The organism is Bacteroidota bacterium, assembly GCA_016721765.1.
Taxonomy (GTDB): domain Bacteria; phylum Bacteroidota; class Bacteroidia; order UBA4408; family UBA4408; genus UBA4408.
This window is the reverse complement of record JADKHO010000002.1, coordinates 749,728-807,398: the sequence shown is the minus strand read 5'-3', so window position 1 is coordinate 807,398 and position 57,671 is coordinate 749,728. Positions and strand designations below refer to the sequence as shown.

The 57,671-nt window shown below is 37.3% G+C and carries 47 protein-coding genes (2 of these 47 only partly in view); 21 read left to right on the top strand and 26 right to left on the bottom strand.

The window, feature by feature from the left end:
* From IPP32_11690 to IPP32_11620, 15 genes are all read right to left on the bottom strand, one after another.
* On the bottom strand, positions 1-641 hold the 5' portion of the coding sequence (locus tag IPP32_11690) for a glycosyltransferase (protein MBL0048744.1). The gene continues 457 nt to the left of window position 1, outside the view; the window shows 641 of its 1,098 coding nt (coding positions 1-641); its start codon is at positions 639-641; the stop codon falls past the left edge of the window.
* Positions 638-1,399, bottom strand: coding sequence for a glycosyltransferase (locus IPP32_11685; protein MBL0048743.1), 762 nt, complete (start codon positions 1,397-1,399; stop codon positions 638-640). Before IPP32_11685 ends, IPP32_11690 begins: the two co-directional genes overlap by 4 nt.
* Positions 1,400-1,402: 3 nt before the next feature.
* Positions 1,403-2,416, bottom strand: coding sequence for a glycosyltransferase family 2 protein (locus IPP32_11680; GenBank protein MBL0048742.1), 1,014 nt, complete (start codon positions 2,414-2,416; stop codon positions 1,403-1,405).
* Entirely contained in the window at positions 2,406-3,203 is a 798-nt protein-coding gene (locus IPP32_11675; GenBank protein ID MBL0048741.1) for a glycosyltransferase family 2 protein, read from the bottom strand. Before IPP32_11675 ends, IPP32_11680 begins: the two co-directional genes overlap by 11 nt.
* 32 nt (positions 3,204-3,235) lie before the next feature.
* The gene (locus IPP32_11670; protein ID MBL0048740.1) at positions 3,236-5,206 is read right to left on the bottom strand and encodes a glycosyltransferase; all 1,971 of its coding nucleotides are present in this window, start codon (positions 5,204-5,206) and stop codon (positions 3,236-3,238) included.
* Positions 5,203-6,087, bottom strand: a complete 885-nt coding sequence (locus IPP32_11665; protein MBL0048739.1) for an alpha-1,2-fucosyltransferase — start codon at positions 6,085-6,087, stop codon at positions 5,203-5,205. The genes IPP32_11670 and IPP32_11665 overlap by 4 nt, the downstream gene beginning before the upstream one ends.
* A gap of 33 nt (positions 6,088-6,120) precedes the next feature.
* Positions 6,121-7,293 carry a glycosyltransferase family 4 protein gene (locus IPP32_11660; GenBank protein ID MBL0048738.1) on the bottom strand — a complete coding sequence of 391 codons (1,173 nt, stop codon included), beginning with the start codon at positions 7,291-7,293 and terminating at the stop codon, positions 6,121-6,123.
* 5 nt (positions 7,294-7,298) lie between these two features.
* Entirely contained in the window at positions 7,299-8,138 is an 840-nt protein-coding gene (locus IPP32_11655; protein MBL0048737.1) for a glycosyltransferase family 2 protein, read from the bottom strand.
* Positions 8,102-8,737, bottom strand: coding sequence for a hypothetical protein (locus IPP32_11650; protein MBL0048736.1), 636 nt, complete (start codon positions 8,735-8,737; stop codon positions 8,102-8,104). The genes IPP32_11655 and IPP32_11650 overlap by 37 nt, the downstream gene beginning before the upstream one ends.
* 41 nt (positions 8,738-8,778) lie before the next feature.
* Complete coding sequence (locus IPP32_11645; protein MBL0048735.1) at positions 8,779-10,005, bottom strand: ABC transporter ATP-binding protein; 1,227 nt, start codon at positions 10,003-10,005, stop codon at positions 8,779-8,781.
* Positions 10,006-10,021: 16 nt separating this feature from the next.
* Complete coding sequence (locus IPP32_11640) at positions 10,022-10,777, bottom strand: ABC transporter permease (protein ID MBL0048734.1); 756 nt, start codon at positions 10,775-10,777, stop codon at positions 10,022-10,024.
* Between the two features lie 97 nt (positions 10,778-10,874).
* Complete coding sequence (rny, locus tag IPP32_11635) at positions 10,875-12,419, bottom strand: ribonuclease Y (protein ID MBL0048733.1); 1,545 nt, start codon at positions 12,417-12,419, stop codon at positions 10,875-10,877.
* A 216-nt stretch (positions 12,420-12,635) separates the two neighbouring features.
* Complete coding sequence (locus tag IPP32_11630) at positions 12,636-12,935, bottom strand: cell division protein ZapA (protein MBL0048732.1); 300 nt, start codon at positions 12,933-12,935, stop codon at positions 12,636-12,638.
* A 69-nt stretch (positions 12,936-13,004) separates the two neighbouring features.
* Positions 13,005-13,298, bottom strand: a complete 294-nt coding sequence (locus tag IPP32_11625; protein ID MBL0048731.1) for a hypothetical protein — start codon at positions 13,296-13,298, stop codon at positions 13,005-13,007.
* A gap of 73 nt (positions 13,299-13,371) precedes the next feature.
* A complete protein-coding gene (locus IPP32_11620; protein MBL0048730.1) occupies positions 13,372-14,850 on the bottom strand; it encodes a polysaccharide biosynthesis C-terminal domain-containing protein in 1,479 nt (492 codons plus the stop codon).
* Between the two features lie 126 nt (positions 14,851-14,976).
* Here IPP32_11620 and IPP32_11615 point away from each other — a divergent pair, with 126 nt between their 5' ends.
* Both IPP32_11615 and IPP32_11610 read left to right on the top strand, forming a co-directional pair.
* Positions 14,977-16,212, top strand: a complete 1,236-nt coding sequence (locus IPP32_11615) for a hypothetical protein (GenBank protein ID MBL0048729.1) — start codon at positions 14,977-14,979, stop codon at positions 16,210-16,212.
* A gap of 84 nt (positions 16,213-16,296) precedes the next feature.
* Entirely contained in the window at positions 16,297-16,941 is a 645-nt protein-coding gene (locus IPP32_11610; GenBank protein ID MBL0048728.1) for an acetyltransferase, read from the top strand.
* Positions 16,942-16,980: 39 nt separating this feature from the next.
* On the opposite strand, the gene IPP32_11605 is transcribed toward IPP32_11610, so the two are convergent.
* Positions 16,981-18,612, bottom strand: coding sequence for a LamG domain-containing protein (locus tag IPP32_11605; protein MBL0048727.1), 1,632 nt, complete (start codon positions 18,610-18,612; stop codon positions 16,981-16,983).
* Positions 18,613-18,796: 184 nt separating this feature from the next.
* Between IPP32_11605 and IPP32_11600 the strand changes: the two genes are divergently transcribed.
* The 11 genes from IPP32_11600 to IPP32_11550 all read left to right on the top strand — a co-directional run bounded on the left by IPP32_11600 (position 18,797) and on the right by IPP32_11550 (position 30,055).
* A complete protein-coding gene (locus IPP32_11600) occupies positions 18,797-19,918 on the top strand; it encodes an FkbM family methyltransferase (GenBank protein ID MBL0048726.1) in 1,122 nt (373 codons plus the stop codon).
* A gap of 156 nt (positions 19,919-20,074) precedes the next feature.
* A complete protein-coding gene (locus IPP32_11595) occupies positions 20,075-21,055 on the top strand; it encodes an SDR family oxidoreductase (protein MBL0048725.1) in 981 nt (326 codons plus the stop codon).
* Positions 21,056-21,157: 102 nt separating this feature from the next.
* Complete coding sequence (locus tag IPP32_11590) at positions 21,158-21,571, top strand: GxxExxY protein (GenBank protein MBL0048724.1); 414 nt, start codon at positions 21,158-21,160, stop codon at positions 21,569-21,571.
* Between the two features lie 33 nt (positions 21,572-21,604).
* Positions 21,605-22,702, top strand: coding sequence for a DegT/DnrJ/EryC1/StrS family aminotransferase (locus tag IPP32_11585; GenBank protein ID MBL0048723.1), 1,098 nt, complete (start codon positions 21,605-21,607; stop codon positions 22,700-22,702).
* Positions 22,703-22,781: 79 nt separating this feature from the next.
* Positions 22,782-23,795, top strand: coding sequence for a methyltransferase domain-containing protein (locus tag IPP32_11580; GenBank protein MBL0048722.1), 1,014 nt, complete (start codon positions 22,782-22,784; stop codon positions 23,793-23,795).
* A gap of 52 nt (positions 23,796-23,847) precedes the next feature.
* Positions 23,848-24,837 (top strand): SDR family oxidoreductase, encoded by a 990-nt coding sequence (locus IPP32_11575; GenBank protein MBL0048721.1) that lies wholly within the window; start codon positions 23,848-23,850, stop codon positions 24,835-24,837.
* Positions 24,834-26,351 (top strand): adenylyltransferase/cytidyltransferase family protein, encoded by a 1,518-nt coding sequence (locus tag IPP32_11570; GenBank protein ID MBL0048720.1) that lies wholly within the window; start codon positions 24,834-24,836, stop codon positions 26,349-26,351. The genes IPP32_11575 and IPP32_11570 overlap by 4 nt, the downstream gene beginning before the upstream one ends.
* Before the next feature lies 1 nt (position 26,352).
* Positions 26,353-26,964 (top strand): SIS domain-containing protein, encoded by a 612-nt coding sequence (locus IPP32_11565; GenBank protein MBL0048719.1) that lies wholly within the window; start codon positions 26,353-26,355, stop codon positions 26,962-26,964.
* 237 nt (positions 26,965-27,201) lie between these two features.
* Positions 27,202-27,573 carry a type II toxin-antitoxin system VapC family toxin gene (locus tag IPP32_11560; protein MBL0048718.1) on the top strand — a complete coding sequence of 124 codons (372 nt, stop codon included), beginning with the start codon at positions 27,202-27,204 and terminating at the stop codon, positions 27,571-27,573.
* Between the two features lie 18 nt (positions 27,574-27,591).
* Positions 27,592-28,674 (top strand): hypothetical protein, encoded by a 1,083-nt coding sequence (locus IPP32_11555; GenBank protein ID MBL0048717.1) that lies wholly within the window; start codon positions 27,592-27,594, stop codon positions 28,672-28,674.
* Between the two features lie 70 nt (positions 28,675-28,744).
* Positions 28,745-30,055, top strand: coding sequence for a DEAD/DEAH box helicase (locus IPP32_11550; protein ID MBL0048716.1), 1,311 nt, complete (start codon positions 28,745-28,747; stop codon positions 30,053-30,055).
* A 35-nt stretch (positions 30,056-30,090) separates the two neighbouring features.
* Here IPP32_11550 and rluF read toward each other — a convergent pair whose 3' ends face one another.
* Positions 30,091-30,834 (bottom strand): 23S rRNA pseudouridine(2604) synthase RluF, encoded by a 744-nt coding sequence (rluF, locus tag IPP32_11545; protein ID MBL0048715.1) that lies wholly within the window; start codon positions 30,832-30,834, stop codon positions 30,091-30,093.
* 181 nt (positions 30,835-31,015) lie between these two features.
* The gene (locus IPP32_11540) at positions 31,016-33,562 is read right to left on the bottom strand and encodes a T9SS type A sorting domain-containing protein (GenBank protein ID MBL0048714.1); all 2,547 of its coding nucleotides are present in this window, start codon (positions 33,560-33,562) and stop codon (positions 31,016-31,018) included.
* A gap of 308 nt (positions 33,563-33,870) precedes the next feature.
* Here IPP32_11540 and IPP32_11535 point away from each other — a divergent pair, with 308 nt between their 5' ends.
* The 3 genes from IPP32_11535 (at position 33,871) to IPP32_11525 (ending at position 36,817) form a co-directional block, all read left to right on the top strand.
* A complete protein-coding gene (locus IPP32_11535) occupies positions 33,871-34,830 on the top strand; it encodes a DUF898 domain-containing protein (protein MBL0048713.1) in 960 nt (319 codons plus the stop codon).
* Positions 34,831-34,835: 5 nt separating this feature from the next.
* Positions 34,836-35,915 (top strand): M48 family metallopeptidase, encoded by a 1,080-nt coding sequence (locus IPP32_11530; protein ID MBL0048712.1) that lies wholly within the window; start codon positions 34,836-34,838, stop codon positions 35,913-35,915.
* Positions 35,916-36,268: 353 nt separating this feature from the next.
* Positions 36,269-36,817 (top strand): transposase, encoded by a 549-nt coding sequence (locus tag IPP32_11525; GenBank protein MBL0048711.1) that lies wholly within the window; start codon positions 36,269-36,271, stop codon positions 36,815-36,817.
* 163 nt (positions 36,818-36,980) lie between these two features.
* On the opposite strand, the gene IPP32_11520 is transcribed toward IPP32_11525, so the two are convergent.
* The 6 genes from IPP32_11520 to thrS form a co-directional block, all read right to left on the bottom strand.
* Positions 36,981-37,427 (bottom strand): hypothetical protein, encoded by a 447-nt coding sequence (locus tag IPP32_11520; protein MBL0048710.1) that lies wholly within the window; start codon positions 37,425-37,427, stop codon positions 36,981-36,983.
* A 431-nt stretch (positions 37,428-37,858) separates the two neighbouring features.
* Positions 37,859-38,968: a hypothetical protein gene (locus IPP32_11515; protein ID MBL0048709.1), complete on the bottom strand. Its 1,110-nt coding sequence runs from the start codon at positions 38,966-38,968 to the stop codon at positions 37,859-37,861.
* A 200-nt stretch (positions 38,969-39,168) separates the two neighbouring features.
* Positions 39,169-39,513, bottom strand: coding sequence for a 50S ribosomal protein L20 (rplT, locus tag IPP32_11510; GenBank protein MBL0048708.1), 345 nt, complete (start codon positions 39,511-39,513; stop codon positions 39,169-39,171).
* A 108-nt stretch (positions 39,514-39,621) separates the two neighbouring features.
* Positions 39,622-39,822, bottom strand: a complete 201-nt coding sequence (gene rpmI, locus IPP32_11505; protein ID MBL0048707.1) for a 50S ribosomal protein L35 — start codon at positions 39,820-39,822, stop codon at positions 39,622-39,624.
* 79 nt (positions 39,823-39,901) lie between these two features.
* Entirely contained in the window at positions 39,902-40,396 is a 495-nt protein-coding gene (locus IPP32_11500; protein MBL0048706.1) for a translation initiation factor IF-3, read from the bottom strand.
* 227 nt (positions 40,397-40,623) lie between these two features.
* On the bottom strand, positions 40,624-42,549 hold the full coding sequence (gene thrS / locus IPP32_11495; protein ID MBL0048705.1) for a threonine--tRNA ligase: 1,926 nt from the start codon (positions 42,547-42,549) through the stop codon (positions 40,624-40,626).
* A 207-nt stretch (positions 42,550-42,756) separates the two neighbouring features.
* Between thrS and IPP32_11490 the strand changes: the two genes are divergently transcribed.
* The gene (locus tag IPP32_11490) at positions 42,757-46,332 is read left to right on the top strand and encodes a T9SS type A sorting domain-containing protein (protein MBL0048704.1); all 3,576 of its coding nucleotides are present in this window, start codon (positions 42,757-42,759) and stop codon (positions 46,330-46,332) included.
* A 154-nt stretch (positions 46,333-46,486) separates the two neighbouring features.
* Complete coding sequence (locus IPP32_11485) at positions 46,487-48,682, top strand: T9SS type A sorting domain-containing protein (GenBank protein ID MBL0048703.1); 2,196 nt, start codon at positions 46,487-46,489, stop codon at positions 48,680-48,682.
* Positions 48,683-48,750: 68 nt separating this feature from the next.
* Here the strand turns inward: IPP32_11485 and IPP32_11480 are convergent, their stop codons facing one another.
* Positions 48,751-52,341, bottom strand: coding sequence for a S8 family peptidase (locus tag IPP32_11480; GenBank protein ID MBL0048702.1), 3,591 nt, complete (start codon positions 52,339-52,341; stop codon positions 48,751-48,753).
* A gap of 151 nt (positions 52,342-52,492) precedes the next feature.
* Here IPP32_11480 and prfA point away from each other — a divergent pair, with 151 nt between their 5' ends.
* The 3 genes from prfA (at position 52,493) to IPP32_11465 (ending at position 57,204) form a co-directional block, all read left to right on the top strand.
* Positions 52,493-53,569: a peptide chain release factor 1 gene (gene prfA, locus IPP32_11475; GenBank protein ID MBL0048701.1), complete on the top strand. Its 1,077-nt coding sequence runs from the start codon at positions 52,493-52,495 to the stop codon at positions 53,567-53,569.
* A gap of 32 nt (positions 53,570-53,601) precedes the next feature.
* Positions 53,602-54,432, top strand: coding sequence for an orotidine-5'-phosphate decarboxylase (gene pyrF / locus IPP32_11470; GenBank protein MBL0048700.1), 831 nt, complete (start codon positions 53,602-53,604; stop codon positions 54,430-54,432).
* Positions 54,433-55,734: 1,302 nt separating this feature from the next.
* Entirely contained in the window at positions 55,735-57,204 is a 1,470-nt protein-coding gene (locus tag IPP32_11465; GenBank protein ID MBL0048699.1) for a T9SS type A sorting domain-containing protein, read from the top strand.
* A 214-nt stretch (positions 57,205-57,418) separates the two neighbouring features.
* Here IPP32_11465 and IPP32_11460 read toward each other — a convergent pair whose 3' ends face one another.
* Positions 57,419-57,671, bottom strand: the final stretch of a protein-coding gene (locus tag IPP32_11460; protein MBL0048698.1) for a DUF479 domain-containing protein. Its footprint extends 347 nt past the window's final position; 253 of the gene's 600 nt are visible here — the last part of the coding sequence; its start codon lies beyond the right edge, outside the window — the gene reads right to left on this strand; its stop codon occupies positions 57,419-57,421.

The window sequence follows — 57,671 nt, the reverse complement described above, 5'->3', positions numbered from 1 at the left end:
TGTTGCATTTTTAAGCGCGCAAAAGCTTTAATTAATACATCGATACAGTAAATACTTTCAAGTACTTTGATGGCAGCAATTACAAGGGTACCATCTTCAAAAAGTGCCAATTTGGGTGCAGGTTTAAATTGATTTAAATCCACACCAAATGGAATTATTGTTACCGGAATATCAATTACTTTATGAATGTACTCAACGATTGTTTGACTGGTTGCAAAAACTTTTTCTGCATTTTGGAGATTCCGCTTTAATACAATTTTATTGATAAAACTTCGGTCAGGAAATTTCATAACATCGGTTCCCCAAGCTGATATAAAATAAGGTTTAAATCCAGATAAGCGGGCGAGCATGCCATAGCTGGTGGCATAATGCGCATGCACTATATCGGGACGAAATAATTTTATTGCCTCCTTTAATTTAGGAATTAATTTTAAGTACGACAGTTTTGAAAATCTAGTGTTTTTTTGTCGCTTCGTGATTTCACTGCTTAAAAATTGGATTGATTTATTTTTTTCAAACCAGCGATACGCTGGTGCTTCGATGCTGAAAATTCCTATTTCAAATCCTAAATCGGCCAAACCTAAGGCCCACTTTTCGGTGTGCTCTGAACCTGCATCAGCTAAAAGTAAAATACGTTTCATCCGCGTGGAAATAAAGAATGTTTTAGTAGGCGCAATAGGGCAAACCATGTCATAAAACTAAATGAGGTTCGGCCGTATTTTTTGCTAATTTGCAATTGCTCCCGAATAAATACAGGGATGATGCTTCCGGTTTTTGAAGCCGTATAAAAGCGGAAATTAGCCAAAGCAAAATCGCAACAGTATAATTTTGCATGCATAGTTATACAACGCATCACATACTCGTAATCAAAGCAACAACGATAGTCGGCAAGTAAACCAATTTTTTTTGTAAATGCCGTTTTAAAAAATGACCCGGGTTGAAAAATTGCAGGGTCCTTGTGCACCAATGTCGATAAGCTTAACGGATAAGCAGGATAGGATTTAAGAAAATTTCCATTTGCATCCATATAATTTACGCCTCCATAAATATAGTCGATTGTGGCATCTTTATTTACAATATCTGCTAAGTGAAAAAAGCCATCTAAATCTATCGTATCATCCGTATTTAGCCATGTCCAATAATCACCGGTACAAGCCAATATTCCTTTATTTATGGCATCGTATTGTCCTTTGTCTTTTTTTATTTCTACCACATCAAGTTGCGCCGCAAAATTTGAAATAATAGTTTGAACAGCCTCATTCGACTCACTATCAAAAACCAAAATTTCAATCTCAATATTTTTTTCCTTTGCCCTATTTTTCAAATCCAGCACATTAAGAAAAGTAGCTTCAATATATTTTTCTTGATTGTAGGAGGGAATGATGATTGAAAATTTCATTTTTTAAGATTTGATCCTGCGTTTTAATTTCAATAAGGTATAGATGCATTTTGAACTAATGGAATTAACTGCGCGCTTATTAATTTCCTCAAACTTAAGTCTAGTTTTAGCAAATGCAAGTTTATTTTCAGTCGATTTTTCAGAAAACAGCAAAGATTCATAAGTCCTTATTTTTAGATAAAGCCTTAATTTAAAAAGTTGTTTCCAAGTAAGTGAATTTCTAAAAGGTGTATAAACAGTATCAAAGAGCATCTGATGCACCAAAATAATGGGATCGATATGGGAGAGGATAAAAGATTTTGAACCGAGATTGCTGCTGGTTGTGGAATCTGAATGAATCCTAAAATGACATAATTTTTCAGGGATATATGTTATTCCATGCCTTGTTCCAACACGTTGCAAAAATTCCAAATCACAAATTTGCGCCAAATCAGCATTAAAATAACCTACTTCATTCACAATGGATTTTTTAAAAAGTGTAAGGCTAGGTTCGCCAATAAAATTGAGACAAATATTTTCTACTGCCAAACGTGAAATTTCATTTGCTGAAATGTATTGCTTAATGATGATGGGATGCGTATTTTCAAACGTTCGCACTTCCGATTTATAATATGTACTAAGTTTTTTGCTCACGTTTTCCGGTAAAATGAAACTACGTTTACTAACTAGCAGAAATGAAGTATCTGTAATTTGGGCACAAAATTTCTCTAAACAATTCAAACTTAAATAATCATCTTGAAAAACAAATTTAATCCACTCTTCACGTGCCAAATCGATACAGCGGTTCCAATTTCCAACAAGCCCTAAGTTTTTTTCATTTTGATAATATTTTATGTGTGGATGGCGCAGCTGATAGGCTTTTACAATTTCAGGTGTTTGATCACTCGAGCCATCGTCTACTACAAGTATTTCCTTTGCGGGAAGGGTTTGATTCAGACAAGAATCCAAGCATTCGCGTAGGTATTTTTCGCCATTATAGCTGGGGATGCAAATACTTATGCCGGGTTCATTTTTCATTTGCAGCTTGCGAATTTTGAATCCAATGTGAAACGCCTTGTTTTACATTTTCTTGATAATACTGATCCTCGGCGGTGGGAGCGCTTGTATTTTCGTACCAAGGTAAATGCCTTGCAACATACTTTCCACCGGTTCGGTAAGCATTCGAAACCCATTGCGCACCATTTGTATAGGGGCAGTACAAGGCAAAAGTAGTATCTATCGCAGCATCAAATATTCCGGGTGCTATTTCCTTCGTCCAGAATTTTTTTTCCCATTCAATCACTTTTGTTTTTGCTGCATAGTGTTCAGGTAAATCATCAATTTTTAATCCGAATCCAATCTTTTCTATGGATGAATATTTACTAAGAATTTTCATGAAATAGGAAATCGCATCCGCCGGGCATTCCGCTATAGGAAGCACATCTGAATCGGTATAGATGTAGTAACTCTTTTTAAATTGATTAAAAATATCCGTTTTCCATAGTGCCAAATGTCCAACATTTTTGCCCAAAAAAAATATTTTATGCGGACAGGTTTTGTAATATGAAAGTAGCGGCGGATAGGTCGAATCATTGTCGATGATATAAATATGCTTCATTCCTATTTTCTCTAACCATTCAATAAGTTGTTTGAGTGTTGTTAATCGGTTTCGATTGTTAATGATAACCGGAATTTCGTTGGGTTTAATTTTTTTACCCAAAAGAACAACCCTTCGAAGCAACAGCGCTTTAAGCTTTTTAACGCGCAATAAAAGCGAATCAAAATTAAATTCAATAAGGTCTTTTTTTAATTGCTTGAAATCCATTTGTTGTTTCTACACTTCAAATGTAGTAAGGATTATGAGTTTTTTTGAAAAATTTGTTGATACTTTTCCTCAAAGGATTTTTTTTGAAAATGGGTAACGGCGTAAGCATGTGCATTTTGGGAAAGTTTGGCCAAAAGGCTGCGATGCGCTACCAAGCTTTCAATCTCCGCTACTATGGAATCAACAAGTGCATCCGCTTCTTTTTCATGCAATAATATTCCATTTTCACCGGAATGAACATGCTCTGAAATACCGCCCACAGCTGTGCTGATGGTTACCAATCCATGCATCATACCTTCCATAATAACCATTGGAAAACCTTCGCGGGATGATGCCATCATCAGCAAATGTGCAGAAGTATAGACTTTATGCATTTCTACTTCATCTTTTATTTCTCCTGCAAATACACAATGGTCTCTATCCTCTTGTGGAATTGCTTCCCTCAAATCGCCTAGAAAGTGAAACTCCACCGGTATATTTTTTGCGTGCAGGATGGATGCCACTTTAGAAATTAAATGCACACGCTTTTCAGCAGTTCCTCGGCCTACATAAAGTGCAATAAGTTTCCCGTCAAAATTTTTCTCTGAAAGTGAATAGTAAGGAGTAAAATTTGAAATTAATTTAATGTGATTCAATAAGCGTGCATCCAATCCATTTTGTTGGTATTGCAACTCAAAATCATGAAATGTTTTTTGATTAATAATTATTCGATTGCTTAATTTTTGAACGAGCGGTAAGCTCCAATGTTCTGCACCATTTTCATGCGCATGTCCAAAGGCATGAAGCAAATCTATGCAGTGTAGAGTTTCAGGTACAAATTTTATGAATTCATAATAGAATTCTGAATTGCAACCAAACAAAATCATGTTTGGATTTTTATTTACAAGACTTAAAAGCTGATTCGTGAATTGTTGTTTTGTATATCTTAGTCCCAACACATGAAATACATCCAATACGTTGGCATGCTTTTTTAATTGAGCTAAATAGGTATCGCTGTCTGATCTGCCTGTCATGATTACCAACACATTTTTTCCATTGCATGCTTCTACTATGGAGGCATGCACTTTTTCGGCACCTCCGGTGTGGTAGAAGGGGAAGAAAAAAATTATTTCGGGTAGCTTTTTACTGTTAAAATAATTGCGATTATTTAACCATTCACTAAGTATTCGAAAAGGCTTTTTGTGATAAAAAGAATAAACACGAAGTAAGAATGTAGGACACCAATATTGAATGCAGTTTTTTATCAAGGACCTTGTAACTGCTTTATCTGTCTCGCTTTTATTGAATTTAAATAGTTTGCCTTTCAGGTAAGAAAATTTAAATTGAAGTATCTTTTTCTCTACTCCTTTCGCATTTACCTGTATAGTGGTGCTGCTTGAATGTATTCGATAGTGTATTAAAATTTCATCCAGTTTGGCGATTTTATAATTTGCTGATAGCAAACTAAGCCAAAGTCCCCAATCTTCCGAAAATTTTAAAGAGGTGTTATACCCAAATTTTTCAATAACCGTTTTACGCATCATAACCGAGGGATGCGCAATACAGTTCAAGATGGGCATTGTTTTTTTTATCTCTTCCCATGATGTTGTTTCAACATCCTCTTTCCAAAAACCATGGGGAGCTCCGGCCTCATTTATTTGTTGCACTTTAGTTGCAAGCACAGCAACAGCTATATTTTTATCTAAAAAATTTACTTGTTTTTCAAAGCGATGGGGCAGACTAATATCATCCGCATCCATGCGCGCCAGATATTCACCTGAGGATAATTGTATGCCTTTATTTAGCGTGGCAATTAAACCTATATTTTTTGAATTGAGAATGTACTTTATTCTTGGGTCAGTATAGCTTAATATTATTTTTTCGCTCCCATCGGATGAACCATCGTTAATCAGTAACAATTCAAAATCGGCAAAGCTTTGTTGCAAGATGCTGTCTATCGCTTCTCGCAAAAATTTTTCACCGTTGTAAACCGGCATTATAACACTAACTCTTGGTGCTTTCATAAGGCAATCCAATTATCAGGACAAAGGTCACGCGTGTCAATTGCAGGGTCGTTGAACCATTTTGATGGTCGAATACAAATTTTATCTGGATATTGATTCAGCCAAGCTCCCCACCAACTAAAACTGCTGTTGGCAATGATATTGTGTTTACACAAGCTCATTAATTTCAAATCAAAACAACTTTTTTCACCGCTGTTGTGATGAATAAAAAAATGGGATGCTGCTATTTTTAAATTGTTACGCGCCCATGTTTCATCGTCCGAAAAAATGAAGAAAACAGGATTTGAAATTTTTGATTGAATGTGAGTGATCGCTTTTTGATAATACTCCATGCTACACACCGGATGATGTTTCGCGGCTGCAGCATTTGTAACATAATCGCCTCTGCGAATATGGATACTCACAGCGATTGATTGCTGTATTTGATGTGCAATTTTTTTGTTCTCACCTTCTAATGTTGAACTTAATTCAAAATCATTTCGAATTTCGTTTGCGATAGTTTTAAAATATTTTTCGCTTTGCCAATAACCAATTAGCAATGTATTATCTTTTAGTGTTTCAATCGATGAAGTGTACTGAAAATGAGGCTCTCGAAAAATTTTGTGGCTTTTCAAAAATGGAAATACCCTGGAAAGTGTTTTGTTTACTCCGGCTTCTTCCCATTTTTCAAAATTGCGGATGCTTTTATTATCTGCAATACCTGCAGTGCATTTTAAAACATGCAATTCATAATTACGTTTGGTATAGGCTTCTGAATTTAATTGCTCTAAGAATGAAAGATCTACCATCAGCTCCGTGCCACAACGTCTGGCTACAGCCTTACCGGCCGCATATTGAAACATTTGATTGCCTAAACCACCCATTAATTTTACAAGTATCATCTGCGCTATTTCTCCAAAATTACAAGACTTTTTTTAAAACGATGCAAGCAAGGATTGATATAAATGAAGGTACTTTTGAGTAATTATTTCCCAGCTAAAGTTCTCTTTCCACGCATGATATCCTGCATTTTTCATTTGCTCAAGTTGTAATTTATCAGCTGCAAGTTGAAAAAGCAACTGAGCCGATTCATCCAATTTTGCCTTACTGTTTCCTTCGGAAGTAAAAGCTGTTGGCATTAATTTTCCGGCATTACTCCAGGTAATAATTTCGGCTGCATTGCCTACATCAGTTGTAATGAATGGTGTTTTAGCTGCCATGCATTCAAACAGCACAATGGGTGAACATTCAATGTTTGAAGGAAAGATAAATAAATCAGCTGCTAAATAAGCTTGAACAGTCAAGCCTCTCGATAATTCAGTAATTTTAATTTTGCTTTTACCGCCAAGTAAATAGGGCCATAAAGCCATCCAACTCAACTTACGCCAAAGTTTGAATTCAAAATTTTTGTTTTTATCACCAACCAATAATAAATAGGATTTTGCTATACCTGCTCTTAAAAATATTTCTACTGCTTCCCTGTGTCCTTTCACACCTGTATAAGAACCCACATGTAAAACCAAAAATGCATCTTCGGGAATACCCATTTGCTTCCTGAAATTAACATCCGGCTTAATATCAAATTCATCTGCTGCAGCGCCGTTCGCAATAAGCGTACAATTTTCAATTTTGTTCTCCCGAGCAAAATTAATATCCCGGTAATTGTCCGATAAAAAAACATTCTTGTCGTAATTTTTCATCCAGCTTTTCATGCGCTCAAAATAGTCAGAGAATAGCGGATTAAATAGCCCCGAGAAACCGGTAGGGACAAAAACTTTTTTTGCTTTTAGTTTATCCAGTAAAGGCAATGCTAAATCGGTGGCCCATTGTTGCGCTGCAAAATTTGTTATTACATCAAAGTTGGAGTGAAGTAAAAAGTCCTGGTATTTTTCAATTTCGCCCTGCATTCCGTTTGCGAAATTTCCGGAAATGTCAAATTCGGCAATGTGCACACCATGAATTATTTTTTCTTTTCGTTCGGGTAAAAATTTGGTGGCCACAGTTACTTCATGCCCAAGCATAACGAGTCGTTCAGAAAGTTGTTTCACCACTTCCTGCATTCCTCCTAAGGAAGGATAATAAAACTCCACTGTGTGTAAAATTTTCATTCCTTTTATTTTGCTCCAAAAAATGTTTTAAGGCGATTGCGAAAATGCTGTTTTTTAGCTACGGTCAATTCTTGATTTGCCTCAGAAATAAAGCGAGTATGGTTTTCACTTTTGAGCCAAGTAAGAAAATTACTAAAAACTTTTATTCTTTGTTCCCAATGCGAAAGCCCTTTTTTTCGAATGCTTTGTTGCGGCGCATCGTAATAATTTAACAGCGGTGAAGCGAGGTAGCAAAAATCGGAAAGTGTAGCAACCTTCAACCATAAAGCGTAATCCTCCAAGGCAGTTAATTCAACTCCTTCGGGAAAGCCTCCAATTTTGTCCAATAGCGATTTATGAACCAATGCACTGCTACAGATAACGTAGTTAGTTTTTTTTAATACATCAAAAGAAAGATTGGAATCGACAAGTTCAAGAAACAGCTCAGGTGCGCTATCTTTTGATTTTATTTTAAATGCATTGGTGCAGGAAGCTTTTAAACCGGATTCGTTTATACACTTAAGTTGTGATTCGATTTTATGAGGAAGCCATTCATCATCATCATCCAGGAATGCAATCCAATTCCCACTACTTTTTAAAATTCCTATATTGCGTGGAATTGCCGGTCTGCCGTTTTTTCCGCAATCCAACCAACTAATTTTTTCGTTTTTTAAAGCGGTTACTTTATTGTGTGAGTCATCGGTTGATCCATCATCACAAATCAATATTTCATGTACCGGATAGCTTTGTGCGAGCACACTTTTTATTGCCCTTATTAATTGAGAACTTCTGTTATAGGTGGGAATAATTACCGATACTGATTCCATGCTTAGCGCAGCACATGTTTCTTGTAGATATCCATCCAAGTGGCCAATAAAATCAGTTCACTTTCGCCTTTATCCACCAAAAAATCGGATAAATAGTTTTCAGTGATGGTATAAAAATCAGCCGGTGATAATTCTATATTTTTTTTTGCTCCAATCACTTCCACATTATAAGTCCCCTTCCAGCCATTCGTCTTAATTTCATTTATTTCGAATCCAAAAAGAGATATAAATTTTGAAAGCGATTTGGGTGTATGTCCTTCATAATGCACCGCCCAATGCGCTTCTTGTGAACCAAATATATGGCGTAATGCTACTGCACGTGCCGATGCACTGCTAAACCTGCTTAATGCTACCTTCCCTGTTTTTTCAAAATCAGGCACCTCAATATGAACCACACCTCCGGGCTTTAACCAATGGAACCAATTGCTAAGTAAAGCACACGTTACCGGCCGAGAAAAATGTTCAAAAACATGGTGCAAACGTACTTCATCAATCGTGTTTGCAGGATAGTTTAACTCCGTTAAATTGGCCAATTCATCGGCAACACTTTTTTGTTGCACACTGTGTTCACTCATTGGATAATCAATATTTACATATCCTTCAAAGTATTTTTGACCGCAGCCTAAATGTAATTTCATGAACGAGTTGTTTGTTTTTATTTACAGAAACTGCATTGTTTTTACAGTTTACTAATTTCTACTTTCGATTGATTTAGTATTAATCCACTCTTCGAATTTACTATTCGTTTATCATTTATCAAATCTGATACATCCGAGATTACAATGTTTACCAAATTGTCGACATAATGAAATGTAACTTCATGCTGCGAAAGCCCTATCAAAATTTTGTAATTTCCGGAAGCAAGCATAATGTCGTCGAAAACAAATACCGCCTCATACTTTCCTTTGCTGCTGCTTTTTGCCTCACTCCAAGTGGTGCGAAATGCAAGATCCATCATCGTAACTATTCCAATGCCAATCACAAATGCCGGTAAATCTTTGTTCAAGGTAAATAAAACGCGCACTTGCCAACCTCTCCCAATTGGAATTTCGCTTATTTTATTTCCGGAAGTATCTTCTATTATAGCTTGTGTTGCATACCCATTAAGCGATTCAAAATTTTCGGGTAAGGGAATGTCAAACGTAGATGCCCCGCTGGCTGCCGAATCGAGGTAATATTTTACTACTTCGTTGGTTTCTCCGCTCTTTATCAGACTACCTTTATGCAATAGGATACTTCTGTTACAAAGCTTCTGAATGGCTTCCATTTGGTGGCTCACAAACAAAATAGTGCGACCGCTGTCGGAAACATCTTTCATTTTACCTAGGCATTTTTTCTGAAATTCAGCATCTCCAACAGCCAGCACTTCGTCCACAATTAAGATGTCGGGTTCCAAGTGGGCTGCCACCGCAAACGCAAGTCGCACGTACATTCCGCTGCTATAGCGCTTTACAGGAGTATCTAAAAATTTTTCAATTTCTGCGAAAGCAATTATTTCATCAAATTTTTTATTGATTTCCGTTTTGGTCATCCCTAAAATGGAACCATTTAAATAGATGTTTTCACGGCCTGATAAATCGCCATGAAATCCTGTTCCTACTTCCAATAAGGAAGCAACACGTCCAAATAATTCAATACGGCCTGATGTTGGAGGAGTGATGCGCGAGAGTATTTTTAATAAGGTTGATTTACCGGCGCCGTTTCTGCCTATAATTCCAACTCTGTCGCCTTCCTTTATGTCGAAGCTAACATCTCGGAGTGCCCAAAATTCCTCTGTTTTTTTTTTCCGTGTTAAGTTTTTAAAATTTCTTAATTGAGCGCCAAGTGTGCCATATAGCGTATCACTCTTGGGAGCAAGACTTTTATTAAGCAAATAACGCTTGCTTAAGTTTTCTACTTTTATGATGGTATTTTTTTCCACGTTAGATGTAGTCAACGAAGCTGCGTTCAAATTTAAAGAAATACTTTATTCCAATTCCTAAAAACAAAAATGAAACAACAATCGACAAAATAAAATAATTCATATTGTAAATGGCATCACCACCAAACAAACAATATTTAAATCCATCAATAGCACCCACCATTGGATTCAGGCAAAATAGCAGATGCAAATAGGAGGGAAGTCGATCTAAATAATAATGTGTCGAAAAAATAACCGGACTCACATACATTCCGAATTGAATTATAACCGGAACAATAAATTTTACATCACGGTATTTGACATTGATGGTGGCAAAGTATAAACCAATGCCAAAGCCATTTATAAGTGTGAGTAATACAAATAGGGGTGCGAAGATGATTTGCCACTGCACCGTTTGTCCGGCTATAACAAATAGCACAATCAAAATTATTAGCGAAATCGCAAAATCCACCAAACATACCAAAATGCTGCTGAGCGGAATAATAATTTTAGGAAAATACACTTTTGAAAAGAGGTTGGCATTTCCTAAAATGGAATTACTTACATCGTTAAACACATTCGAAAACAATTGCCACAAAAGCATAGCCGAAGCTACATATACAAAATTTGTTGCAGCATTTTCACTGTTGTTAATCTTGCTCGAAATGTATCCGAAAATTAGAATACTGATTAGCGGTTTAAACAAAGCCCACACTATTCCAATATAGGCTTGTTTGTATCGAATTAAAAAATCGCGTTTCGCCAAGTTACTGAGCAAACTCTTATAGTTTAAAATCTCCTTAATCGAAAAAAAGGAATTTAACGAGGAGTCTATTATCGTTTTCTCAGTTCTCAAATGAATAACATGCTAAGGGTTATTTCGCATAATTAACAGCTCGCGTTTCGCGGATAACGGTAATTTTAACCTGTCCCGGGTAGGTCATTTCAGTTTGAATTTTTTGAGAAATATCAAAAGAAAGTGTTTCAGCTTCTTTGTCGGAAATTTTTTCGCTTTCAACCAACACACGTAATTCACGCCCCGCTTGAATAGCATACGTTTTTAATACTCCCGGATAACCCAATGCAAGGGCTTCCAAATCTTTTAAGCGTTTAATATAGCTTTCAGCAATTTCGCGGCGTGCGCCCGGACGTGAACCACTTATAGCATCGCATACTTGCACAATGGGAGAAATTAAACTGGTCATTTCAATTTCATCGTGATGGGCGCCAATGGCATTAATAACATCGGGATGTTCTTTGTGTTTTTCGGCTAGCTTCATACCCAAAATAGCATGTGGAACTTCGGGTGAATCGTCAGGCACTTTCCCAATATCGTGCAATAATCCGGCACGTTTGGCTAGTTTCACATTCAGTCCAAGTTCTGTTGCCATGATGGCACAAAGGTTAGCCACTTCGCGGGAGTGTTGCAATAAATTTTGACCGTAAGAAGAGCGGTATTTCATACGCCCCACCATGCGAATTAATTCGGGAGCTAAGCCATGTATTCCTAAATCAATAGTTGTTCGCTTACCAATTTCAATAATTTCTTCTTCAATTTGTTTTTTGGTTTTTTCTACCACTTCTTCGATACGCGCGGGATGTATACGACCATCGGTAACGAGCGCATGTAAACTCAATCGAGCAATTTCGCGACGCACCGGATCAAATCCCGAAAGGATAATTGCTTCAGGAGTGTCGTCTACAATAATTTCGATGCCGGTAGCAGCTTCCAAGGCACGGATATTACGGCCTTCACGACCAATAATTCTACCTTTCATTTCATCGCTTTCGATGTTAAAAATGGAAACCGAATTTTCAACTGCATGCTCGGTAGCTACGCGTTGAATAGTTTGAATAACAATCTTCTTCGCTTCTTTACTGGCGGTTAACTTGGCTTCTTCGGCAATGTCTTTGATGTGTGCCATGGCTTGGGTTTTGGCTTCAGCTTTTAATGCTTCCACCAATTGATTGCGGGCATCTTCTTTACTTAATCCAGCAATAACTTCCAGCTGTTCAACTTGTCGCTTGTGCGATTTATCTAGGTCAGCCTGCTTTTTAGTAACTACTTCCAATTGCACAGTAAGGTTCTCTTTCAGGGCATTTGCTTCATTTTGCTTGCGCTGAAGCTCTTCCATTTTTTGTGAAGCGGCTTGTTCCTTTTGTTTGATGCGGTTTTCAGCAACTTGAATTTGATTGTTTTTTTCGTTGATGGATTTTTCGTGTTCTGCTTTTAATTGTAAAAACTTTTCTTTTGCTTGAAGCATTTTTTCTTTTTTCATCACTTCTCCTTCCGCTTCAGCGTCTTTCAACACCTGCTGGCTTTTCGCCTCCAGTGCTTTTTTTAACATTGTATTGGCCAGTAAAATCCCAACAACCAGGCAAGCCACACCAACACAAATAATAATAATAATATTCATCATTTTAAATTAGGTATAAAAATAATTAAACATAAATGGTGCATTTCACATTCCCCGAAATGCCTGGGTAAACCCATTTTGAAAGCTTCTCGCCCTCAAAAACAAAAAAATCGTGTTGGAAATATAACCCAATGCAGAATGCAATTGGGTAGATTTAATGTTTAAACGCTACCTAGATACAAGGCTCTTTTAAAACATTAATCGATAGACATGCACTAATTACGCCTTATTCAGGTAATCAGAAACGTAGCGCTCGAGTTCAATTAGTTGATTAGTCAAGTTGGAGTTTATTCCCGTTTCCTGCGCTGCTTGTTGCGTTTTAACAACCTGAGTAGCAAGTTGCAAGGCACTCATAGCAAGTAAATCTTGCTTATTATTAACGGAATAATTTTTCTCGTATTCGTTCACTTGTTGATTAATCAAGTCGGCAGCTTTGCGAACTATTTCTTCCTCTTCCTTTTTAATGGTAAGCGGATACTCGCGGCTGACAATTTTTATTTTAATTGAAACTTCCGGCATTTGCTTTTAGATTTTTAAGTGGTGCTCAACCTTGTCAATCCTACCACCTTACTCGTCTTTTACGTTTTGTTACTTGTTTATCAGCGCAATGCACTCATCAATTTCCTTCACTAAATCGTTTATCTTATTCTTATTCTCCATTTTAGCGGATGAATCCCCCACCGATAAACGGGCAGAGTTTTGTAATTCCAGATTTAAATTTTCCAACTCCTTAATTCGTTTGGTTTGCGTATCAAGGCTATGTAAATAGTTTGTTTTTTCAAAAAGCAGCTGAGTGTTTTCCTCCTCATGCTTTTTATGCAAATGTATTAATTTTTCGATTTTAGATTGCAGGCTGGCTACAACTCTTTCCAACTCATTCATACACTTTATTTTGAACGAAGTGCAAAGCTACTAAAAAACTGGCGTTTTTACAAGGTGGTGGCGCTAATCGCATTTACTTAATGAAGCGATTCTTGATTTTTCTATAATATTCTTCCGTTTCAGGAATGATTTTAAGGCTATGAATTGCTATCCCGTATATGAAACTGATTATGAGGGATCGATAAATAATATCAAGAATTGAATTGTTCAGCTTCGGAAGGAGGAAATTTAAGGCAAAGCAACTGATTATTAGAATTACTACCAACACAATATTTTTATCGAAGGGCTGCATTTTATAGCGCAGGTATAAAAAAATGTATTTGGAACCATTGTATAAAATGGCTGCAATTGCATTTGATAAGGCTGCTCCAATTAAGCCATAGCGTGGAATAAGAAGTACATTTAAGAGGATGGTAACAAAAAACAACATCAATAACATAACTAATCCCGCCTTGTATTTTTTACTTAAAAAAATAATGCTGCTGTTAACTCCTGTTGAAACATTAATTAAGCTTCCCAAACTAATAATACCAACCACATCCACAATTTGACGGTAAGCCACAGGCAGTAAATTTTGAACCGACTGTATGTTGATGTTGATGCCTATAAAAAGTAAACCGCCAATTACCATTAAATACTTGGTACTTTGGTAATACACTTTAGTGAGTTCAGCAATATTTCCGTTTTCCCATTCCTTACCGATGGCCGGGTTCGATATTTTTTCGATGGCAGCTAAAGGGGCTTCAATTACTGTAGGGATAAGTGCGGCAATAGCATACACGCCAACCGATGCAAGTGGTAGATACATCCCAATAATTACCGAATCTACATAACGCAATCCAATGCCTGCTATGGCCGCAATCGAAAAAAGCAAACCATACTCCACCAATGTTTTAACATTGTTTTCTTCAAAAAATGGCCAATTGATTTTTAAACTGGGGGTATCAATCTTGAAAATGTAAAAAAGTAAGGCAAGAACTTGAGCACCATATATTAATACAAACAACAATACCAAAGCGTCCAAATTAATCCATTTTAAAAAATAGCAACTGAATAAAATAAGCGAAATAACCCTAATTAAAATGTCATTTAAAAAAACAGGGAAAGTGGTTCTAAACAAGGAGGCGCAATAACTCGTAAAAACCGAAACCAAAGCAATAAAAAATGACAATGGAAAAACATACATAAAGTAATCGGCAAATAACTTTGACTGCTTACTATATTGAGCAATAAAAAAGGGTTTAAAATAAAGCAGCAACAACGAAACAACCGCTATACCAAGTAATGGAAAGAGTATCAAAAAGCCAAAATAGCCATGATGTCCTTTTGACCTATCGCTAAAAAGCGAGAAAAAGCGAATAGTAACATTACTTATGCCTAATGGAATAATAGTAGCTACAACTACTGAAAAGGAGTAAAGTATCCGTGTAAGACCAAGCTCTTCGGGCTTTAGAAGCAGTGGTTGCAATACAACTAGGCTTATAAAACCAATAAGAATACCTGAGTAAGAAATAAGTGTATTCTTTATGCCTTGCTTTTTTATTATTCCCAATGTGATGTTGTGTTGAAAATTAAGATTGAGGGTTTTAACGATTATAATCAGCGTAAATCCACAAAATCCGCGTCATCCGCGTTCTATTACATTTTAAATTATCTTTGTTGGCAAACCAAAAATTTTGTGAACTCCGCTAATCTAAAAATTATTTTCTACAAAATTCGCTGGCTGCTTTGGGACAAAAGTACATCGCTTTTTGATTTTTTGGGCTATCAACTCACAGCAACACCTAAAAAGAATTCAACATCAGTTGCTGCGCGTAAAACAGTTGTATTTGTTGGTGAATTTCTACCTCCACGTATTCCTCGCATGGCTAAATGGTTGAAACGAGAAGGCGATTTTTATTTTATTTTAGTATGTCATCAGCGCGGTTTTGTTGAAAAATATACCGATGCAAGTTTTGATGAAACACTACTTTTTCGAAATAATTGGCATTTAAAACGCATCTTAAAATCTATAACACACATTGATTTAGTGCATGGATTTGCGCCAAAAAGTTACTATTGCAATGTAGCACGTAAAAGTGTGAAAGCGCCTTATGTTCATGACATGCAAGATGTGTACGCCACCTATTACGGATTACATCCCAACTTAAATTGGCTTAAAATGGAATTGCCGCATGAAAAGGAATGTTTGCAAATGGCCGATGGGGTGGTAGCACATTGTTTAGAAGCAAATGTGGCATTTCGCAAGTATGAAATTAAGCCGAAACCCAAAACGCTTTTTTTTCCTTTGTATTGCGACGATGATTTTTTTCAAATCCATACTAAAAGCTTTAACCCCAATGAAATTCACCTAGTTTACGCCGGTGGAGTGGCCGGAAGTCATCGCAATCCAAAGCAATATGGTAACATTCAGTTTCACGGCTTAATTGAAACCTTAAGTAATCAAAAAATTCACTTTCACATATATCCCTCCCCATCCAACATTCGTGCGGATTATGAAGAATATGAAAAGATTGCAAATCAAAACTCATTTTTTCATTTTCACAGTGCAGTGGCCCAACACGATTTGGCCAAAGAGTTAGGCAAGTATGATTTTGGGATATTGCCTTTTTTTAAAGAATTATCAGAACAATCCGCCGATAAGTTAAGATATGCAACTACCTTAAAGTTGTTTAATTATCTAGAGGCCGGTATACCTATACTAGTTTCAAAGGATATTGTTTATCAAGCTTGGTTGGTGGAACGATACAAAATTGGAAGTGCAATTTCTTTGGATGATTTGAAAACACTTAGCGCACATATTGCAAACAAAGATTATTCTAATTTTATGTTGGCAATAGAAAGCACGCGAAAGCACTTATCCATTAAAAAAAATATTGACAGATTAATTCGTTTTTATTCAACTTTTGATTAAGTTGGACTATTCAAATTTGAAATAAATAAAATCTTAGCCTATCATAATCATCTTAAAAAATCAGCGTGTTATTAATATAAAAATATGAAAACAATTATCGTAGGAGCCAGAGCAGACGGGCATGCCAAAGTAGTGTTGGAAATATTACTTGCCATGAAACAGTTTGATATTGCCGGTTTTATTGATGACGATGAAAATAAAATAGGTGAAACCATTCGGGGTTATGAAGTGATAGGAACCATGCAGCAGTTGCCGGAGTTGATGAAAAAATTAACTATTTCAAAAGGTATTGTTGCCATTGGACACAACGCTATGCGCCGCAATCTAACCCAAAAATTAATTCATTCGGGAATTGAAGTAATAAATGCCATTCATCCAACTGCGCATTTCGACAGCGATGTGCAAATTGGCTATGGCTGTTACATCGCCCAAGGCGTGATTGTAGTAACCGGAACTAAAATTGGGAACAGTGTTAATATTCATACTGCAGCAACCATCGATCACGACAATATTATTGAAGACGGCGCTAACATCGCACCCGGAGTGCATACCGCCGGTAGAGTAAAAATAGGTAAAGATGCTTTTTTAGGAGCCGGGACGATTGTTATTCCGGATATAGTTATTGGCGAAGCTGCTATAACCGGTGCAGGTTCAGTAATTGTTAGAAATGTTGCGGAGTATACTCAAGTAATTGGTGTTCCTGGCAAATTTGCCAGAAACTTAATTTAATTCCAATCACTTTTATAGTCTTTATACTTTAAATTTCAATTACTTCAGAAGGATTTTTTTAACATCAAGACTGTTATGCTGCGCATCTAGTAATCGAACATAATATGTCCCATTTATACTCCAGCTAGAAATATTTATATTGGAAACTAACTGTTGCAAAACAGGAGTTGTAAATACAATCTGGCCAAATGTGTCCTCAATTTGTAATGTGCATCCAGTTAGTGAAGTGAAGTTACTACAATCAATATTTATATAATCATGAGATGGATTTGGGTATACGGATATTGAGTTACCATTACAATGTCCGTTCCCATTCCCATGACCGTTCCCATTTCCATGGCCATGTCCGTGCCCGTGCCCGTGTCCATGTCCATGTCCATGGCAATTATTGATAACCAATGTATCAGTAACTGTAATATAAACTGTGTCTGTTAGGGTAACGTAATTTGTGTCTGTCACTAAAACATAGTTTGTATCAGTGATTAAGACATAATTGGTATCAGAAATCGTCACATAATTCGTATCTATAATAGAAATATAATTAGTATCCGTTAGCGTTACATAGTTGGTATCAGTCAGTGTTACATAATTAGTGTCGGTAACAGAATTAATGCAAGTGTCTGAAATAGCTATTGAAGCAATATTTGAAGTATCACCACAACTCCCAGTTGTGGCTAATACCCTAAATACTTGAGCATGATTTGAAAGTGCTAAGTTGTTAATAGCGAGATTGTTAGTATTGGCGCCTGAGTAGTTCTGATTATTATTAACATTCTGCCAGCCGAGATTCAAAGGATTAGTTTGCCATTGAATTATTGTGCCGGATGATACATTGGTGCTAAATTGAACTTGACCACCTATGTTAGCAGTTGCCATGCTTGGGGTGATTATAGTATTTGAAGTGATTGTACCAAGATATAGGTCCTTAATTTCACAAACTGTCAATTCTCGATTCCAGATTCCTATATCATCCAATTTCCCTTTATAATAATATGGAACATAATTATCAACATAAGCCACACCAAAAAACAATTCAGATGCAGCTGGAATTGTGCTCAATAAATTTCCGATGTTTGCCAAATCAGTCTGTTCAATTCCATTCACATAAAGATGAGCTTCATTGTTTTTATATATGCCAACCACATGATACCACTGATTAACATTAGTTGCAGTAGACATTACACTCACATAATGTGCGTTGGGTGGACTTGGTTGACCATGTACGCATTGAAACTTTGAAGACACCGTTCTTAAAGAAAGGTGATTTACTGGTTTTTTTCCAATATCAATGCCTGTATATTGGTTACTGTTACTTAAACTTTGCGCAACACTAAACCAGGCTGAAATAGTAATTGCATTTTGGACATCTGGATTTAAGACATTACCCAATGTTATTGAATTATTTATCCCGTTAAAAGCAAATGCTGCATTAACATTACCTGTTCTGTCTGTTGTTAAAGTGGCCCCGTTGACAGCACCATTGTGAGAGTTACCACTTTCATCGTTTGCATTTCCATTAAATGGCCACCATCCGATAAGATTATTTGATGGCACGTAGGATGGAACGCTGATTGCAGGGAGCTGCATAGCAACTCTGTTTGTTTGTGCTATAGAATTAACCGAGAAAACAATAGCGATAAAAAACAGAATAGATAAGTAGGGAGATTTCATATCTAAATTAGATTTAATAATGATTTATAATTCTTCATTAACAAATATATTGTTTTATTCTAATAAACCCTAATAATCGTTTTATATGAATTCATCTATCTTTTTTTTAAATCACTCTAATAAATCTAAACAATTACCTTTCTTAAAGTATCTTACTTTACGTTATATTTGCGCCCTTAAAAAAATGAAAATGTTTCTACAACTCTTGAGAAAGGAATTAATTTTAAATACTTCAAATTATTATACCGATAATTTTGATTTTAATGCCCGCCCCAAAGGTGCTCCATTGCACAAGCAGGTAATTAATTTCCTAAAACGCATTTTTTATAATCAGTATGTATTAGGGCTGCTTTTAAGAAACGATTTCTTTTATAAAACAGTTTTTTTAAGCGGCATGTATAAATTAGGGAAATACCTGGATGGCTTAAGCTTTTTGTATGATAATTTGGCGGATGAAAAATCTAAAAAGTTATTACTTCGTTTAATGGCTTTTAAAATTTTAGGATACAATAAAGTTAAACTTCCCCTTCAATCCCCTGAGTACTGGAATAAATTAAAAACCCTTGAAGGTATTCAGGATGCATCAAAAGTTATAAAATTAGACTGGTTTCCTTTTGAGCTGTATTTTATGGATATGAATAAAATCAACATTAAAGCTCAATTATATATTAATCCTAAAACTGTACTCAATACTATGGTTTTAAAGCAATACGAATATCACCTTGCCGGGAATGATTTTATAAATGCTTCTAAAGGTGATGTTGTTATTGATTTAGGCGGTTGCTATGGTGATACTGCTATCTACTTTGCTAATAATATTACACCAAGTGGAAAGGTGTATGTATATGAATTTATTCCTAGCAATTTAAAAATATTAAAACAAAATCTTGAGCTTAATGAAATATCGCAAACAGTCGAAATTGTGAATCGTCCGGTTTGGGATATTTCTGGTAAAAAGGTTTATTTTAAAGAAGCAGGTGGGGCAAGTTTAGTGAGTTTAAATCCAATCGAAAACGCCGACGGTGAAACGCTCACTACAACCATCGACGATTGGGCAAAATCAATAAATTTGCAGAAAGTTGATTTTATTAAAGCCGATATCGAAGGTGCTGAACCCTTTGCCTTGAGGGGCGCTGTGGAAACAATCAAAAAGCATAAACCTAAATTGGCACTTTCCATTTACCACAACATGGACGATTTTACTAAAATCATTAAATTTATTGATGATTTACAACTTGGATACAAATTTTACTTAGATCATTTCACAGTTTACACGAGTGAAACAGTATTGTTTGCCAGAGTTTAGTTTTAGTCCTTATTTGCGCACCTTTCTTTCATTTTTTACCCTATATTTGCACTCCGTTTTTTGAGCGTTTTTAAATTGCCAAAAAGCTAGCTGCATCACTCGATGTTACTAGTTATTTGGCATGTTGCATTTAATCAACCTTACAAATAATTGAAAATGAAAAATATATTTATTACTGGTGGGGCCGGATATGTAGGCTCGGTTTTGGTTCCAAAATTACTTTCTAAAGGATACACCGTTACAGTGCTCGACCTTATGATTTATGGCGAAGAGGTTTTGCCTCAACACGTTAATCTAACAGCTGTTAAAGGTGATATCCGTGACCAAGAACTCCTCAAAAAAATTCTGAAAGGTCAGGATGCAGTTATCCACTTGGCCTGTATCAGTAATGATCCCAGCTTTGAATTGAATCCAACTTTAGGCAAAACCATAAACCTCGATGCATTTGAACCCTTGGTTCGAATTTCGAAAGAAAGTGGTGTTCAACGCTTTATTTACGCTTCTTCTTCCAGTGTTTATGGGATTAAAGAAGAACCCAACGTTCATGAAGGAATGGAATTAGAGCCGCTTACCGATTATTCCAAATTTAAGGCAATGTGCGAAGAATTGTTGAAGCCATTTCAATCCGATGATTTCACTACCTGTACCATCCGCCCTGCAACGGTTTGTGGATATGGTAAACGTTTACGCTTAGATTTATCCGTTAATATCTTAACCAACCTCGCTATCAACAAGGGCGAAATTACCGTGTTTGGTGGCACTCAAAAGCGTCCAAACATCCACATCGAAGACATGACCGATTTGTATTGTTTGCTGTTAGAGTTGCCCAAAGAAAAAATTGCAGGAAAAATCTGGAATGCCGGTTTCGAAAACCACACCATTAGCGAAATTGCCGGAATGGTTAAAAATGTTGTAGGTCAAAATGTAAACATCGTAACTACACCAACCGATGATTTGCGCTCCTACCACATTTCATCTGCAAAAATTAAAAACGATATTGGATTTGTTGCAAAACACACCATCGAGGATGCCGCCAGCGATTTAAAAAAGGCCTTCGAGGCTGGGTTAATCCCTAACTCGCTTAGCGACGATAAATACTTCAACGTAAAATTAATGCAGCACATTCATTTGGAGTAGCTTTGGATGGAACGCTGATTATTTAGGATGATTATGATGTGATATACTAAATTAATTTTTTTAATAGTATTATAATTACGTACAATTAAGGAAGTATGTAATATGATAAATGGGAATTATAAATACTCTGAAATTAGCGATTTAATTATAAAATGCTATTTTAATGTTTATAATAAATTGGGATATGGATTTTTAGAAAAGGTGTATGAAAACGCTTTGTTTTTCGAAATTCGAAAATTGGGACTTTCTTGTTTTTCACAATATCCAATTGCTGTTTATTACGAGGAGAATAAAATAGGTCAATACTATGCTGATTTAATTGTTGATGATACTGTAATTATTGAAGTAAAGGCAGCAGAGGGATTGAGTCAAGAACATGAAAATCAATTGGTAAATTATTTAAAGGCAACTGAAATTGAAGTAGGGATGTTATTAAATTTTGGAAAGAAACCGGAATTTAGGAGGAAGGTTTTTAGCAGTGAATACAAAGCGCTAAAAAATCATAAGAGATCATAATCATCATAATTAATCAGCGTTCTATTTTAAGACATGAAAGTAAATTATATTCACCTAGGTATTCAGCATAAGGAAATTAAACAGGACATTCTTGATAGTATTGGTAAATTACTGGATAATGGGCAGTTTATCCTAGGCGAAGAAACCCAAAAATTTGAAAAACGTTTTGCCGATTTATGCCAAACCAAATACGCTATTGGAGTCGGTAACGGTACCGATACTATGATTTTAAGCATGCGCGCTTTGGGTATAGGTGCCGGCGATGAAGTAATTACAGCCCCCAATTCCTACTTAGCTTCTGCATCCAGTATTGCTTTAGCAGGAGCAACCCCTGTTTTTGCAGATGTGCGTCAAGATTATAACATCGATCCAATCGAAATCGAGCGAAAAATCACCAAAAAAACAAAAGCAATTATCCCTGTTCACCTCACCGGACGCCCGGCTGATATGGATGCCATTCTTGCTATTGCAAAGGCGCATAACTTACATGTTATCGAAGATGCAGCGCAAGCAGTAGGGGCAAAGTACAATAATAAAGCAGTGGGTTCTTTTGGCATTACAGGTTCATTTAGTCTTCACCCTTTAAAAAATTTAGCTGCCTGTGGCGATGGTGGAGTTATTACAACCAATGATGATAATTTATTCAGCTACCTTACCAAAGCCCGAACACATGGCCACAGCAGCCGCGATGAAGTAGATTTTTGGAGTTTCAATACGCGCATTGACAATTTACAAGCAGCCATTTTAAACGTAAAGTTTAATGAGTTGGATAAATGGAATAACCGCAGACGTGCCATTGCAGGTATGTATCGCGAAGGTTTAAAAAATCTACCGTTATACCTTCCAACCGATACTGAAAAAGAACATTCGGTATACCATACTTTCATTATTCAATCAGAGAGGAGAGATGCATTGATGAAATTTTTAAGCGAACAAGGCATAGATACCAAAATCCATTATCCGGTACCTATTCACTTGCAAAAGGCTGCTAGCTATTTGGGTTACAAAAAGGGAGATTTTCCGGTTACTGAAAAACAATGCGAAACTATATTAAGCTTGCCTGTATTTCCGCAACTTACCGATGAGGAAGTGAATTATGTAATCGAAAAAATAAATTTATTTTTTAAATAGAAAACTCACCTTCTTGAAAATAATTTAAATCATAAAAAAATCATAATCATCATAACTATTCAGGGTTCTATAAATACTAATGCCGAATCAACTACGAGATAAATTTATTGCTGCATTCGAGAGAGATAAAAGCCGGATCCAATCCTGGCTGGTTTCTTGGGATTATCAAAAGCAATTAAAAAATCGAAAATATACTTACGATAATTTATTAAATGATTTTTTTACCTTTTCAGGAAAGGAAGATTTACCGCGTTGGATGAATTGGTTTGATAAGGACTTTCCCGATTACACCAATTCCACTGAAATTGAAAAATTGGCTTTAAAAAGTTTCGAAAATGAAAAGCAAATTTTTCAAAACCTTGGTATTCCTTTTACCGATCAAAATTATTTAAAACGTGTTGGTGTAAATAATGCTCACGATTTTTTTATTCCGCAATCTTATCCGCGTGCAGCGCGATACAAAATTAAAAATGTGCTCGATTTTGGTGCCGGGTATGGCCGCCAGTCTAACCTGTGGGTAGGTAACCGGAGCGAAGGAATGTATGTCGGAGTGGATGCTATCGAATCGTCTTATTGTTTGCAAAACCTTTACTATCATAGCATTAGCGATAAGGTGAACGATTACATTGATAATCCGGATAGCTTTAAATTTGACCCCAATTTCAATGGAATTCAACATGTTCCAACATGGCGTTTCGATTTAATTCCGGATGCTTCAATGGACATGGTAATGTGTGTGCAAGTGCTGCCGGAGCTAAATTCAAAGTTGGTTCGTTTTGTAATGGATCAGTTTAAAAGGGTACTTAAACCGGGAGGTATATTATATATTCGAGATAATGCATATACTTGGAAACCGGCCGGACAAATGAATATGGAGACGTATCTGAAAAAGCTTGGATTTGAATTAGAGTTTAAAGCACATGTAATAGATATAAAAGATATTCATGGGATTCCACGTATATGGCGCAATGCCGATGAGGAAGTGAAAAAAGCACAAACAATGGATTTAAAAGCAAAAGTGAAATTAATGTATAACAACGCCGATGCAATGACCGGCGGATTATTAAAAAAAGTATCCAGCAAATTGAAATAGAGAGCAGGCTATTTCACAGTGCAAGTAGCAACATTAAAAGAAAGAAAAAATTATGAATATACTAGTTACAGGAGGCTGCGGTTTTATTGGCAGCCACATGGTTGACCGCCTTTTGAACGAAGGGCACAAAGTTAGTGTAATTGATGATTTATCATCGGGTAATGCAAAGAATTTGGAGCAGCACAAAGACAATAAAAACTTGCAAGTAAATATTGCCAGCATTGCCGATTATGAAAAGATTCTTCCTCTTTTTAAGGATATCGATTGGGTATTTCACGTAGCTGCATTGGCCGACATAGTTCCTTCTATTGAGCGCCCTTTAAAATACCACAACTCCAATGTGAATGGAACCATAAATGTGTTGGAAGCTTGTCGCCACAACGGCGTAAAACGAGTGGTGTATGCCGCCTCATCTTCCTGCTATGGAATTCCGGATAGTTTTCCAACACCTGAAAGCGCTGAGATTCGCTGCCAGTATCCTTATGCAGTGACCAAATATTTAGGTGAAGAGTATTGCATGTATTGGGAGCAAGTATATAAAATGAACATCACCAGCATGCGCTTCTTCAATGTATATGGCCCTCGTGCGCGCACCAGTGGAACCTATGGAGCTGTATTTGGAGTGTTTTTAGCCCAAAAATTAAATAATAAGCCTTTCACTATTGTTGGCGATGGAACACAAACCCGTGATTTTACTTTTGTAACGGATATTGTTGATGCCTGTTATACCGCTGCAAAACGCGAAGATGTGAGCGGTCAGATTTTTAATGTGGGTAGCGGTAATACCTATAGTGTTAATCGATTAATTGAATTGTTGGGTGGCGAAAAAATTCACATTCCAAAACGTCCGGGTGAGCCCGATTGCACCTTTGCCGACACAACCCGTATCAATACCATCTTAGGTTGGAAGCCCAAAGTGAGTTTAGAAGAGGGGGTAAAAATAATGTTGGAAAATATCGATTACTGGCGTGAAGCCCCGGTTTGGGATCCATCAAGTATCGAAGTCGCCACTAAGGATTGGTTTAAATATTTAGGAAAATGACCTCAAAAATTATAGCCCTTGATAGTCTATCAGCTATCACCACAGAGTTAAAAAGGAACGGAAAAAAAATTGCCCATTGTCACGGATGCTTTGATTTGATGCACCTGGGGCACATCAAACATTTTGAAGCTGCAAAACAAGCTGCGGATGTGTTAATTGTTACCATAACTCCCGACCGATTTGTGAACAAAGGCCCCGGTCGGCCTGTGTTTAACGAAATACACCGCATGGAAGCCATAGCTGCTTTGCAATGTGTGGATTATGTGGCCCTCAATAAATGGGAAACTGCAGTGGAGACAATCAAAATTGTTAAGCCCGATTTATATGTAAAAGGTCAGGATTATAAAAATGCAAGCGACGACATTACCGGAAACATTGGCTTTGAAGAAGAAGCAGTGAAAACAGTTGGTGGTAAATTTTACATCACCGAAGAAGTCCAGTTTTCATCCTCAAAATTAATAAATGCGCATTTTTCGCCATTGAGTGATACCGTTCAGAGTTTTTTAGCCGATTTTAAATCCAAACACAGTGCGGATACGATAATTGCAGAAATTGAAAAATTAAAGGATGCAAAGGTGTTAGTGATTGGTGATACCATTATCGATGAATATCATTATTGCAAACCCCTCGGTAAATCATCTAAATCACCAACCATTTCGAGTGTTTATTTGCGTGGTGAGAGTTATGCAGGAGGTGTGCTGGCAATTGCCAATCACTTGTCGCAATTCGCCGGAAAGGTTGAAATGATTACCTGTTTAGGTGAAGAAAATACACAGCTGGAGTTGATTCAGGAGAAACTTTCCCCTGCTATTGAAAGCAAATTCTTTTACCGCAAAAATGCGCCAACACCGACTAAAAGAAGGTATCTCGATAAATACCTTAACATAAAATTATTTGAAGTTACCTTCATGAACGACTCCTATATTGAGCAGGAGTTAGAAACTTCTATGATTGCCTATTTGGAAAAGGTTTTGCCGCAATACGACATGGTAATGATTGCCGATTTTGGACATGGCCTAATTTCACCAAACATCATTAAATTTCTGGAGAAAAGCGGAAAATATTTAGCTGTAAATGCGCAAACAAATAGCAACAATTACGGCTTCAATTACATCACTAAATATTCAAGAGCCGATTATATATCTATTGATGAAAAGGAGTTGCGCTTGCCTTTTGGTGATAATTATGGCAAAGTAGAACCTTTGATTGAAAAGTTGAAAGCGATTACACATGCCGGATTAATTCAAATTACCTTAGGGCAGGAGGGAAGTGTATTGTATTACGACAATAAATTTGCCAAGGCTCCGGCTTTTGCTTCTGCAGTGAAAGACTCGGTTGGTGCGGGAGATGCGGTGTTATCAGTAACAGCATTATGCGCATTAAAAAATGTGAGCCCCGAAGTAATTGCCTTTGTTGGGAATTCAGTTGGCTCATTGGCGGTCGAAATTATTGGCAACGAACACCCGGTTTATAAGAAAGATTTGACTAAATTTATAAAACATTTATTGAAGTAAAATGAATATCTCAGAATTTACAGCAAAGTTTAACAGCTCGTTTGAGCAAGCATTTAAAGGTATTGAAGCCTTTGAAGGCGATACCAAGATTTCATTTGAGCAAGCCATCGAGAAATGCACTAACCTGGTTTTGAAGGCGCAAAAAGAGAATAAAAAAATAATGTTTGCAGGTAATGGTGGAAGCGCCGGAATTACTAGTCACATGGCAGTTGATTTTTGGAAAAATGGAAAAGTACGCGCTACCGCTTTTAATGATGCTTCACTGTTAACTTGTATTGCCAACGATTTAAGTTTTGAGCAAGTGTTTTCTGCGCCCATTCAAATGTTTAGCGATGCCGGCGATATTGCCATGTGCATCAGTAGTTCGGGAAGCTCAAAAAATATTATCAATGCTGCTGAGATGGCTGCTAAATCTGGTTGTTCAGTTATTACCTTTTCAGGCTTTAAGCCGGATAATGCATTAAAAAAATTGGGGCATATTAACTTCTTTGTTCCCGCCTTTTCGTATGGTTTTGTTGAAGTATTGCACAACCTCATTATACATTGCATATTGGATGCAAAAATGTACTGTACGGATAATATTGATATTTTTAATAAGAATACTAAGCTGTAAAATTATAATTCAAGATCAATTAGCTTCCTCAAAATAAACTTTTATTTTTCTTAATTTTGAAAAAAAAAAATTAAAAAATGGTGTTGATTCTTAAGCGGAGTGCAGATAAGGAAACAATCCAGAAATCCTTACAGAAAATTGCTAAAAAAGGCAAGAGTGGAGGATTTAATGCAAATCTTTTTTTAGGGAAATTAAAGCGCGGATTAAATGGTGTTAAATATCAAACCCAACTGAGGGATGAATGGAATTAGTTTGCTGGCAGATACCAATGTATTTATTAATTTGGCTGAAGATAAGGGCAATGCACAAGCCTATTTGCAAAATAACACAATTTATGCCTCAGTCATTTCAGAGCTGGAATTGCTAGGCTTCCACAATATTTCAAGCAAAGAATATAAATTTTTTGAAATACTTCTTCAAAATTGTACGGTTGTGGAATTAATTCGCCCAATAAAGGAAAAGGTAATTTCTATTAGAAGAAGTACAAAAATAAAATTGCCAGATGCTATTATCGTTGCAACTGCAATGTATTTAAATATTCCTTTGTTGACTTATGATAAGGGTTTGTCGCGTATTAAGAATATTGATTTGATAATTCCTGAATTGTAAATAATCAATTCCAATCCCTTGAAATTCATCCCCAAAGCATTCCTTCCGCCTGATTTATCTCAGGCTTCGCATTTAAATGCTGCGGCCGAGAAATTGGAAGCAATGCTTCTACAGCTTGATTATAAGTCGTTAAATCTATCCGATTACGGCAAAAGATATTATGCTTACGATTTGCGCAAGCTTACTTACATGTTGCAATCATATGTGTTTATGCTGCTTTGGGCACAGTATAAATCAGGAAAAAAATTCAATGAGTTAACCCTTTTAGATCATGGTGGCGGTGTTGGTATGCTCTCCCTGTTGGCTAAGTTGGCAGGTTGTAAAACGGTTATTCATCAAGACCTTAATCCTGTAATTTCAGCTGATGCAAAACGCATAGCAGATACATTAAATATTCCGATCGATTATTTTATAAACGGCGATACTCCTGAGTTTGTTGCTTTTGTAAATGCCAATAAATTGAATTTAAATATACTGGGATCTCGCAATGTAATTGAGCATGTATACGATTTAAATTTGTTCTTTACGGAAACTGCAAAAATTCAATCGGATAAACTTATCTTATTTTTAAGTACTACCGCCAACGAAAAAAATCCTTTGGTGAATACATATACAAAAGGACTCCAAAGGAAATTTGAATTAAAGGGAAATCCGGTTGCATGGGGTGAAAAGGAGTTGGACCGGGAGAATTCAGGAATCAATCAGCGAAAGCGAATAATTAAAAATGCTTTTCCTGCTATAGCTGAAACAGAAAATTTAAGACTTGCTGCAGCAACACGCGGACGAATAAAAGCCGATATTATTGCGGATGTGCAAGCTTACTTGAAGAATGGTAGTATGCCAATAGAATTAGCTCATCCAACAAATACCTGCTCACCCGAATCAGGTAGTTGGGTGGAGCATTTGTTGCCCCTAAATGATTATAAAGCAATGCTTGAGCAAAATGGATTTAAATTCGATTTTATAAATGGTTTTTACAATACAAATTATCCACAAGCCTATTTGAATCTAATAACGCCAACTATCAATCTCGCAATAAGAAGCCTTAAAAAAGGTGGCACTTTTTTAGCACCTTTTATTTCCATTATTGGTGAAAAATAAAGAGTGTGCTTACCAATCCAAAAATTGGTTCCACTTATTCTCCTACCTTTGAGTCCATACACTATTGGTCATGCAACATAAAGCACTGGAGAATTTAAAAATAGCATCCTTAAACGAAATGCAGCTGGCAACACTTGCCGCATCTAAAAAAACCAATGACCTAATTTTACTGGCGCCGACCGGTTCCGGTAAAACAATTGCCTTTTTGCTACCTCTGTTAAATGCGATGGATAGCGCTTTGTCAGGAATTCAAGCCATGGTAATTGTTCCATCGCGTGAATTGGCAATTCAAATAGAACAGGTGTTTAAGCAAATGCAAAGTGGGTTTAAAGTAAGCTGTTGCTATGGCGGACATTCCACCCGCACCGAAAAAAACAACCTCGAACAAGCACCTGCCTTACTCGTTGGAACTCCCGGCCGTATTGCTTTTCACATCCGCAATAAATACATCAATACAGCAAGCATCAAGACATTGGTATTGGATGAATTTGACAAAGCATTGGAATTTGGTTTTCAGGAAGACATGTCATTTATCGTGTATCACTTAAAAAATGTTCAAAAGCGAATTCTTATTTCGGCTACACAAATGCCCGAAATACCTGAATTTACAGGCATTACAAACCCAATCGAGATTATTTATCTGAGTAAAACTCCGACCAAAGCACTTGGCTTACAAGTAAAAGTGCTTCATTCCGAATCGCGAGATAAAACCGCTGCGCTCTTTTCACTTATTTGTAAATTGGGTAATACAGCAACACTTGTTTTTTGCAATCACCGCGATGCGGTGGATATGATTAGTGAGTTTTTTAATGAGAAGGGCTTGGAACATGGCGTATTTCATGGTAAAATGGAGCAAATCGACAGGGAGCGCGCACTTATTAAGTTTAGGAATGGTACGCATCGCATTTTGGTTTCAACTGATTTAGCGTCACGTGGATTAGATATTCCGGAAATTGAGAATATAATTCACTTTCAATTGCCACATACTGAAGAAATTTTTATTCATCGCAATGGCCGCACAGCGCGCATGAATGCAAAAGGTACCGCTTATTTGCTGTTAGCATCTAACGAACACATTCCACCCTTCATTAGCGAAAAGCCACAAGAAATTAAATTGTCGGATAAAGATAAAACTCCCGCAAACACACCTTGGTGTACACTTTACATCGCTGCCGGTAAAAAGGATAAAATAAATAAAATGGATATTGTAGGCATGTTATTGCAAAAAGGCAAATTGCAAAAGGAGGAATTGGGATTAATAGAAGTTTTGGATTTTTCGTCCTATGCGGCTGTTAGTCGAAGTAAAATTAATTCGCTCTTGGCATTAATCAAAGATGAAAAAATCAAGAATAAAAAAGTGAAAATGGCGCTTTCGGAGTAGAATAATTAACTTCTTTTTGTAATGAAATCTGCATCTCAATCATCCAAATCCGCCAACAAAGAAGCTTCTTCCGTTTTACTTGAACCGGCAACCAATTTATTAATCGTTGCAATTTCCTCTGCTGTCAGGTAACGCCATTCCCCATAATTAATTCCGTCTAAACGAATATTCATTATGCGGGTTCTTTTTAATTTGGTGACTTTATAATCCAAGGCATCGCACATTCTTCTAATCTGACGATTGAGTCCTTGTGTGAGTATAATTCGAAATCGATTTTTACTTTCTTGTTCCACAAAGCACTTTTTGGTAATGGTATCCAAAATTGGAATTCCATTTCGCATCTGAAGTATAAAGTCGTCACCGATAGCTTTGTCAACGGTTACAACATATTCTTTTTCATGATTATTTCCTGCACGCAAAATTTTATTTACGATATCGCCATCGTTCGTCAAAAAAAGTAAACCCTCCGAAGGCTTGTCTAAACGACCAATTGGGAATATACGTTTGGGATGATTCAGGTAATCAATTATATTATCTGGGTCTTTTAAATCGGTGGTACAAGTAATGCCAATGGGTTTATGAAAGGCAATATAAATGGGTGCTTCTTTTGATTTTAAAAGCTGTCCGTCAATTTTTATCTCATCGGCATCTGAAACTTTTGTTCCCAATTCAGGTGCTTTACCGTTCACCGTTACCCTACCTTTTTCAATTAATCGATCGGCTTCTCGCCGCGAACAGGTTCCGGTATCACTTATGTATTTATTTAAACGGGTCAGCATTTTCTTGTTGAAATTATTTTGTGAAGATAGCAAACTAGCGTCAATGATTTTTTACAGAATGCATACAAGGCAAAATATTATAAGAATCCACCGCTTAATTGGTGATACTGCATATTTCAACAAATGAAACAACATCCTCCGAAAGGAGAATCAGATGTAGCTTAAAAAAACCTATTCTAGTTTATTCAGCAGTTGAGGTATGAATAAACTTTAAAGCGGTTCTTCCTTTTGGTGTTTCAATGTTCATCATGTACATGCCTTCTGCAAGCATCGAAATATCAAAGGGTAACTGATAATTTCCTTTCGGGAAGTTTCTCATTTTAGTGAGCACCAAGTTTCCACTGAGGTCATAAATTTTTATTTCTCCTGCAACATCTGAATTTATAAAAGCATTCAGCTGAAGTAAACTTCCAATGGGATTAAAAGCTAGTCTAAATGAATTGTCGGAAGGAACAATCGCAACTTGATAGTTTGATGTTACTATCGATAACAAATCTGCTTCCCAAATTCCTCTGCCATAGGTTGCTGCTCTTAATTTATGTGTAGCATACTGAATTTTCAAATCGGTTATAGAAGTATTCGGTAAGTTACTTCCATAATAGGTCCATGCAGCGCTGGTATCGTTTCGGTAAAATATGCCTATATCGGTTCCAATATACAATTCGTGATTCGGACTGCTTTCATCAAATACACTCGAACTTACCGGCACATTTGGTAAACCACTCGATATATTTGACCAGGTGTTTCCGCTGTTTACCGATTTATACACTTTTACACCAACACTATATCCTCCAACGGTTGCATAAAGTATTGCCGGATTTACAGGATCGATTGCAATAGATGTAATTCCTGAAAAATTATTCAAGGCAAAAGGTAGCGAATGATTGGCCCAGCTTACTCCACCGTTAGTGGTTGTATAAATTTTATTTTCCCTTGCGGCATAAATTACATTTGAATTTAGTGTAGAAATTTCGAGCTCATCTAATTTATCGGAAGTTGAGCCGGTTAAATTGTTGCTAATTTTATTCCAGGTATTTCCTCTGTCTGTGGATTTGTAAACATCTTCATAACCCGCATAAATAGTGGATTGGTTGCTTGGATCGAGCAGGTAAGGTGTTACCCAATTTCCACTGATTCCTGCCGGTGTAATATCGTGATAGGTATCGTTGGTCCAGCGATCCATGGAGCGATACAACTGACCATCCACGTAAGTCGTATAAATAATTTGTGTATTGGATTGATCAATGGCAGTTTCCATAGCATCCCCACCATTTGTGGAAGCCCATGAGTTAAGTCCGGTTCTTTTTCTTCCACCGTTATCTTGTGTTCCGCCAATCATAAAAACAGGATCGGATTGTGCCACTGCAATCGAATAAAACTGTGTAATAATTAAGCCATTGCTTAGCTCTGCCCATGAACCGGCTACCTCATCATAATTATATAGTCCTCCATCGTTACAAAAATAAATTAAATCACTCAAGGGATTAAATGCAACAAATTGTTCATCCGCATGCACCTCGACATGCACGCCATCGTTGTACCAATTTGTTTTTTGTACCCAATTAATGCCGCCATTCGTAGATTGAAATATTTTTGTGTAACCGGAATAAACAATGTTGGAATCGAGCGGAGAAATAAAAATGATGGCATCTTCCTGTAATGCGGAAACGTATGAAAAACTTGCACCGCTATTGGATGATTTGTAATAATTTTTTGTGCCATTCCCGCTAAGCATTACTCCAATAATATTAGGATTGGCAGCAGTTACAGTGATTTTTATTCTGTTGTAAGGAGCATTAAATGAACTGGCTGCTGTAAAATTAATTCCACCGTTTGTGGATTTATAAACCTCTGAAGAACCCCAGTAATCGTCGCTTGCAGCATATACCGTTGTACTGTCACCGGGACGAAATTTCACATCCTTAAATCCACCACTATGCACCATCGTCCAGCTGTTTCCTCCATTGTTGGTGCGAAATAAACCATCACTTTTCGCCACTAAAATTACATTTGGGTTGGTAGGTGACATCGCCATGGCATAATACGCAATGCCGTCTGAAAAATTTGAAATTAAAGTGGTGGGTGCCCAATTTAATCCGCCATCGGTAGATTTATACATGCCTAATCCATAGTTCCACCATCCGCCATGGTCGCCAAGTGTAATGTAAATAATGTCGGGATTACTTGGATCTACAAGTATATTTCCAACACTACAATAAGGCAACCCATCGCCCAAAGGAGAATAGGTTGCACCTCCATCCAATGTTTTCCATATCCCACCAATGGGTGCACCTACCCAAAAAATATTGGGATCGGTAGGGTGAAATGCAATAGAAGTTAAGCGCCCCATCCCATCATAACCCCCGCTGGTAGAAGTTTGTGAAATGTTTACCCAAGGTGCGTTAACAGAAGCACTCCGAGCTTGAGCAGCTCCTTGTAATTGATTATAAACAGCGGCTTGCGACAATAAATCAGGAAAGGAGCCATCCGTGTTCACGCGGTCTTTCCAATACCATTCCCAACGTTTGTAACGTAAGTAATCGTTATCTTCTTTTTCCACTTTGCTTGCCGCGGATTTTTCTGCTTCGTCGCTTTTAAAAAATGAATCAGCACTTTCTTTTATGAGCTCAAAATTTAAAGGGCCTGAATAACGATAGCTACCAAAATTTATCTGAGCAAAACAAAATTGATGAATTCCTAAAAGTAAAATGCTTACTATTTTTTTCATGATAGAAGGGATGTGGTTTTATGATTTATTGCTACTACCAAATTTAATGAAAAAGTTGAGAACGGTTAAAAAAATTGAACAAACATGTTTCTCATGATCGATTTGTGTTTTCTCATTTGGTTTCATAAATCGTTTACTGCTGTTTTTTTTGAAATGAAGTTTAATCCATTTTTATTATTCTCCTCTTTTACAAGCAATGTTTTGCAAGTTTGATTGCCGCTAGAGATACTTCGAAATTTTTCTAACCAAATGCATAATTCTTATTCTTGTTTCAAATAATTATTATCTTTCCCAAAAAAACCTCCCCTATGGAACTAGTTCAAAAACAACCCCGTACCTTACTGTTCAATGGTAACGGTGCTGATTTATTTGGAATATTGGTAGTCAATATTCTGTTAATGATTGTAACGCTTGGATTTTATTATCCTTGGGCAAAGGCGCGCAAACTGCGCTACTTATATGCCGAGACAGAATTGGATGGAAATCGATTTACTTTTCATGGAACGGGTAAGGAAATATTTTGGGGCTTTATTAAATCGGTAGTGTTGATGATAGTATTGTACGGTGCTTTAATTGCCGGAACACTTTCTCGAAATCCCTTTTTAGTTGTCCTCACAACTATTCTTTTTTTTCTCGCTTTTTTTATAATTGTGCCACTGGCTATTCATGGATCTATGCGGTATCGCATGTCGCGCACTTCCTGGAGAGGAATTCACTTTGGCTACAGAGGGGATCGTTGGGTGTTGGTAAAAAAGTTTATTGGTGGTATTTTATTGACGGTCATCACGCTTTATATTTACCTTGCTTGGTTTATAGTGGACATCCGCAAATACATGATTGGAAACATCCGCTTTGGAGATGTAAGTTTTAAATTTATTGGTACCGGTGGTGGCTTGTTTTTGATGAATTTGAAAGGATTATTGCTGACCTTAATAACTTTTGGAATTTACAGTTTTTGGTGGATGCGCGACATGATGCGCTTTTATGTTGACAATACTAAAATCATAAAAAATGAGCAAGAGTATAGCATTAACTTTACCGGCAGTGCAGGAGGAATTTTTAAATTAATTTTTGTGAATTACCTTTTAATCATATTCACTTTAGGAATTGCCATTCCATGGGTGATGGTGCGAACGCTTAAATTTATTTATAGCAATGCTGCAATCGACGGAGAGTTTGATACCAGCAACATTCTCCAAACAGAGCAAGAATACAAAGATGCCATGGGCGATGATTTGGTAGACATGTTCGACATCAATATTATTTAGCACGAATGGTTTTTGATGCACTTTACTACGATGGTAAAACTTCCAGAGGTAGTGTGGTTACAATTCAATTGCTTGATTCAACGATAAAAGTCAATCTTCCCGATGAAGTGCTTACGTGGAATTTAAACGATTTAAATCTTCATGAATCTTTTTTTAATAAGGAAGTAGCGGTTATAAAACACGGTGCAACATTTCCTTATGCAGCAATTGAAATTAAGGGTGCTGATTTTCAACTTTATTTTCAACGGACTTATCCATCCGCAAAAATTAAACAAACCGATATTAAAGTTTTTCAAAATACCGGGCGACGCACAATTGTTGTAATAATTTTAGGTGTATTGGGTTTGATTTTACTTGCCTATTTTGTGCTTATTCCGGCTACAGCCGAAGCCATCGCTAAGCGCATTCCCATTAGCTACGAGATGTCGATGGGCGAAGAAATGTTTCAGCAAATAAGCAATAGCATGGAAGTGGATTCGGAACAAACTGCTTTAGCGAATTCTTTTTTTAAAGGATTAAAAATAAAGGAAACCTATCCAGTTAAAATTACGGTGGTGCATTCCGATATCAGCAATGCATTTGCTTTTCCGGGTGGACACATTGTGGTGTACGACCAAATGTTTAAAGTCATGAAACGCAAAGAGGAATTTGCAGCTTTACTCAGTCATGAATATTCGCATGTTGCACACCGGCACATTACGCGCAGTCTCTTTCGTAATTTAGGTACTTATTTGGTGATTTCATTAGTGATAAGCGATGTAAACGGAGTGATGGCAGTGCTCTTACAAAATGCCGATAATTTAAAATCCTTAAGTTACTCGCGCAGTTTAGAGAAGGAAGCAGATGAACAAGGAATGTTGCTTATGCAAGACGCCGGTCAAGATACGGATGGAATGCTACTTTTATTTAAACACTTGGGCGATGCCAATAAGGGTTCACAAGATATTCCCGAATTTTTAAGCACGCATCCCATGTTAGAGGGCCGCATGAAAAATATTAAAAGCCTCGCAAAGAAGAATACCAAACCACTTCGCGAAAACCCTGAATTAGATGCTATTTGGACGAGGTTAAAGGACTTGAATTAGTTAGATTATTCGGCAACAAATTTCATATATCTAGCATTGCAACTTTTTTTTAATTGCAGCGAAACTGCCACTCCTCCTCGTTTGCAACGAGGAGGTCTTAAAATTTGCGTTTGTAACGCATTAAACAACTTGTTCAATTAAAAAAAGGATAAAATCAAAAAAATGAGTAGTATTTATAAAATCACCCATTTAGCCTATTGACAACTAAGTATCATTTTATCAATCTTGTGCCAGAATCAACTGTAATCTTTAATTAGTAAAAACCGCAACTCCTCCTCGTTTGCAACGAGGAGGTCTTAAAATTTGCGTTTGTAACGCAAAAACAACAAATTCAATTAAAAAGTAAATTCAATATGAGTGGTGATAGTTATAAAATCACGGATCAAAATTCTATTCATTTCTTAACCTTAACCATAGTTGATTGGATTGACCTATTTTCAAGAAAGGAATATAGTTATATAGTTATTGATTCTCTTAATTATTGCTGCAAAGAAAAAGGGCTGATTGTATTTTCTTATGTGATTATGACCAACCATATTCATTTAATTTGCAAGGTAAATGAGCCCCATACCTTATCGGAATTTTTAAGGGATTTTAAAAAGTTTACTTCGAAACAATTTATCAAAGCGATGCAAGAAATTGGTGAGAGCCGCAAAGAATGGATGATTAATAAGTTTGCTTTTGAGGCGAAACGTATTGGCAGGGCAAACAATTATAAAATATGGAAAGATGATAATCATGCTATTGAAATTGGCGACTATATTGATATTGAACAAAAGGCCGACTATATTCACGACAACCCTGTAAAGGCAATGATTGTAGAGAATGCCGTAGATTATATTTTTAGTAGTGCAAGAGATTATGCCGATTGCAGAGGTTATGTTGAGATTACAAAGTTTTAATTATTTGATAATTTATATGGAAATATGTTGAAATGGAATTTTTTATTTTATGCGTTCCAAACGCATACTTTGAAACTCCTCGTTGCAAACGAGGAGGAGTGGCAGCAGTGCAACTAAGATGGCTGCAGGCACCATACCCTAATAAATGCTTGGACGTGCAAATTTAAGCAAAAGGAGTCCCTTGTTTTGTATTGAGATAGCTCTGCAAGCTTTTCTCAAAATAAAGGCGCCAATTTTTTACTTGCTCATCGTAACATTCTAAAAAGGGATCTAATCCAAAATGCGTTAAGTGAATTTGAGACTTATCTTTTTCTACTAGGATTTCAAGTGAGATGAGGCTTCCAACAAGTTCCTTTTTATCACGGATAGACGGAATATCAAAAAAAGCATCGGTACATTTCCACAAAATTTTCTTTTCCGGAATACTTTCAACTACGTTTAAAGTCAAATAGCTTGTTCCAAAGCGAACAGTAAAAGTATCACCTTTATTGGATGCATCACCTTCAACAACTTTTGTCCACCAACTCGATAAATTTTTTGTTAGCGCATCAAAAGCAAAGTGGGAGTTGGTGTGAACAGTAATTCTATTGAAATAATTTTCTGAATCCATACTAATAATGTGAGTTGTAAAATGATTTTTTCAAAACTATATGTTATGGATGTGGAGAAAAATGACTTTAGTCTGCTTTTATGTTCTACTTGTAAAAACATAAATCTAACCTTCTGTTGTATAGCTTATAAAATAAACTCCTTATGGTTATTGAACATAATTTGCGATTCATTTTTTTTAACAATGAACGGTAAAATTCGCATTTCTATTAATCCTTGTTATGTTGCAAACTTGATTTATTTCTTAGTCACATGTCTATAAGAATGCGCCAGTGGGTTTAAAAGGTTGGTGATTTCGAAGCACTAAACTGTTGAAAGCAATGAACTTGATAATAAGCACCATGCTTCATTTATCCATTGAACCGACATTTCTTTTGAGTGCTTTAACCTGCTGCCGTTTTTCCTGCCCGATTCATTGGCTGTCCAAGTTTGCTATTCTGAATAATTGGTAAAAGTTTTTCCGTCAAATTTGTATAAGCCAGTGTTTCTTGTTCCAATCCAAATATTTCCATTTCTGTCTTGAAGCATACTCCAAACAAAATATTTACTCATACCATCAATTGTGTTGTAGTTTTTAAATACTTTTCCATCATAACACCATATTCCTCCATCATTTTCAACGGTTGAAAGTTTTTCTTCTCCACTGAACCAAATATTGCCTGCAGTATCTACCAATATTGGATTTCCAATTCCTGCCTTCTCAGTAAAATTATTAAAATATTTCCCATTGTAAATGAAATTTCCGTGCCCTCTGCCTCCAAACCATATATTTTCATTTTTATCATTTAACATATATCTAATCCATCCATCACTATTGGGTTTCACACTCGTTAATGATTTTCCATCGTAACGAATAACTCCTTCCATTGCGATTGGTCCAGACCCCATCCAAATTGTTCCACTACTATCTTCCAAAATACACTGTATCCATTTAAGTTGAAGTTTTTGATTGTTAATTAAGTTGTTATTGTCTAAAAAGCGATTAAATATTTTTCCATCGTAACAATAAAGACCCTCAGTAGTACCAAACCAAATTTTACCACTTTTGTCTTGTAACATTCCCCAAACTTCATTTTTAATTAAAGTGTTATTATTTGATGTATTAGTAAGGTGAAAATTGTTGCTGTTCATCATTGTAAATGGCATATTGGTTATGGTTTGTCCATCGTAACGACAAACACCGTTTTCTGTTCCGAACCAAATGTTACCTTCTTTATCTTCCAAAATGGAATACAAGCAATTAGAATTTAAACCATCTTTCTTTGTGAATTGAGTAAATATTTTTCCGTCATAACGATAAACTCCTTCACCTGTAGTGCCAAACCAAAGGTTTCCTGCTTTGTCCTGTAGGCTACAATGAACATTATCCTGTTCAATTGAACCTTGTGTTTTTAAAAGTTTAGGTTGTCCTGTAGAAATCGATTTTGGTTCAGGTTTGCTGTCTGCCGCTGAATGCGTTGAAGTTTGCCCGTTGCAGGAAGTCAAAAAAGTCAAAACTAACAGAAGAGAATAAATTGGTTTATGAATGCAATACTTTGTCATTTGTTATTTGATGTATTTGTCAAAGTTAAAGTTTTGCCGGTTGGTTTAGCCTTCCAATGTTCAAGGATAGCAATGTCCCTAGCGGCTGCAGGTAACGCTGAGACTTGCGCTACTGTATAATTTACGAATTGATTTATTCCAAATAAAAAGACCGACTCTTTTCAGAACCGGTCTTTTTACTTTTTGAAAACAAATAAAATTTATTTCACTGCATCCACCACAGCTTTAAAAGCTGCCGGATGATTCATTGCTAAATCGGCAAGTACCTTGCGGTTTAACTGCACATTTTTAGCATGTATTTTACCCATAAACTCGGAATACGACATTCCATGGGGGCGAATACCAGCATTGATACGTTGAATCCACAAACCGCGGAAATTCCTTTTCTTGGTTTTTCTGTCGCGGTAAGCGTAGGTTAAACCTTTTTCCAACGTATTTTTTGCAACCGTATACACGTTTTTACGGGCACCCCAATAACCTTTGGTTTGATTGAGGATTTTTTTTCTTCTAGCTTTACTCGCTACCGAGTTGACTGATCTTGGCATTTTGTTTTTGTTTTTTTGAATGGAGCGTTCTCACGTCTTGGAGAATCTTGTTAGCTGCAATTCAGGTTTGTACTACTTGTTAATCTGCGCTTAAAAGAAGCGGATAAATTATTTACCGATGTTCAACATACGTTTCACTCCACCTAAATCGGCATCGTTCACTAATGTTGGGTTCGACAAATTTCTTTTTCTCTTGGTGCTTTTTTTGGTCAAAATGTGACTTTTAAAAGCATGCTTTCTTTTAATTTTTCCTGATCCGGTGATAGAGAATCTCTTCTTTGCACTGGAATTGGTTTTCATTTTAGGCATCTCTGTTTTTATTTATTTAATTATTGGTATACTCTTTAATCATTTTTCGTAAATCCGTTCCGAATCGTTTATTCGTAAGCTATTTACTTTTTTTCGGCGCAATCATCATTTGCATTTTCTTTCCTTCTAAAAGTGGTAATTGTTCCACCTTTCCGATCTCTTCTAATTCTTGTGCAAACTTTAATAATAATATCTCACCCTGTTCTTTAAACAAAATCGAACGACCTTTAAAAAACACAAAGGCTTTCACTTTTGATCCTTCTTCTAAAAATTTTACGGCATGATTCTTTTTAAAATTAAAATCGTGCTCATCTGTATTGGGTCCAAAGCGAATTTCCTTTACAACTACCTTCGATGCTTTGGCTTTTATCTCTTTTTGTTTCTTTTTTTGTTCGTATAAGAATTTCTTATAATCAATAACCTTACATACCGGTGGTTCTGCTGTTGGCGATATTTCAACCAAGTCCAAACCTGCATCACGCGCAATATCCAGCGCTCTTTCAATAGCAAAAATTCCGGTTTCAATTCCTTCACCAACCACACGAACGGTGCGCGCTCTAATGCGTTCGTTAATGTTATGCGTGTCTTCTGCTTTACGTGGATTCTTACTGAATCGTCTGTCGAAATCAGGACGTGGAGCCGCTGCTGTAGTGGGCTTCTTGAAATTCGGGTTGTAGTATTTTGTTGCTATATGCTTGTCCTCCCTTAATTTTAGTTATTGACTTTTTGATTTTTTGAATGCGAGATTTTGTCTTTTATACTTCAACAAATCTCTAATTCAATACTTCTTATTTCTTTATTTTAATTTACTAGTTCCTTTTTCATCAGTTCTGCGAAGCCTTCTATACTAAAACTTCCTAAATCTCCTTCGCCTTGTTTCCTTACAGAAACGGTATTATCAGCAATTTCTTTTTCACCTATCAACAACATGAACGGAATTTTTTTCAACTCCGTATCCCGTATTTTTTTGCCAATTTTCTCGTTCCTTTCGTCAACGAAGCCGCGAATATCGTAATTATTTAACAAATTTAAAACATTTTTTGCTTCCTCGTTGTATTTTTCACTTATCGGAAGCACAGCTATTTGTTCCGGACTTAACCACAGCGGGAACTTTCCGGCGCAATGCTCAATCAAAACAGCCACAAAACGCTCCAATGAACCAAATGGGGCACGGTGTATCATTACCGGACGATGTTTTTGGTTATCGCTGCCGGTATATTCCAATTCAAAACGAATCGGTAAATTGTAATCCACCTGAATAGTTCCCAATTGCCATTTGCGACCAATTGCATCTTTTACCATAAAATCCAATTTTGGACCATAAAAGGCTGCTTCCCCTAATTCAACAGTGGTTTTTAAACCCTTTTCCTGTGCCGATTCTATAATGGCACTTTCGGCCAATGCCCAATTTTCGTCGCTTCCAATGTATTTGCTTTTATTGTTTGGATCACGTAATGAAATTTGAGCAGTGTAGTCTTGAAAATCCAAAGCTTTAAACACATACAACACCAAATCAATCACCTTACAAAACTCTTCTTTTACTTGGTCGGGACGGCAAAACAAATGGGCATCATCTTGTGTAAAGCCTCTCACACGGGTTAAACCATGCAACTCACCGGCCTGCTCGTAGCGATACACCGTTCCAAATTCAGCCAATCGAACCGGCAAATCTTTGTAGGATTTTGGGGAGGATTTATAAATTTCGCAATGGTGCGGGCAATTCATGGGTTTTAAAAAAAACTCTTCATCCTCGCGTGGCGTGTGAATGGGCTGAAACGAATCCGCTCCGTATTTTTCGTAATGTCCGGAGGTAATGTATAAATTTTTATTTCCGATATGCGGTGTAATTACTTGTTGGTAACCGGCTTTTGCTTGTGCTTTGCGCAGAAAGTTTTCTAAGCGTTCGCGCAAGGCAGTACCTTTTGGAAGCCACAAAGGAAGGCCCATTCCCACTTTTTCGGAGAAGGTAAATAACTCTAATTCCTTGCCTAATTTGCGGTGGTCGCGTTTTTTTGCTTCTTCGAGTAATACCAAGTATTCCGCAAGCTCTTTTTGTTTGGGAAAAGTAATGGCATACACACGTGTAAGCATTTTATTTTTTTCATCGCCACGCCAGTAGGCACCTGCAATATTCATAAGCTTTGCGGCCTTAATAAATCCGGTATCGGGAATGTGCGGGCCACGGCATAAATCGGTAAAATTTCCTTGTTGATAAAAAGTGATGCTTCCATCTTCCAAATCTTTTATCAAATCCAATTTATATTCGTCTTGCTTTTCAGTGAAATAAACAATGGCATCGGCTTTAGAAACTTCGCTTCTAATAAACTTATTTTTTTGCTGCGCCAACTCCAGCATTTTATCTTCAATCTTTTTAAAATCATCAGCCGTAAAGGCTTTGCCACCTAAATCAATATCGTAATAAAAACCATTTTCAATAGCAGGTCCAATTCCGAATTTAGTGCCGGGATACAATGCCTCTAAGGCTTCCGCCATAATGTGTGCGGAGGAATGCCAATAGGTAGCTTTTCCGTCTGCATCATTCCAAGTCAATAAAGCTAAAGTTGAATCTTCATGAATAGGGCGTGAAGCATCCCAGACAGCACCGTTTACTTTTGCGGCAAGCACATTTCTTGCTAAGCCTTCACTAATACTAAGCGCAACTTGCATAGCAGTTGTTCCGTTCTCATATTCCCGCACCGCCCCATCAGGCAAAGTTATTTTTATCATAAATCAATTGTAAAAATTAAAAAAAGTTTGCAAAGATATGTAATTACTAAGGTTTTGCAAATGATGACAAAAGAGTAAATTGATGTTTTTTTAACAATTGTAAATGCACTGAAATCTTTACAAATAGTGTGATTTAGACCTTTTGACATTAAAAATAAATTGGTAATTTCGCAGCTTCTTAAAATCTACTAACTCAAAATAAATAAAATGATTAAAAAATTACTTGTAGCTGCCTTACTAATAGGCTGTCAAAATTTCTCACAAGCGCAATATTGCACACCACCTGTCACAGCACTTCATACTGTAGATTGTAACTCCGGAACTGTTGGATATATTGACGGAGTTAGTATTACCGGAACAACACTTAATACCACAGCAACAGCATGTAGCCCGGGAGGAACTTCTTGGATTTTATATAACAGTTTAAGTAATCACACCTGCACACTAACAAAAGGGAGCACCTATAGTTTTAATATTAGTGATGCCGGTGGAAGCCAAATTATTTCTATTTGGATTGATTATGACCAAAACCAAAGTTTTGATGCCAATGAATGGACTCAGGTAACTACCGCTTCTACCGTAGGAGTAGTAAATAGCGTTTCTATTACAATTCCAAATACAGCATCGACAGGAATAACCGGAATGCGTGTTCGAACAAGAACTGCCACCTTTGCAAATGGTTCCACAGATGCATGTACCTCATTTGGATCGGGCGAAACAGAAGATTATTTTGTTACCTTAACAGGAAGCAGTTCAGGAACAGGATGTATCGCAACATCTCAATACCCTTCAACTACTATAACAGGGCCAACCACTACGGGTCAAAATGTAGTAATAACCGATATTAACGTAAATTGTAATTACTCAGGTGAGTTTTCTGTTGTAACATTAACCGCTGGCAACTATACCTTATATTCTACCACCTCAACCGATATTTTCACAATTACTGATGCTTCAAACAACATTTTATTTAATGGGGTGCAACCCTTCTCTTTTACGGCCACAGCCGGAACCTACAGAGTTCATGTGTTTGAATCTTCTGTATGTACCACAAATTCTATTTGCCGTGGTGTTTCGATTACAAGAAATGGAGCAGCCAGCACACCGCCAACAATAACAACAACGGCTATAACTGCAATTACTACAACCACCGCAACAAGTGGAGGAAATGTTACTAGTGCCGGTTCAGCAACGGTTACTGCGCGTGGTGTATGCTATTCTACAAACGCCAATCCAACTACTGCCGATGCAATTCTTGCTGGTGGATCAGGAACCGGTTCATTTGTCTCCAATTTAAGCGGATTAACTGCCGGTACAACTTATCATGTGAGAGCCTATGCTACAAGCACAGCAGGAACATCTTATGGTGCTGACCAAAGTTTTACAACTACCAGTTCTTTAACCGGATGTATTTCCACCACCATGTATCCTCAAACCGTTACTGCCGGTCCAACAGCCAATGGACAAACGGTAACAATTGTTACTGATCAATATGCCGGAGAATATTATGAAATAAACTTAGTGGCCGGGGCATTTTCGGCAGGTTCATCGGTTGCAACCGATTATTTAACAGTAACGACTACAACCAACACAGTAATTGCCAGCGGGGTGAATCCAGTTATTTTTTCAGTGGCAGCCGGTACCTATCGCGTGCATGTATTCAAAAATGCTGCATGTCTAACTGAAGCAGTTTCACGAACAACTACTATGACAAAGCTAGGTATACCAACTGTTACCACTACAGCAGCAACAGCTATTACAGCTTCAACTGCTAATAGCGGAGGAAATGTTACTAATTCAGGAACTAGTGCTGTTACAGCACGTGGCGTTTGTTATGCGACTACTGCAAATCCAACAATTGCAAATTCAACAGTTGCGAGTGGTTCGGGTGCAGGAGTATTTACTGCAAACCTTACAGGATTAGCTATGGGAACAACCTATCATATTAGAGCTTATGCCACAAATGCTTCTGGTACTTCCTATGGTAGCGATCTAACTTTTACCACTAGTACACAAGCTTTGCCTTCTGTTACAACAACTGCAGTTACGGGGGTAACAACCTCCACTGCAAATAGCGGTGGAAATGTAACCAGCATAGGTGGTTCGGCTGTTACCTCACGAGGTATTTGCTATGCTACTACAACCAATCCAACCTTAGCAAACACAGTTATTTCGGGAGGTGCCGGTGCAGGATCTTTTGTTTCTAATATGACCGGTTTAAACCCTAACAGCACCTATTATGTGCGTGCTTATGCTACAAACACAGCTGGAACAACTTATGGAAGCCAGGTTACATTTGTAACATCTAACCCAACACCACCAACTGTTACAACTGCAGCTTCACCGCTAGTAAGCTTTTTTACAGCGACTGTGGGTGGAAATGTTACCAATGCTGGAACTTCTGCAATTACCAGCAGAGGTGTGTGCTATAGCACCTTTTCTAGTCCAACCATTGCAAACTCATTTGTATCAACCGGCGGAAGTACCGGTGCCTTTTCTGTTGACTTACTTGGTTTGTCTGGTAGTACGACCTACCACTATAGGGCTTATGCTACCAATAGTGTAGGAACTTCTTATGGTGCTGATTTAACTTTTACAACATTAGATCCATGTGTAAATAGTACCGAAGTATATTTAACCAATATGGCATTTATGGATTTAGCAACTGCTAATGCCACGCCTACATATTATAGCACCTATGTAGTTCCCAACGCACAAGGCTTACCCGGATTACCTGCCACATTAAATTACAATCCTTTAAATCCTTATAACTTGGTTAATCCAGGATTACCTGTTAGAATGAAAGTTAAAAGCTACAACAACAAAACCAACGGAACTTCTGTGGTGAGCGGTTTGTGTAAATTAAGAACTACAGATCCTAACATTACTATTCTGGATAGTACAGCAGGATTAAACAACGTAGGCTGGCACAATGAAGCATGGTCAACGGATGAGTTTGAGTTTCAGGTATCGTATAGTGTGTTTACCAGTTATACAGCTTATGTAGAAGTTGTAATTGTTGAAGGTGCTAATCAATATTACACCCGTTGTATTCCAATTCCTATTCGTGCTTTTACAGTAGGTCAGATGGATGTTGACGATGACAACAATCCCGATAGTAATGGAAACAACAACGACCTAGCAGAGCCAAGTGAAATAGTTGAGTTTTTACCTTATATTAATAACTCGTCTACTTTCTCCGCGTCTTATGTAGCCGGTTTTGTGATGAATTTTGATTATTTGTCGAATGTTGCCATTTGGGATAATCATATCGGTTCATCCGGAAATGTGTATGCACAAGGCTGGTGGAATTATAGCTTTGCACAACCACAGCCCATCCCGGCCGGAACAAACGGTACCTTACCGGAATATGATTTTGTGTTTGATTATACCTATCCGTCAACCTATAGATTCGACCTTCATTTGATGATGGCCGGTGGTTTTAACTTATTAGACGCACCTAATAATATTACATTGATGCGTACTTCAACACCTTTAACTTTTAACGCGAATTTTCCAACAATTCCACCAACCGGTATAAATGCAATTGCTACTTCAAATGAGATTAATGTATTTCCCAATCCATTTAGCAATGAACTTTCGGTTCGTGTAAAAACCGGATTGGAGCATGCAAAATATACTATAACTAATCCGCTTGGAAGTATTGTTGCAAGCGGTTATTTAGAAGGAACTATGACTTCAATTAACTTGGAGAAATTAGCAGCAGGTTTATACAACCTAACTATTAATGGACAATCTAGCATAAAGATTTCTAAAAAATAAATATTCTTTCCAATTACAAAAAGGCCTTGCTCACGAGTTGAGCAAGGCTTTTTTGTTGAATTTGCCAATACTTTCTTAGGTGTAAAAAACTTATTAAACGGTAATTTTTCAGTTTCAGCTTAAATTAACTTTGTATTCATAAAAATAGTATAAAATGAAAAAAATATTTCTCTTAATAGCCTTAATGATTAGTATAAAAGCGCAAGTTTTTTCCCAATGTTATGCAACTCGAAATTGGCCTACAGGAACTTTTCAAGCGCCGGCATCGGTTGCGTTGCCTACCCAAATATCACTAGCGAATGGTAATCCATGGAACAGTTCAGGCGACTATTTTAGAGTTGTTAGTTTTATTCCGGGGAATACATATCAAATGTATGAACCAGGTGGAGGTTATTTTACATTAAGATTAAATTCAGGTAATGGACCAGTTGCATTTTCTGGAACAAATGTAACTTTTACCCCAACTGGATCAGGAGGCGTTAATTATTATGTTCATTTTTTTTATGATAATACTTGCACATCTAATTCGCTCGGTTATGGCATTGAAGTGAGGTTAATTTCGATTGGAGGGACTGCTCCAACTTTAACAACAACACAGCCTGTGCTGTTAACTTCCACTTCTGTTACCTGTGGTGGAAATATTACCAATGCCGGTTCAACTGCAGTTTTTGCGCGCGGAGTATGTTGGTCTAATTCTCCCAACCCAACAGTAAATAATTATTCGGTCAATTCAGGGAGTGGTTCAGGTGTTTTTTCATTAACTGTTTCGAGTTTGGCTCCGAATTTAACCTATCATATGCGCGCTTGGGCTGCAAATAATACGGGAACATCGTATGGAAATGATGTTGTTTTTACAACCATAGCCGGCTGTGTAGGTTCAACAAACTATCCCACCGGAGTGCAAGTTGGACCAACCGTAAATGGTCAAACGGTAGCAATTACTCAGCCGACCGGAAATTGTAATTATTCTGGTGATTACTTTGATGTTTCGCTTGTTACCGGAAATTTTACATTTAATTCGAGCAATGTAACTGATTTTTTATCAATTACAGATTTATCGAATGCCTCATTACTCTATTCAACACAGCCTTTAACAGCTACAGTTTCTGTAGCCGGTACATTTCGAGTGCACATTAATACCAATGCTAATTGTTTAGGGGATAATGTTTGTAGGGGAGTGACAATAACCCGAACGGGAGGGGCACAAGCAACTCCGACCGTTACTACCGCAACTCCATCTGCTGTTGGTTCCACAACTGCAACATGTGGTGGTAATGTTACCAGTGCCGGTTCAGGGACTGTTACTTCACGGGGTGTTTGTTATTCAACCCAAGCAAATCCAACCATATCAGGTTCTAAAGTTACCAGTGGCTCCGGTACCGGTGCATTTACAGTTAATTTAACAGGATTAGCCAACAGTGTGACCTATCATGCAAGAGCTTTTGCAACAAATAGTGTTGGAACTTCTTATGGCAGCGATGTAACTTTTTCAACCAATACGCTTTTCTTGCCTTATGTTACTACGGGTACGGTTACTTATGTTTCATCCACTATGGCGGATGCTAGCGGAAATGTAACCAATGCTGGTTCTGATCCAGTTACTGCTGCAGGTTTTTGCTACGCTACTTCAGTTAACCCAACCATTGCCAATTCAACTATCACTGCTGCATTTGGACTCGGGCCTTTTTCAGCCTTTATTAGTGGCTTAGTACCAGGTACTACCTATCATGTGCGGGCATTTGCAACATCTGCCGCAGGCACTGCTTACGGTGCCGATGTTACCTATGCAGCACCTGCTTTGGTAGCTCCAACTGTTACTTCAACAGCTGTAACTGCTATCACTAATTCATCGGCAACTAGTGGTGGAAATGTTACCAATTCAGGAGGTTCAAGCGTAACTTCAAGAGGAATATGTTATGCAACTACAGCTAATCCTACATTAGCTGACAATATTGTTTCAGGTGGAAGCGGCACCGGTTCATATACTTCCTCTTTAACCGGTTTATTGCCAAGTACCAATTACTATGTGAGAGCTTATGCTACAAATGCTATCGGAACAGCATACGGGAGTCAAGTAACTTTTACAACAACTTCACCTAATGCAGTTCAGGATATTATTGCGAATAATGGGATACAGGTTTATCCGAATCCATTTAATACTTATTTTAATGTGAAGGTTAGACCGAACTTGGTTCATGCTGCTTATTCGGTTTTTAATGGTACCGGAAAAATTGTTGAAAGTGGGTTTTTAGAAGGAGAAACAACTGTTCTGCATCTAGAGAATATTCCAAACGGAATTTATAATTTAAAAATTCAAGGAGAACACAGTATTAAGATTTCAAAACGCTAAAAAAATTTTAGCCAATAAAAAAGGCTTGCTTCGATTGGTGAAGCAAGCCTTTTTTGTGGAGTTAATTATTATTGAAACATCAACTTTTGGAAATATGTTTTATCTCCAGAGCTTATTTTCAACATGTAAATTCCTTTTGGTTTTGTTTGCAAATCAATTGTGCCTTGATAGCTGTTTCTGAAATTATTGATTGCAGCTGTATGAGCTAGTTTGCCTTGTGCATCAAACACTTCTACCTTTATATCTTTTGTATTGAAATCACTTAGTGCATAAGTAAATAAACCGTTTCCTGGATTTGGATATACGGATACATTTTCGGAAAAACTTAGTTGTTTAGTTGATAATGGTCCATCACTAATGTTTACATTATCGATATATAAATTATTTCCAAATCCATTAATGTTTAAAAAACGAAGAAGCACATTGCCTGCACTTAAATAAGGCGTTAAAATAACCACATCTTTTCTCCACTGATTAGCATTGGTTGGCTTCCAATCGGTATTGCTGGTTCCTGCCGACGCTAATGCTGCACCTTTTTTAGAATAGCCGGTAGGAGTGAAGGTTAACCCGCAATCGGTTGAAATTTCAACTACTAATTCATCTTCGTAGGTTTGATATTGAGCATAAGCAACATCAAAACTAAATTCGGGCTGCGCCATAGCACTGATGTCAACCAATTCAGTTACCAATCGATCTTCCGATCCTGTGCTGTTGTAACTGTAGTTATCGAACCAAGCCGATACTGTTGTTCCGCCTGCAGCACCTGTAATGCTAGCACTTTTTGCCCATTTATAGGTAGGATTGCTAGCCAACACCAACCAGTTTGCCGGAGGGAAGGTAGCCGCCTGAAATGCTTCTGTAATGGGTGCGACAAATTGTGGAGAGGTTGTAAAAGTACTGATAAGGGTATCGTTTGCATGATTTGCATCTGCAGGATAAGTAATCCAACTTTTTAGAATGTGGTTACCTGCTGTGGTAATATCAATTGTGGGTGTAAATGCTACTGCGGTAGTATTTCCGAAGCTTACTGTACCCGGAATATTTTGTGTAACAATTGTGCCACCATCTAATTGATACGACACATCAAAATTGGAAATGCTAGGCAAGCCAATATTGCCAACATTAATCGTCACCGGATAATTGGCCAAAGGATAGCATTCATACGCCAGACCACTGCCCGGGCTTTGGTTAATTAGCGCTGCATCTAAGGCATTGCTGCAATTTAATAATCCCGGTAATTTATTAATGGCAATAGCACGTCGGCCTTTGCCATTTGCTTTCACAGCTCTCACACTAAACCACAAAGTATCGGACAAATTGGAATTGCTTATTACGGCAGAATTGGTGGCGGAGGTGGCAATCGAATCCATATAAAAAGCACCCAGTTGGCTTATTTCATAAGTATCGGCTCCGCTAACGGCATTCCAACTTATTTTTAATGAATCGCTGCATGCCCAATCCATGTGCACATTTTGGGGAACGCCAATGATGCTAAAAGGAACACTATTTTGACCACTTACAACTCCATTAGTAACACGAATAAGTGCGTTGGAAGAGAGGGTTGAGGGGATTGTCCACTCATATTGACGCGCTGTACCTGCTACATTTGTGATGGTATTCCAGGTAGCACCGCTATCAGCTGAGTATGCCAAATTGAATGTCCCGGAAGTTCCAAAAGCGTCCCAGCGCAACAATTCTTTTTCAGTGGGAACAAAGCCTTCGCCACCATTCGGATATGTAACTACAATTTCATCTTGATCAAATTGATAAACTACATAATACTTTTGAGGTCCAAATGGTACTGAACCGCCTTCCACCGTTACGGTGTAGGAACCTGGAGTGGGATTAGCAATGGTTACTTGCTCCATATTATTTAAGCTATCGATGCTGCGAATAGCCGGATCATCTAAAGTGGAAGCAAGCGGAGCCGGATTTAAAACCCATGGATTAAAAACAGCAGTTGTCGGGTCGGTCACCATTAAGGTTAAATCGTTCACCAATGCGCGAGCAGCAGCAGGGTCGCCTTCTACATCATTCCAAAGCAACATTACTCTAACTTGTTTAGTTCCGGCAGGTACATTAATATTGAAACTATTTGAATTTCCATTTTCAATAGAATCGCTCATGTAATTCATATTTTCCAATGTTTTCACAGCTGCTAATGCATTCACACGACCGTATCCGTAAAAATAATCGGGACCAACCACACCTATATCTTCGGCAGAGTTAAGCAAACAAGCTTTAATTAAAGCTGCTTCCGGATTGGGTTCGCCGGTTAATTCGCGGTAAGCCTGATACAATTGAGCACAAATTCCGGCCATACCGGGACAAGCAGCACTGGTGCCTCCGCCCACTTGAAAAGTATTGTTCTCGTCGGTACTCATTTGGTCTTTACCATTGGATGAAATATCCGGTTTAATTCGTCCGTCTTCAGCAGGACCGTGGCTACTGGTATTGTCAATTACCTGGAAAGCATCCAAGTTTGCAGCTGCAATACAGTTTTTGCCTTGTTTGTAACCGCCTGTAATATTTCCCCATTGGGCTCCAGCACCGTATCCACAGCTATTTCCATTGTTATTTCCAGCAGAAAAAACGGGTAAAACTACTTTCAATTGATTCATGATTTGGTCGCCTTGTTGTGCAAAAGCATCGTATACATTACAGCCTTGACTATAGCTGGTGGAGGTTACAACTGTTCCATATTGAGCAAGGTGTTGGGCTGCATCCACAATTTGAGCGTAACCGCTGATGTCGTATATATAAATGTGAGCACCACTGGCCATACCTTTAATGGTAGGGTCCAAATTTCCTGCACCAACAGCAATTCCCGAGGTCATGTCTCCGTGATTTTGTCCAACAATGGTTGAAAATTGAGTTATTCTGCCTGTAAAATCAATATGAGGTCCAACAAATCCATCATCAGCCAAAGCTATACTTACCCCACTGCCATCATAGTGGCGGCCCATTGGATAATCAGAATTAATAACGTTTGAACGGTGCAAGCTTCTTCCTTTAGTATCATCGGGAACAGGCACATCGTCAATTACCTGCATGAATTTTATAAAAGGTAATTGAGCAATATTTTTCCAATTATTTTCTGCAACGTTAATGGTGATGAGTTGTGTTCCTGCATAATTACTAAGCACGGTGCAGCCTCTCGCGCTAAGCTCGGCACTTACGGTTGCAAAGCTCAAATTCTTAAAATACTGAACAATCAAGTCCACATTTCCGCCTTTTTTAGCATATGCCGGGATATCATTTTCACGCAAACGAAGTGTTAGTTTTGAGTTAATGTCAATGGGTAAAATAGTTCTGGCTTGAAATGCCTTAAGTTGTTCCAAATTATAGGTAATTGGAATAGCTACATAATAAGTATTGGATGGGATGTAGCCAAGAAAGGCAATTCCACTCAGTTCCATACTTACTTTTTGTTGAGCAGTTGGCAATTTTTCGAATTGCAATAAACGGTAATACATACCGTTATAAATTTCAGAAACAAGAGGAGCTTCATTCGCTTTTTGTTCGAAATCATTTTGCGTTTGAATAACACCTGATTTTAATTGAATACTTGTTCCGGCGTGCAATGTATAGCTGCTGCTAAGCAACACAATCGATGCAAGTAATAAGGTAATCCGCTTAGAAAGTTGGGTAATTTTCATGAAGGAGGTTTAAGGATTAATTTGGATTTTTTTTTAAATATAATAATTATTTGATTGGGACAAAAAAATCTCCCGAAAGGGAAAAGGAACTACTTTCCTAACTCCTTTAAAATCCTTACTTTTGCAGGCTATAAAAATTTGAACAAGTAAAATGTTAGATAAGTTACACGCGATAAAAAGACGCTGGGAAGATGTGGAGCAACAATTAAGTGACCCGAAAACCCTTTCGGACATGAAGCTTTTTGCTAAACTCAACAAGGAATATAAGGACTTGAAAGAAGTGGTGGACATGTATCATGTTTATAAGAACGTGATAGGGAACCTTGAAAGCGCGAAAGAGGTGCTGGCCAACGAGAAGGATGAAGAGTTTAAGGAGATGGCAAAAATTGAATTTGAAGAAAATGCGGCAAAGAAGGAAAAGTTAGAAGAAGAAATTCGCATGATGTTGGTGCCAAAAGATCCGGAAGACAGCAAGAATGTGGTGATGGAAATTCGTGCCGGTACAGGCGGTGATGAAGCCAGTATTTTTGCCGGTGATTTATATCGAATGTACACCCGCTACATCGAAAACATGGGATGGAGAGCGGAGTTGGTAGATTTTCAGGATGGGACTGCAGGGGGGTACAAAGAAATTATTTTAAATGTAAGTGGTGATAATGTATTTGGAAAATTGAAATACGAATCAGGAGTGCATCGCGTGCAACGTGTTCCACAAACCGAAACGCAAGGACGTGTGCATACCTCAGCAGCCAGTGTAATTGTGATGCCGGAGGCGGACGAATTGGATGTGGATGTAAGAGAAAATGATATTCGTAAAGATACATTTTGTTCTTCAGGACCGGGTGGGCAATCTGTAAACACCACCAAATCAGCCATACGATTAACGCACATTCCAACCGGAATTGTGGTACAATGCCAGGATCAAAAATCGCAATTGAAAAATTACGATAAAGCGCTTGCGGTGTTGCGTTCACGTATTTATGAAATCGAATACCAAAAACGTGTGGATGAGGCTTCGAAAAAACGTAAAACAATGGTGAGTACCGGCGACCGTTCCGAAAAAATTAGAACCTATAATTATCCGCAAAGCCGAGTAACCGACCATCGAATTGGATTAAGTACCCATAATCTTCCCGATTTTATGAATGGCAATATTGATAGTTTTATTGAAGGATTACAAATTGCCGAGAATGCAGAGAAGATGAAAGAAGGGGGAGTTTTAGTTTAAGAATAAACCATTGTTTCTTATACCTTTTTAAGTTGACAAGAGCTGAACTCATTCATCAAATCCAAAAAAAGAAAAGCTTCTTGTGTATTGGCTTGGATAGCGATATTACTAAAATCCCAAAGCATTTACTCGTTTGTGAAGATCCCGTTTTTGAATTCAACAAGCAACTCATTGATGCCACACATGAATTTTGTGTTGCCTATAAACCCAATACTGCTTTTTACGAAAGCCTTGGCACCAAAGGCTGGCAGAGTTTAGAAAAAACAATTCAATACCTCAATACCAATTACCCGGCTCATTTTACAATAGCAGATGCCAAAAGAGGAGATATTGGAAACACCTCTCAATTGTATGCAAAAGCGTTTTTTGAAACGCTGCAATTTGATTCGGTAACAGTTGCTCCCTACATGGGAGAAGATTCGGTAAAACCATTTTTGACTTACCCCAACAAATGGGTTATTTTACTTGCGCTCACCTCAAACAAAGGTGCGGATGATTTTCAGTTGAGTGAAATCCATTCAACATTCAATTCAAAAGGAACATTACCACTTTATCAAAGAGTTTTAGAACGGAGTGCTGCATGGGGAAATGCTGAAAATATGATGTATGTTGCCGGAGCAACTCGACCAAAAATGCTTGAAGAAATACGCAACATTATTCCCAATCATTTTTTATTAGTCCCCGGTGTAGGCGCTCAAGGCGGGAGTTTGAGTGAAGTGGTGAAATACGGAATGAATAAAGATTGCGGCCTTTTGGTGAATGCATCGCGTAGTATTATTTTTGCTTCTGCAGATGAAAATTTTGCTTCCATGGCTGCCGATGAGGCAAAAAAGATGCAACTGGAAATGAGTTCTTTTTTATAAAGATATCAACTCTGATTTATCTGATAAAAGCTGATTTGATCTCAAAATCCATAAGATCTGAATTATCAATATATCTTAACTTTAATTTGAACAATAGGTTTTTGGTGCAAATATTTTTTAGTTTTACTTAAAGCCTATTTGGTTCTTATTTAAAATTTTAATGACAGCTAAAACAACACTCACTCTTCTCTTAATTTTGTGCATTAATTTCACACTGCCAAATATTTGAACAATCATTACGCTGTGCGTAAATTTCCTCAAATGATTTTAATGACATTTGTCTATGATTCCAGCAATTTGGAGGTCCATTGGCACCTATTAATTGCTCAGTAATGGTACTTGCATTAAATCGGATGGTGATTTTTCACTCCCATTTGGGTTTTACTGGAGTTGATACTATTGCATACATCCTTTGATAGTTTAATTTATCTACTTTGAGACATGCTGTTGAATCCTGATGTTCGAACATTTTCCTTTTAATTTGTGGTAAATCTCATTAGTAGCAGATTTCCTTCTGCATATATTGTTTGGACATAGTTAATGGCCCAACCGACTTTTTGTGATCCTCAGCAACTACGTTTATATTCACGGTCCATTTGATTGCAATTATTATCCGCCCTGATAAGTTAATTATGTTTATTTTGTGCCTTTAGATTGTTCTAATAATCTTGGGTGCAAATTGGATTTTATTTAATGCAACAATTGTGGATTTCCTCCTTATACATATTTTGGAAATCCTAATCGGACAAAATAATCCCATGGCTACTCTTATGCCAGGATTAATGGCAAGTTAGTTATTGGTTGTCAGGCTTGCATTTGACAGAATTAGGATGGAGCTGCCTGTTTAACCTTTTATATGAAGCAGCATATAGGTATTTTATCAATCTTGGCTGGATACATTAATAAATTTAAATTGTTTAGGAAGTCCCCTTTCAGGTTCAATATTCCTAACAGTGAATGTTATTGGTGGTTCTCCCCTTATTGTTAATCAAAATAGTGGACCTACAAATGTTTAGATTCATTGTAATATTAATTATTTGAACAAGTTCGGGGCAATGTATACATTTTACCGTGAAGCGGCCTTATACCTATTTGGGAGACGGATTGTACTAGGCTCTTAAAATTATAACCCTGTCTTACATGGTAACCATTTATACGTTTCGGTTTTTCCTATACCTACCATGTCAATTGCCTAGATCAGGTGGAACGCCTACTGCAAATGTGGAACCGTTGCCAACTGGTTGACCATTCACTTATTTATGGAGCGATTCGGCGCATCAAGCAAGCGCCGTTGCATCAAATTTGGTTGGAGGTTTTTATACAGTTGTGGTTACCGATTCAATCGGTTGTCAGAGTCCTGGCTCAGTTTATATTCTTTCTGATTGTCACAATATTATTAAGGGCAAAATATATAATGATCTTAATGGTAATTGCATTCAGGATAGCGGGGAAGCAGGAATTTCAGGTAAAATAGTTTATTCAAACCCGGGGAATTTGTATGGATATACAGATTCTAATGGCGACTTTATAATACATGCTGACTCCATGAACAATGTTATAATGGTTTCTGGCTTTAACAATAGCTGCCAGACTGTTTTAACCTGCCCAGCAAATGGAAGTATTAATGTAAACTTTAATCAGCACGGTGATACTTCGCACAATAATAATTTCGCTTATGAGTCAGTAGGAGGTAACTTTGATTTAACATTGCATCCCGGCTGGAACAGCGCAAATCCAGGCTTTTCGAAACACTATTGGATGTGTTATTACAATCATGGTCCCAATCCACAAAATGCAGTAATTACATTTGTATATGATTCGGCATTAATTTACACGAGTTGTACGCAAGGGGGAGTGCATTATCCGGCGCAGCATAAGATAGAATGGACGTTTAACAATGTTCCTCCCGCAAGTATTTGGAATTGGACAACCAAGCCTGAAGCTTTTTTTACAATCCCTGCTACTTTTGGTATTCATGATTCTTTGTGTTCTTATTTTGAAATTAGTCCAAGCTCCGGTGATTGTTATCCGGGCGATAATGTTCTTTCTCGTTGTGAACCGGTTACAGGTTCTTTAGATCCGAATGATAAAGCAGTTTTTCCTGTTGGAATTGGTGCCAATGGAAATATTTTAGCAAGTGATTCGCTGTTAACTTACACCATTCGATTTCAGAACACCGGAAATGATACTGCTTTTACGGTTGTAGTTATTGATACGCTTTCACCATTCTTAAATCCTGCCACAATTGTTCCGGGAGCTGCAAGCCATCCTTATACTTTTGATTTGAGTGGGCAAGGAGTTTTGACGTTTCGCTTTGACAATATTTTATTGCCAGATAGCAATGTGAATTTAGAAGGTAGCAATGGTTATTTTACTTACACCGTACGTCAAAAATCGAACAATCCGATAGGGACTGTGATTGCCAATACTGCTTATATTTATTTTGATTTTAATGCGGCAGTGGTAACGAATACGGTGATGAATACAATTTATTCAACAGTGGGATTGCGCGAACAACTTGCAAATTCTGGGGTAAGTGTATATCCCAATCCATTTAAAGACGAAACTAATTTCTTTATCAACAGCACTAACAGCAACGAAATTTACTCGTTTGAGCTGCAAGATGTAATGGGTAAAAAATTAAGGAGCTTTGATAAACTAACAGAAAAGCACTTTAGTGTATCACGTGCAGGACTTAGCAATGGCGTGTATTTTTATAAGATTTATTCAAAAAATGGAATCATTGCGATTGGGAAATTGGTGGTGGAGTAATTTTATTTTGTGACTACTTTTTTATCAGTATAGATGAATTTCATACCGCAAAACTCGCAGAGTAGGCGCGGAGGACGCAGAGATAAAATAATAAATGCAAATTGTCTCCCTCAAAAAAACTACTGTAAAATTAATCGCAAATAAATCCGCGTAAATCATAATCATCCGCGCCATCCGTGTTCTATTTTTCAGCTGATTATTTGCACTAATTAAATTATACTCCGACTTGATTTAGTTTTATAATCTCCCCGGCAACGTAGGTTCTTAGTTCTTCAAAGAATAATTCAAATTCATTTTTAAAAAGTGGATAATGTTCCACCAAGCTCTCCACTGCAGTTTCCATTCCCGATTCAAAAGGCGTTCGGCGCGACATTCCCGTTAAGGTTTTGCGAATACCTTCTACTTGAGCATACATCACCAACCAGTTGTGTTTGCTCATGTAGGGCAACATAATTTTTATCTTTTCA

Bases quoted from the DNA above. Each gene is read 5' to 3' on its own strand.
- IPP32_11550 (MBL0048716.1), top strand. From the start codon at position 28,745: ATGCAACATAAAGCACTGGAGAATTTAAAAATAGCATCCTTAAACGAA.
- IPP32_11565 (MBL0048719.1), top strand. From the start codon at position 26,353: ATGAATATCTCAGAATTTACAGCAAAGTTTAACAGCTCGTTTGAGCAA.
- IPP32_11575 (MBL0048721.1), top strand. From the start codon at position 23,848: ATGAATATACTAGTTACAGGAGGCTGCGGTTTTATTGGCAGCCACATG.
- IPP32_11490 (MBL0048704.1), top strand. From the start codon at position 42,757: ATGATTAAAAAATTACTTGTAGCTGCCTTACTAATAGGCTGTCAAAAT.
- rpmI (MBL0048707.1), bottom strand. From the start codon at position 39,822: ATGCCTAAAATGAAAACCAATTCCAGTGCAAAGAAGAGATTCTCTATC.
- IPP32_11630 (MBL0048732.1), bottom strand. From the start codon at position 12,935: ATGCCGGAAGTTTCAATTAAAATAAAAATTGTCAGCCGCGAGTATCCG.
- IPP32_11585 (MBL0048723.1), top strand. From the start codon at position 21,605: ATGAAAGTAAATTATATTCACCTAGGTATTCAGCATAAGGAAATTAAA.
- IPP32_11590 (MBL0048724.1), top strand. From the start codon at position 21,158: ATGATAAATGGGAATTATAAATACTCTGAAATTAGCGATTTAATTATA.
- IPP32_11530 (MBL0048712.1), top strand. From the start codon at position 34,836: ATGGTTTTTGATGCACTTTACTACGATGGTAAAACTTCCAGAGGTAGT.
- IPP32_11670 (MBL0048740.1), bottom strand. From the start codon at position 5,206: ATGAAAGCACCAAGAGTTAGTGTTATAATGCCGGTTTACAACGGTGAA.
- IPP32_11570 (MBL0048720.1), top strand. From the start codon at position 24,834: ATGACCTCAAAAATTATAGCCCTTGATAGTCTATCAGCTATCACCACA.
- IPP32_11660 (MBL0048738.1), bottom strand. From the start codon at position 7,293: ATGAAAATTTTACACACAGTGGAGTTTTATTATCCTTCCTTAGGAGGA.
- IPP32_11520 (MBL0048710.1), bottom strand. From the start codon at position 37,427: ATGGATTCAGAAAATTATTTCAATAGAATTACTGTTCACACCAACTCC.
- IPP32_11580 (MBL0048722.1), top strand. From the start codon at position 22,782: ATGCCGAATCAACTACGAGATAAATTTATTGCTGCATTCGAGAGAGAT.
- rplT (MBL0048708.1), bottom strand. From the start codon at position 39,513: ATGCCAAGATCAGTCAACTCGGTAGCGAGTAAAGCTAGAAGAAAAAAA.
- IPP32_11685 (MBL0048743.1), bottom strand. From the start codon at position 1,399: ATGAAATTTTCAATCATCATTCCCTCCTACAATCAAGAAAAATATATT.
- IPP32_11605 (MBL0048727.1), bottom strand. From the start codon at position 18,612: ATGAAATCTCCCTACTTATCTATTCTGTTTTTTATCGCTATTGTTTTC.
- IPP32_11675 (MBL0048741.1), bottom strand. From the start codon at position 3,203: ATGGATTTCAAGCAATTAAAAAAAGACCTTATTGAATTTAATTTTGAT.
- IPP32_11485 (MBL0048703.1), top strand. From the start codon at position 46,487: ATGAAAAAAATATTTCTCTTAATAGCCTTAATGATTAGTATAAAAGCG.
- IPP32_11680 (MBL0048742.1), bottom strand. From the start codon at position 2,416: ATGAAAAATGAACCCGGCATAAGTATTTGCATCCCCAGCTATAATGGC.
- thrS (MBL0048705.1), bottom strand. From the start codon at position 42,549: ATGATAAAAATAACTTTGCCTGATGGGGCGGTGCGGGAATATGAGAAC.
- rluF (MBL0048715.1), bottom strand. From the start codon at position 30,834: ATGCTGACCCGTTTAAATAAATACATAAGTGATACCGGAACCTGTTCG.
- IPP32_11480 (MBL0048702.1), bottom strand. From the start codon at position 52,341: ATGAAAATTACCCAACTTTCTAAGCGGATTACCTTATTACTTGCATCG.
- IPP32_11610 (MBL0048728.1), top strand. From the start codon at position 16,297: ATGAAAACAATTATCGTAGGAGCCAGAGCAGACGGGCATGCCAAAGTA.
- IPP32_11600 (MBL0048726.1), top strand. From the start codon at position 18,797: ATGAAAATGTTTCTACAACTCTTGAGAAAGGAATTAATTTTAAATACT.
- IPP32_11595 (MBL0048725.1), top strand. From the start codon at position 20,075: ATGAAAAATATATTTATTACTGGTGGGGCCGGATATGTAGGCTCGGTT.
- IPP32_11540 (MBL0048714.1), bottom strand. From the start codon at position 33,562: ATGAAAAAAATAGTAAGCATTTTACTTTTAGGAATTCATCAATTTTGT.
- IPP32_11560 (MBL0048718.1), top strand. From the start codon at position 27,202: ATGAATGGAATTAGTTTGCTGGCAGATACCAATGTATTTATTAATTTG.
- IPP32_11525 (MBL0048711.1), top strand. From the start codon at position 36,269: ATGAGTGGTGATAGTTATAAAATCACGGATCAAAATTCTATTCATTTC.
- IPP32_11625 (MBL0048731.1), bottom strand. From the start codon at position 13,298: ATGAATGAGTTGGAAAGAGTTGTAGCCAGCCTGCAATCTAAAATCGAA.
- prfA (MBL0048701.1), top strand. From the start codon at position 52,493: ATGTTAGATAAGTTACACGCGATAAAAAGACGCTGGGAAGATGTGGAG.
- rny (MBL0048733.1), bottom strand. From the start codon at position 12,419: ATGATGAATATTATTATTATTATTTGTGTTGGTGTGGCTTGCCTGGTT.
- IPP32_11650 (MBL0048736.1), bottom strand. From the start codon at position 8,737: ATGAAATTACATTTAGGCTGCGGTCAAAAATACTTTGAAGGATATGTA.
- IPP32_11665 (MBL0048739.1), bottom strand. From the start codon at position 6,087: ATGATACTTGTAAAATTAATGGGTGGTTTAGGCAATCAAATGTTTCAA.
- IPP32_11535 (MBL0048713.1), top strand. From the start codon at position 33,871: ATGGAACTAGTTCAAAAACAACCCCGTACCTTACTGTTCAATGGTAAC.
- IPP32_11515 (MBL0048709.1), bottom strand. From the start codon at position 38,968: ATGACAAAGTATTGCATTCATAAACCAATTTATTCTCTTCTGTTAGTT.